This is a genomic window from Allorhodopirellula solitaria (genome assembly GCF_007859855.1).
Taxonomy (GTDB): Bacteria; Planctomycetota; Planctomycetia; order Pirellulales; family Pirellulaceae; genus Rhodopirellula; species Rhodopirellula solitaria.
Genome location: NZ_SJPK01000001.1, coordinates 749,035 through 806,705, shown reverse-complemented (window position 1 = coordinate 806,705; position 57,671 = coordinate 749,035). Strand labels below are relative to the sequence as shown.

Annotated in this window: 48 protein-coding genes (2 of these 48 only partly in view); 27 read left to right on the top strand and 21 right to left on the bottom strand. The window is 58.6% G+C overall.

Translation table 11 applies throughout. The features are described from left to right. Positions 1-200, bottom strand: the start of a protein-coding gene (locus CA85_RS03110) for a histidine kinase (RefSeq protein ID WP_146389790.1). The gene continues 223 nt to the left of window position 1, outside the view; only the first 200 of its 423 coding nucleotides appear in the window; the start codon lies at positions 198-200; its stop codon lies beyond the left edge, outside the window. 149 nt (positions 201-349) lie between these two features. Between CA85_RS03110 and CA85_RS03105 the strand changes: the two genes are divergently transcribed. Next, a complete protein-coding gene (locus tag CA85_RS03105) occupies positions 350-1,606 on the top strand; it encodes a S26 family signal peptidase (protein WP_146389789.1) in 1,257 nt (418 codons plus the stop codon). Positions 1,607-1,645: 39 nt separating this feature from the next. On the opposite strand, the gene CA85_RS03100 is transcribed toward CA85_RS03105, so the two are convergent. The 4 genes from CA85_RS03100 to CA85_RS03085 form a co-directional block, all read right to left on the bottom strand. After that, positions 1,646-3,067 (bottom strand): ATP-binding protein, encoded by a 1,422-nt coding sequence (locus CA85_RS03100; protein WP_146389788.1) that lies wholly within the window; start codon positions 3,065-3,067, stop codon positions 1,646-1,648. 2 nt (positions 3,068-3,069) lie between these two features. Next, on the bottom strand, positions 3,070-3,804 hold the full coding sequence (locus CA85_RS03095) for a UvrB/UvrC motif-containing protein (RefSeq protein ID WP_146389787.1): 735 nt from the start codon (positions 3,802-3,804) through the stop codon (positions 3,070-3,072). 76 nt (positions 3,805-3,880) lie between these two features. Then, on the bottom strand, positions 3,881-4,309 hold the full coding sequence (arfB, locus tag CA85_RS03090) for an alternative ribosome rescue aminoacyl-tRNA hydrolase ArfB (RefSeq protein WP_146389786.1): 429 nt from the start codon (positions 4,307-4,309) through the stop codon (positions 3,881-3,883). Between the two features lie 85 nt (positions 4,310-4,394). Next, positions 4,395-5,375 (bottom strand): esterase/lipase family protein, encoded by a 981-nt coding sequence (locus CA85_RS03085; protein WP_186774708.1) that lies wholly within the window; start codon positions 5,373-5,375, stop codon positions 4,395-4,397. Positions 5,376-5,480: 105 nt separating this feature from the next. Here CA85_RS03085 and CA85_RS03080 point away from each other — a divergent pair, with 105 nt between their 5' ends. Further along, complete coding sequence (locus CA85_RS03080; RefSeq protein WP_186774707.1) at positions 5,481-5,831, top strand: hypothetical protein; 351 nt, start codon at positions 5,481-5,483, stop codon at positions 5,829-5,831. A 289-nt stretch (positions 5,832-6,120) separates the two neighbouring features. Here the strand turns inward: CA85_RS03080 and CA85_RS03075 are convergent, their stop codons facing one another. After that, positions 6,121-7,128, bottom strand: a complete 1,008-nt coding sequence (locus tag CA85_RS03075) for a hypothetical protein (RefSeq protein WP_146389785.1) — start codon at positions 7,126-7,128, stop codon at positions 6,121-6,123. A 443-nt stretch (positions 7,129-7,571) separates the two neighbouring features. After that, positions 7,572-8,912, bottom strand: coding sequence for an adenosylhomocysteinase (gene ahcY, locus CA85_RS03070; protein ID WP_146389784.1), 1,341 nt, complete (start codon positions 8,910-8,912; stop codon positions 7,572-7,574). Positions 8,913-9,274: 362 nt separating this feature from the next. Here ahcY and CA85_RS03065 point away from each other — a divergent pair, with 362 nt between their 5' ends. Both CA85_RS03065 and CA85_RS03060 read left to right on the top strand, forming a co-directional pair. Next, on the top strand, positions 9,275-11,779 hold the full coding sequence (locus CA85_RS03065) for a PSD1 and planctomycete cytochrome C domain-containing protein (protein WP_146389783.1): 2,505 nt from the start codon (positions 9,275-9,277) through the stop codon (positions 11,777-11,779). 105 nt (positions 11,780-11,884) lie between these two features. Further along, positions 11,885-13,309 (top strand): sulfatase family protein, encoded by a 1,425-nt coding sequence (locus CA85_RS03060; protein ID WP_246112442.1) that lies wholly within the window; start codon positions 11,885-11,887, stop codon positions 13,307-13,309. A 167-nt stretch (positions 13,310-13,476) separates the two neighbouring features. On the opposite strand, the gene CA85_RS03055 is transcribed toward CA85_RS03060, so the two are convergent. Beyond that, positions 13,477-14,997: a sulfatase family protein gene (locus CA85_RS03055; RefSeq protein WP_146389781.1), complete on the bottom strand. Its 1,521-nt coding sequence runs from the start codon at positions 14,995-14,997 to the stop codon at positions 13,477-13,479. A 465-nt stretch (positions 14,998-15,462) separates the two neighbouring features. Beyond that, the gene (locus CA85_RS03050) at positions 15,463-15,756 is read right to left on the bottom strand and encodes a hypothetical protein (RefSeq protein WP_146389780.1); all 294 of its coding nucleotides are present in this window, start codon (positions 15,754-15,756) and stop codon (positions 15,463-15,465) included. A 144-nt stretch (positions 15,757-15,900) separates the two neighbouring features. On the opposite strand from CA85_RS03050, the gene CA85_RS03045 reads away from it, so the two are divergent. Next, a complete protein-coding gene (locus tag CA85_RS03045) occupies positions 15,901-16,260 on the top strand; it encodes a hypothetical protein (protein ID WP_146389779.1) in 360 nt (119 codons plus the stop codon). 36 nt (positions 16,261-16,296) lie between these two features. Here CA85_RS03045 and yidD read toward each other — a convergent pair whose 3' ends face one another. Continuing rightward, positions 16,297-16,587, bottom strand: a complete 291-nt coding sequence (yidD, locus tag CA85_RS26075; protein ID WP_146389778.1) for a membrane protein insertion efficiency factor YidD — start codon at positions 16,585-16,587, stop codon at positions 16,297-16,299. A 14-nt stretch (positions 16,588-16,601) separates the two neighbouring features. On the opposite strand from yidD, the gene CA85_RS03035 reads away from it, so the two are divergent. From CA85_RS03035 to CA85_RS03015, 5 genes are all read left to right on the top strand, one after another. Beyond that, positions 16,602-17,219, top strand: a complete 618-nt coding sequence (locus CA85_RS03035) for a gamma carbonic anhydrase family protein (RefSeq protein ID WP_146389777.1) — start codon at positions 16,602-16,604, stop codon at positions 17,217-17,219. Positions 17,220-17,254: 35 nt separating this feature from the next. Then, on the top strand, positions 17,255-19,333 hold the full coding sequence (locus CA85_RS03030; protein ID WP_146389776.1) for a sulfatase-like hydrolase/transferase: 2,079 nt from the start codon (positions 17,255-17,257) through the stop codon (positions 19,331-19,333). Positions 19,334-19,429: 96 nt separating this feature from the next. Then, positions 19,430-20,353 (top strand): dihydrodipicolinate synthase family protein, encoded by a 924-nt coding sequence (locus tag CA85_RS03025; RefSeq protein WP_146389775.1) that lies wholly within the window; start codon positions 19,430-19,432, stop codon positions 20,351-20,353. After that, the gene (locus tag CA85_RS03020; RefSeq protein ID WP_146389774.1) at positions 20,350-21,984 is read left to right on the top strand and encodes a sodium:solute symporter; all 1,635 of its coding nucleotides are present in this window, start codon (positions 20,350-20,352) and stop codon (positions 21,982-21,984) included. The genes CA85_RS03025 and CA85_RS03020 overlap by 4 nt, the downstream gene beginning before the upstream one ends. Before the next feature lie 41 nt (positions 21,985-22,025). After that, on the top strand, positions 22,026-22,634 hold the full coding sequence (locus CA85_RS03015) for a DNA-3-methyladenine glycosylase I (protein WP_146389773.1): 609 nt from the start codon (positions 22,026-22,028) through the stop codon (positions 22,632-22,634). A 143-nt stretch (positions 22,635-22,777) separates the two neighbouring features. Here CA85_RS03015 and CA85_RS03010 read toward each other — a convergent pair whose 3' ends face one another. Next, positions 22,778-23,593, bottom strand: a complete 816-nt coding sequence (locus tag CA85_RS03010) for an EcsC family protein (protein ID WP_146389772.1) — start codon at positions 23,591-23,593, stop codon at positions 22,778-22,780. A gap of 382 nt (positions 23,594-23,975) precedes the next feature. Between CA85_RS03010 and CA85_RS03005 the strand changes: the two genes are divergently transcribed. Beyond that, positions 23,976-24,461: a response regulator gene (locus tag CA85_RS03005; RefSeq protein WP_146389771.1), complete on the top strand. Its 486-nt coding sequence runs from the start codon at positions 23,976-23,978 to the stop codon at positions 24,459-24,461. 437 nt (positions 24,462-24,898) lie between these two features. On the opposite strand, the gene CA85_RS03000 is transcribed toward CA85_RS03005, so the two are convergent. After that, positions 24,899-26,482, bottom strand: coding sequence for a sulfatase family protein (locus tag CA85_RS03000; protein ID WP_146389770.1), 1,584 nt, complete (start codon positions 26,480-26,482; stop codon positions 24,899-24,901). Positions 26,483-26,558: 76 nt separating this feature from the next. Here CA85_RS03000 and CA85_RS02995 point away from each other — a divergent pair, with 76 nt between their 5' ends. The 3 genes from CA85_RS02995 to mqnB all read left to right on the top strand — a co-directional run bounded on the left by CA85_RS02995 (position 26,559) and on the right by mqnB (position 30,719). Continuing rightward, entirely contained in the window at positions 26,559-28,307 is a 1,749-nt protein-coding gene (locus CA85_RS02995; RefSeq protein WP_186774706.1) for a leucine-rich repeat domain-containing protein, read from the top strand. Positions 28,308-28,683: 376 nt separating this feature from the next. Beyond that, a complete protein-coding gene (locus CA85_RS02990) occupies positions 28,684-29,937 on the top strand; it encodes a nucleoside monophosphate kinase (protein ID WP_146389935.1) in 1,254 nt (417 codons plus the stop codon). Positions 29,938-29,942: 5 nt separating this feature from the next. Continuing rightward, positions 29,943-30,719 carry a futalosine hydrolase gene (gene mqnB, locus CA85_RS02985; protein ID WP_146389768.1) on the top strand — a complete coding sequence of 259 codons (777 nt, stop codon included), beginning with the start codon at positions 29,943-29,945 and terminating at the stop codon, positions 30,717-30,719. A 413-nt stretch (positions 30,720-31,132) separates the two neighbouring features. Here mqnB and CA85_RS02980 read toward each other — a convergent pair whose 3' ends face one another. After that, on the bottom strand, positions 31,133-32,038 hold the full coding sequence (locus CA85_RS02980; protein WP_146389767.1) for a sigma-70 family RNA polymerase sigma factor: 906 nt from the start codon (positions 32,036-32,038) through the stop codon (positions 31,133-31,135). 282 nt (positions 32,039-32,320) lie between these two features. Here CA85_RS02980 and CA85_RS02975 point away from each other — a divergent pair, with 282 nt between their 5' ends. The 4 genes from CA85_RS02975 (at position 32,321) to CA85_RS02960 (ending at position 35,784) form a co-directional block, all read left to right on the top strand. Beyond that, entirely contained in the window at positions 32,321-33,478 is a 1,158-nt protein-coding gene (locus CA85_RS02975; RefSeq protein WP_186774704.1) for a peptidylprolyl isomerase, read from the top strand. Further along, complete coding sequence (locus CA85_RS02970; RefSeq protein WP_246112441.1) at positions 33,475-34,140, top strand: hypothetical protein; 666 nt, start codon at positions 33,475-33,477, stop codon at positions 34,138-34,140. Before CA85_RS02975 ends, CA85_RS02970 begins: the two co-directional genes overlap by 4 nt. Before the next feature lie 236 nt (positions 34,141-34,376). Then, entirely contained in the window at positions 34,377-34,574 is a 198-nt protein-coding gene (locus CA85_RS02965; protein WP_146389766.1) for a hypothetical protein, read from the top strand. 130 nt (positions 34,575-34,704) lie between these two features. Then, the gene (locus tag CA85_RS02960) at positions 34,705-35,784 is read left to right on the top strand and encodes a Gfo/Idh/MocA family protein (protein ID WP_146389765.1); all 1,080 of its coding nucleotides are present in this window, start codon (positions 34,705-34,707) and stop codon (positions 35,782-35,784) included. 245 nt (positions 35,785-36,029) lie between these two features. Here CA85_RS02960 and CA85_RS02955 read toward each other — a convergent pair whose 3' ends face one another. Next, complete coding sequence (locus tag CA85_RS02955; RefSeq protein ID WP_146389764.1) at positions 36,030-37,184, bottom strand: LptF/LptG family permease; 1,155 nt, start codon at positions 37,182-37,184, stop codon at positions 36,030-36,032. Between the two features lie 159 nt (positions 37,185-37,343). Then, complete coding sequence (locus CA85_RS02950; protein ID WP_146389763.1) at positions 37,344-37,853, bottom strand: hemerythrin domain-containing protein; 510 nt, start codon at positions 37,851-37,853, stop codon at positions 37,344-37,346. A 410-nt stretch (positions 37,854-38,263) separates the two neighbouring features. Between CA85_RS02950 and CA85_RS02945 the strand changes: the two genes are divergently transcribed. Further along, entirely contained in the window at positions 38,264-39,451 is a 1,188-nt protein-coding gene (locus tag CA85_RS02945) for a hypothetical protein (RefSeq protein WP_246112440.1), read from the top strand. 153 nt (positions 39,452-39,604) lie between these two features. On the opposite strand, the gene CA85_RS02940 is transcribed toward CA85_RS02945, so the two are convergent. Both CA85_RS02940 and CA85_RS02935 read right to left on the bottom strand, forming a co-directional pair. Next, the gene (locus CA85_RS02940) at positions 39,605-41,035 is read right to left on the bottom strand and encodes a DUF58 domain-containing protein (protein WP_246112439.1); all 1,431 of its coding nucleotides are present in this window, start codon (positions 41,033-41,035) and stop codon (positions 39,605-39,607) included. Between the two features lie 10 nt (positions 41,036-41,045). Beyond that, complete coding sequence (locus CA85_RS02935; protein WP_315852695.1) at positions 41,046-42,065, bottom strand: AAA family ATPase; 1,020 nt, start codon at positions 42,063-42,065, stop codon at positions 41,046-41,048. A 165-nt stretch (positions 42,066-42,230) separates the two neighbouring features. On the opposite strand from CA85_RS02935, the gene rpmI reads away from it, so the two are divergent. The 8 genes from rpmI (at position 42,231) to CA85_RS02895 (ending at position 53,213) form a co-directional block, all read left to right on the top strand. After that, the gene (gene rpmI / locus CA85_RS02930) at positions 42,231-42,437 is read left to right on the top strand and encodes a 50S ribosomal protein L35 (RefSeq protein WP_146389762.1); all 207 of its coding nucleotides are present in this window, start codon (positions 42,231-42,233) and stop codon (positions 42,435-42,437) included. Between the two features lie 140 nt (positions 42,438-42,577). Continuing rightward, a complete protein-coding gene (rplT, locus tag CA85_RS02925; RefSeq protein WP_146389761.1) occupies positions 42,578-42,949 on the top strand; it encodes a 50S ribosomal protein L20 in 372 nt (123 codons plus the stop codon). Positions 42,950-42,963: 14 nt separating this feature from the next. Next, entirely contained in the window at positions 42,964-44,004 is a 1,041-nt protein-coding gene (gene pheS / locus CA85_RS02920; RefSeq protein WP_146389760.1) for a phenylalanine--tRNA ligase subunit alpha, read from the top strand. A gap of 58 nt (positions 44,005-44,062) precedes the next feature. Beyond that, positions 44,063-46,123, top strand: coding sequence for a phenylalanine--tRNA ligase subunit beta (gene pheT, locus CA85_RS02915; RefSeq protein WP_146389759.1), 2,061 nt, complete (start codon positions 44,063-44,065; stop codon positions 46,121-46,123). Between the two features lie 172 nt (positions 46,124-46,295). After that, entirely contained in the window at positions 46,296-47,609 is a 1,314-nt protein-coding gene (locus CA85_RS02910) for a hypothetical protein (RefSeq protein ID WP_146389758.1), read from the top strand. Between the two features lie 126 nt (positions 47,610-47,735). Beyond that, entirely contained in the window at positions 47,736-49,010 is a 1,275-nt protein-coding gene (locus CA85_RS02905) for a tyrosine-protein kinase family protein (RefSeq protein ID WP_246112437.1), read from the top strand. Between the two features lie 503 nt (positions 49,011-49,513). Continuing rightward, complete coding sequence (locus CA85_RS02900) at positions 49,514-51,823, top strand: ribonuclease R family protein (protein WP_146389757.1); 2,310 nt, start codon at positions 49,514-49,516, stop codon at positions 51,821-51,823. 229 nt (positions 51,824-52,052) lie between these two features. After that, positions 52,053-53,213: a PP2C family protein-serine/threonine phosphatase gene (locus tag CA85_RS02895; RefSeq protein WP_246112436.1), complete on the top strand. Its 1,161-nt coding sequence runs from the start codon at positions 52,053-52,055 to the stop codon at positions 53,211-53,213. 221 nt (positions 53,214-53,434) lie between these two features. Here the strand turns inward: CA85_RS02895 and rpoN are convergent, their stop codons facing one another. The 4 genes from rpoN to dnaX form a co-directional block, all read right to left on the bottom strand. Next, complete coding sequence (gene rpoN / locus CA85_RS02890) at positions 53,435-54,928, bottom strand: RNA polymerase factor sigma-54 (RefSeq protein WP_146389755.1); 1,494 nt, start codon at positions 54,926-54,928, stop codon at positions 53,435-53,437. 129 nt (positions 54,929-55,057) lie between these two features. After that, a complete protein-coding gene (gene recR / locus CA85_RS02885) occupies positions 55,058-55,657 on the bottom strand; it encodes a recombination mediator RecR (protein ID WP_146389754.1) in 600 nt (199 codons plus the stop codon). Beyond that, a complete protein-coding gene (locus tag CA85_RS02880) occupies positions 55,654-56,040 on the bottom strand; it encodes a YbaB/EbfC family nucleoid-associated protein (RefSeq protein ID WP_146389753.1) in 387 nt (128 codons plus the stop codon). Before CA85_RS02880 ends, recR begins: the two co-directional genes overlap by 4 nt. A gap of 132 nt (positions 56,041-56,172) precedes the next feature. Continuing rightward, a protein-coding gene (dnaX, locus tag CA85_RS02875; protein ID WP_146389752.1) for a DNA polymerase III subunit gamma/tau crosses the window boundary here: on the bottom strand, positions 56,173-57,671 show its 3' portion. Its footprint extends 346 nt past the window's final position; the window shows 1,499 of its 1,845 coding nt (coding positions 347-1,845); its start codon lies beyond the right edge, outside the window; it ends in the stop codon at positions 56,173-56,175.

Below are 57,671 nucleotides of genomic sequence, written 5' to 3'. Positions count from 1 at the left end.
ATCTCAACGAGTGCTTGCCGAACCAGGCTATCGATGAGTTGACTCAGTGAGGTCGAATCGACGTTCACACGCAAATCCATGTCCATGTCCACTTCCAAACAGATTGGGGCGGGATGTTTCATCAGGAGATGCGATGCGACCGATTCCACTACAATGGCGAAGGGCTGGTTGGCATCGTTGCCGATTGTGAGATGTGACATGGTAGGATTCCGTTTCCTCCGAGAACGTTCAAGTTCCCAGCTCAATGGGCGAGCTGGCATTTCCACGCGCTCTTACGTGGTGACTTGGCTGTTAGCATTTCTACGGCTTCTGCGGCAACCCTAATTTCCCCCTTTCCCGCTCTGATTCGATGACGCCACTGCCCCCCGGTCGGGTCTCGCGCCGTAACTTTGCGAAGTCGGGGGCTGAGATTTCCTTGGGAACATTGGGGGGGCTGACCATCAGTGGCGGGTGTCGGTACGGGACGCCCAAGCAAACCCCCAAACGCTATCGGATCTCCGGCCCCTCGATGAATCCCACGCTGTGGGGGCCGTCGCGGTCGCTTGCCTGCGAGTCTTGTGGGATCCGGATTCGTGTCGATTCCAGCACACTGCAGCTCGCCATGGAGGGGCTGTCACAAGGCGTCCTGCCTGCCTCGGCATTGGCCTGCTGGCACTGTGGTCATGTGATCACCAAGACGCAAGTCCGGCATGGGTTGGCGACAGACGAATTGCCGCCCGACGTGGTGGAGATCACCGCGCGCGCGAGACGCGACTTTCAGCCAGGCGCCATGGTCCTGATTGAACGGCAGGGAACGCATGCTAAGCGGCTCCTCGGAGTTCCCGGCCAAACCATCTCCCGCGATCGCTTGGGACGCTTGCAGATCGACGGCCAACTTCCTGGGTTTTCATCGTTGCCGCAAATTACCGTCGATGCCGATCGTTGCCGAGAGCGGTCGCGTTGGCTCAATGAAGCGGCCTCCACTGGTTGGCAGCGTCAAACGGATCGGAGCTGGACGACTCACTCAGACTCCTCGTGGCTCGTCTATCATCATCAGAACGTTTACCGCGGAAAGCATTCAGGGCGTGTGCTCGATGACTATCCCGGTAACCTGGGCGTACAGCGGTCCCTGTTTCCCGCTGCGGGACTCTCGATCCAGTTCAGCCTCGCCGCGCCGGTAGGCGGGGAGCAAGCAGCCGAGGTCTGGACAGCGATCTGGACCGAGAGTGGCGTGGTGCTGCAGCAACAGCGAGTACGACTCCGAGCCAACATCGCGATCCCGGTCCAAACGAAAAACCCAGCGGTCGCAGGGTCGTCATCACGGCTCCACCTACCAACCGACCTGGTGACTCCCCAAACGCCCGTCGCCCTCCGCATCGCGGCGGGCCCGCGGAGTCGTATCGATCTCTCCGACTTGAGCGTGAACCGAACGGTCGTGTACCGAGATACTGCCGTAGTACCTCGTGCAAAGTCGGCGAACCCCGCCCGTCCACTGCAGTATCCGCAGCGACTAGGTGACGACGAATGGTTCGTCGTCGGAGACAACGTACCTTTGTCCATCGACAGCCGGCACTGGGGGGTGGTCACGACCGCCGAGATCCTCGGGTGCATTGAGTTGTCAACCTAGCGATGCTCTCAACCGGGCCGGAGCAGTTGGCCCTGGGCTTCAGTCCAAGGAACGATCTGGGAGCCTCGGCACGAGAGGCAGGAACACGGTCGCGGTGGTGCCTTTGTCCGGAACACTTTCGAAATGTAACCGGCCGCCCAACCGGGTGATGACGTTGCGTGTGAGAAACAACCCCAAACCGATTCCTCGCCCCGGATCCTTGGTCGTGAAAAATGGATCTCCAGCGCGGTCGAGCACTTCGGCAGACATGCCATCGCCCCGGTCGACGACCGTCAGCGCGAGTTCATCATCGGTCCGCGCCGCTTGCATGGTCACCATGCGATCGTCCTCGCTCGCGTCGAGAGCATTGTGCAGAAGATTCCGGATCGCTTGAGCGACCGCCTCTTCAGGTAACCAGAGCGGTTGACGCTCCCAAGCCGGGGTGCTGGCGTGTGGCTTCGGATCACCACCGAGTGGTTCGGCCGGTTCGGGCTCCGAGGTTTCCGGTTCTGGGGTCCATGGATTCAGTGGCTCAAGAATCTCGACGCGATGGGGATCGCGAATCCCTTCAAGCGTGGTGTCGATCAAATCGCCGAGCGTCGTGCGATTCCATTGGTCAGCGACTGCGTCACCGGCGGCAGCACGCATCCGAGAGAGAATCTGCCGACAGCGGTAGAGTTGACCATCGATGAGTCGCAGATCGTCGTCGATCGAAGATGGTTTTTCGATGGAGTCGAGATGTCGAGTCAGTTCTCGACAAGCTACATCGATCGCTGATAAAGGGGTGGCGAGTTCGTGAGCAGCCCCCGCGGCGAGCGTGGTCAGTCCCTCCAAACGCATCGCGTCAGCGCGAGCGGATTGGCTCCGCCGCAAATCCTCATCGCGGCTGCGAAGTTGCCTCGACGTCCGTGTGACAAAGAACGTAATCACCGTGCCACAGGCGACGAAGGCAATCAGCGACGCCAGCCCACGGAGGTGCAGATCGCCAAGCAGTATCAACGGCGGGTCGATCGTCTGCACACTCAGTCCCATCACGGGGCGCGATTGGAACTGCAACAGCACGTATCCCAGCACGGCGAGTCCGGTTAGCTTCCAGGCAGCCGAAGGCTGCAGCATGACCCCACCCACGGCGAGATTGACAAAGTAGAAAAAGCAAAAAGGATTGTCCGCTCCACCGCTCAAATACAGCATCGCGGTCAACGTCATGAGGTCGAGAGCCATCAACGCAAAGGCGACGCGGAGCGGCACTAGATTGGGCGCATCGGCCCGTGACCGCCGTTCGAAACGCCACAACCACCATCCATATCCGACATTGGTAATCGCGGTCAAGGCAACGAACAGCAGCAGCGGCGCGATCGGCAGCGGCGTCGACGTCAGCGTACCGGCCAAGAGAATCGTTACGAATTGCCCGATGCACGCGAAGGAGCGGAGACGGAGCAACCACGCGGCCGACCCCAACGGTGCCGACGAGATCAATTTCATGATCAGTGTGCTTCTCGTCGTGTCAACTCATCACGGAGTTTGGCTGCCAACTCGTAGTGCTCTTGCTCGACGGCATGTTCGAGTCGCTCACGCAGAGTTTGACCGACGGAATACTCCGTCCGCATAGACTCGCGGAGCTCGATCAAGCGGACGATCAACTCGTCCTCGTCGAAATGCTCTTCTGCCTCGTGTTTGACAAAAAACTCACGCAGTGTGTCCAGCCCCCGATTGATCGCTTGGATGGCTTCCTCGGGAGTATTCTCTTCGAGTTCGCCGAGCGCCTCAGCTTGCGTCCGATGAAACAGCACAAAGGGGCGATACTGTTCATGCGCGGCCGACCATTCTGGGTCGTCCGATAAATCTTCGCAGACATCCATCAGCCGCAGCGTGTGGTCGGCATCCATGACCGCTCGGTGATAGAACTGCATCCGCAGCCAGCAAATACGGCGATGGTAAAACTGCATGAACTCGCGGTCGATCTCACTGCAATCATGCTCGGTCAAGTCGTAATTCGGCTCTTCAAGACGGCACAGGTTCAGGTGTTCGAGATAGCTGTCCGAACCGCTGATCGACTCACCGTCGGGCCGGCCGGTCGTTTCGAGCTGCAGCACGCCCAACTCCACACGCATTTGCAGCACGTCTCGTTCGTCCTTGCCTTTGACCATGCGGACGTTCAGTGTCGCCGGGTCGAATGCCCATTGTTTGAGCAGGTCGTCCAAGTTCCGCGGGCGTTTCATGTAGTTCAAAAGGGTCAGAGCGAAAGAATGCGTCAGTTTGACCTCAGTATATCAATCAATCGCCACAAGTGAACCTTCAATCATCCCGTTGGGGGCGGCCCCGCAGTCGTTTCTTCTCTGAAAGCCGGCGTTTTCCCTCGATCCGACGCTTTTTGCTGCCCAAGGTGGGGCGGGTGGCCCGGCGGGTTTTTGGCGCTACGCGACACTCCAACAGCATCGATACGAGACGGGCACGCACATCCGCCAAATTGCGAAACTGATCCCGTGTCCGGTCGCTGTGGAGCACCAATTCTCCTTCCCGATTGATCCGTGTGGAAAATCTCGCCTCGAATCGGTGCCGCCACCCATCGTCGAATCCCGGCCGCGTAGCCGGTTTCCAACGCAGCGTGACTTTCGAATTCACCTTGTTCACGTTCTGGCCGCCCGGCCCACTGCTCCGGCTCGCTGACCAATCCAGTTCGCTCTCAGCAATCCGGAAACGTTTCGTGACACTTAAATCAGACATGAACTCTCAGCATTCGACGGCATCGTGGTGCGGTGGTTGTGAATCGTTTCGGCTCCGCGACTGCATCGCCGAGCCACCGACGCGGTCACTCCAGGTGAGCATCTAGAAACTCAATTGTCCACTCCTGCACAGCCGGGTCGTTCATCAGAAAGGAATGCAACACGGCGACTTCGTGCACCGTTTCGGCGCCGTCGAGCTGTGCCTCCTCCCAACTGACAACGAAATCACTCTCGCCGTCGACGAGCGGATTGCGGACCGCGCCCACCGCGATCTTGCCGGCCACGATCGCAAAAGGGAACGGCGGCGTGGCCAGATTCGCTTCCACCTCAGTCCAATTCGTTCCCAGCTCCATGGCCCCAGGCCCAGCGACCCATTCAAAGACGCCCGTTGCCCCCAAGCGGCGAGCGATGGCGGCGCCCTGGTTGGGCGGCCCGAGCATCACCATCGAACGGCAACGCGAGACAATCCGTTCGGGATCACCATTCCGCTGGAGATCGCCGATCAAGTGACGTGTGACAATGTTCCCCATGCTATGACCAACAAAACAGAACTCCGCGTCCGGGTGCTGGCCCGCGAGCACCCGGTGCAGCGCCTTTGAGGACTCGCCCAAACTCGACCGAGTGCTGGCGTAACCAAACCGAATGATTTGGTCGTACCCGTCCGCCCGCAACGCCGACTCCATCGACTTCATCGAACCGTCGGTGCGCATTAGCCCATGCAGCAACACCACGACCGGTTTGCTGGCCGGCGCAGTTTTGTTCGGGCAGAGCTCGTCGAGCAACTCGCACGCATCCTCTTCACTGCCCCAACCCCTGCGGATGTTTTGGGAATCGAGAATGCGACAATGCCCAGTCAACGCGTTGCGTTGCACGCGATATCCACCGCGAGCCTCGAGATCTGTCCAAAACTGAGCGCCACCGGCAGTCGGTAGAGCAACATTGAAATTTTTCGCCACTGTTTCACTCTCTGTGTGCCCGACCGCATAACACGACGCAAAGACACAGCATGCCATGGCCATCGCGATCAGGCTCGATTTCAGGAAGGGACGGGAAATGGTTCGTAGCATGATTGAAGTAGTGGTGGTCGAATTTGAAAAACGGTCAGTCTACCTCCACCCAGAGCCCGGGGCGAAGCGAACGCAGCGCGGCATTGGACGCCAATCGGAATTTTCTTGAGATCTTCCCGGCGCCAGCTACGAACAAGCCATCATATCAGGGCACATCATCCAATTGACCAGCAAAGAGGGACCAGCAAAGAGGGACAGGCTCAGTATCTGGAACTGCTTGAATGGACGGGGCGTCAAATTCGCAGTGACAAGGTTGGGGCGATCCCCGAGCATCTGCGGCCGATCCTAACTCGAATCGGTTTGGACACCCATGGTTGGTGCGATATTGTGCTTAAGTTCGGACGTGTGTTCCGCCGCGCCGCTGGCAGCCCAGAACATCTGGCGGAGGAGGCGTCCCGGCGCGGCCAGAACTGGCTATGCGCTCCCGGTAACCCACTGGGCTTGTCGGCGGTCTAACCGAGCCATCAGCTCGTCCAATTTCGATGCCTCCGAGATCGCTGCTGCGCGGTCGCCACGCAATCGCCTGGAAAAAGTTCAGTTGCCAGTGGCTTCATACCGAAGACGGTTGAGTCGGGCGGGTTAGCGTGAAAAGAAGGCACCCCGACGGCGATCAAACGCCCTAGCGAAAGTGGGTGGCCCCATCTCCTGACAAAGTGGGTGGCCCTATTCTCGGGGGGAAAAGAGTGGGTGGCCCTGTCTTCGGGTGGCCCTGTCTTCGGCTAGCTTCGGTACTGTTTTGAGAATCTCAGTCGACTTTGCGTGGTGTCTCCGACGCTGCTGTCTCAGCGATTGCTTGGTAACCGATCGGGTTGAGGTGTCCGTTTCCGAGCAAGCCGTTTTGAAACCCGTGGGGGAAATCACCGCTTTCAGCGGAGATTCGCAACGCCCCCCGGCAATTGATCACGCGTACTCCATTTCGACGCAGCTCGCTCGCGAGCGAGCGAAAGTCGCTGTCCTGCGGGTCCTCCCATCGAACTTGACCGCCCATGATGGCCGGCACTCGGGGGGCGTAGACAACCGTCACCGGTTTGGACGTCGATTGCGCTAGAGTGGTGGCGATGTCGGCTGCAGAAAAAGTGGCTGGTTGCGGAGGACTGCCCGCTGGCGATTTGTCGTGAGAGGGTGCCGGCCCAATTCCGAACCGCAGTTGCCTCAGCTCGGTCGATTCTCCAGCAAACAATAAACCACGTGCCGCGTCGAGAACGAAATCGGGGACCATATCGAGCATTTTGTCACCTCTCGCCGTTTGCGTTGCCGGCATCGAATCGAGGATGGGGCCTGTAATCGATAGGAGGTCTTCGAGCTCGCACAGCAGCAAAAAATGTTCGGTGACACCCATCTGCGTCTCTGCTGCCTCGAAACTCCGCATCCAATCAGCCGCGTCGGCACCACTGCGGGCGAGTGGCAGCACGTCAACGGGTTCTCGATCGGTTGAGAGTTGTTCTTGTAGCACGCGCCACAACTTGTCTTCATCGGCGACGCAGACACCTTCGGCCTGCGAATCGCCCCATAATGCGATCACACGCGAGGCCTTCGTAGTGGGCAATGTTTGTCGCCCCGGCATGCCATGCTGCCCAAACACTGTCGTCGCGTAGCCTTCGCTCCGCCATCGGTACTCCGTCCCGGCCGGGTAAACCCATTGACGGGTGGCTGGGTCGACAACTCTCGAGTGATAGCTGCGTACAAACAATGGTGACGTCAACCAGACGATCAACGTTCCTGAAATCGATCCCAGAACCCAGCGTCGGATCATGGCTCGACTGTGGTTTCGTTGGCGACTCGAGTTCGGTGATTGATAGCACCGACGCCCTGATAGCCGGAATCTACCGCGAGCGAGTATAGCCTGATCGCGGCTGGCTCCAGACATCGCTGCCCCGCGGTGCACCAAGCAATCCAATTGAGCTTTGACCACGTTGCTTCGGCGAGGGACACCGCCTCGAATCCATGGCTGACAACGTTCACAGACAATGGCAATTTCACGGCGCTGTCCATGTTTTTAGCGGCCGGTACATTGCTTTCACTCGTTATGAAGAACTGGTTTGCGAGACAGGACAACAGGGGGACGCGGCGTCAACACTCGTCCAGCATAATATAGTCTGCCATTGGACGCTGTCATTCCGCTGCTCGGAGAAGGCATGAAAAAACCGGAGTCAATTGACTCCGGTTTACACGATGGACTGAGATCGCTGGCAAGACCTAGTAGCGGTAATGCTCTGGTTTGTAAGGGCCTTCGACGGGCACGCCGATATAGTCCGCTTGGTCTTGGGTGAGGGTCGTTAGCTTGACATTGAGTTTTCCGAGGTGCAGACGGGCAACCTCTTCATCGAGTCGCTTGGGCAGCATGTAGACCTTGTTCTCATACTTTTCTTCTTGTTTCCAAAGTTCGAGCTGAGCGAGGACTTGGTTGGTGAACGAGGTGCTCATCACGAAACTTGGGTGGCCCGTTGCACAGCCCAGATTCACCAAGCGTCCCTTCGCCAGCACGATGATGCTGCGCCCGCTATCGTTGAATGTGTAGCGGTCGACGGCACCGATTTCCGATGGTTTGATCTCGCTCTTCGTGGCTTTGCCCTCCGCGACTTGCCCTTCCAGCCAAGCGATGTCGATCTCGGTATCGAAGTGACCGATGTTACAGAGGATCGCGTCGTCGGCCATCTCGGACATGTGTTGGCCTAAGATGATGTCCTTGTTGCCGGTTGTGGTGACGAACAGTCGGCCTTCTTTGCAGGCTTCTTCCATCGTGGTGACTTCGAAACCTTCCATCGCGGCTTGCAGAGCGTTGATGGGGTCGATTTCAGTCACGAGGACGCGGCAACCGTAACGCTGCAGGCTCTGGGCACACCCCTTGCCCACATCGCCGTAGCCACAGACGACAGCAACCTTACCTGCGAGCATGACGTCGGTGGCACGTTTGACACCATCGGCGAGCGATTCGCGGCACCCATACAGGTTATCAAACTTGCTCTTGGTTGCCGAATCGTTGACATTGATGGCGGGGACGCGAAGTTTTCCGCTGCGATTGAGTACCTCGAGGCGGTGAATTCCTGCGGTGGTTTCTTCGCTGATACCGCGGACGTCACCGAGCAGTTCAGGGAATTTGTCGTGGACCATGGCAGTCAAATCGCCGCCATCATCGAGGATCATGTTGAGCGGTTCGCCCGAGGGGAATTGCAGGGTTTGTTCGATGCACCAATCAAACTCAGCGTCGCTCATGCCTTTCCAGGCGTAGACTGGGATACCGGCTTTGGCGATCGCCGCAGCAGCATGGTCTTGCGTGCTGAAAATATTGCAGCTACTCCAGGTGACTTCCGCGCCGAGCTCGATCAGGGTCTCGATCAGAACTGCGGTCTGGATCGTCATGTGCAGGCAACCGGCAATGCGGGCTCCCGCGAGCGGTTTGGAGGCACCGTACTTCTCACGAAGGGCCATCAGGCCAGGCATTTCGTTCTGGGCCAGCTCGATTTCTTTGCGACCGTAATCGGCCAGCGAAATGTCTCGAACCTTGTAGGGCAGTCGATCCGTAGCGACTTGCGACATTCTGTTCTTCTCTCGTTTCAGGGTCTCGAAAAAAAGGAAACGCGACCGGTTCGCAAAACCCGAGCGGGCATGCGAAACGCTCGCCAGACCGATCACAGGGACTCCCGCTGGCCCGATTGACAAGCCGAGCATTGTAGCGAAAACAGAAAAAATACCAGCCCCAAATGAGCCTACTTGCGCTTTCTTCGTGCGCCTGCGAATCACGCAACCTTCCGCCATTTTGGAACCTGGCTCGCCGCGAGCACCCAGGCCGATATTTCAAATTTCACTGGTTAACAAATCGTCAGCTATCGATCAAACTGGCCAGTCCTTCCTGAGTCCGCGATTGCGCGCTCCCTTCCTCCCTCCCCACAATCTGTGCGATGCCAGCTTATTTACTTCGAGCCGTTCTCGCTTGCGCCGCGATCCAACTGATCACCGCCAGCGTGATGACACCCGCATCCGCTGATCAATCGAGGCCCGAACTGGACTATGCCCAGGACGTCCAGCCGCTGCTCGCCCGCCGCTGTTTTTCCTGTCACGGTCCCGATCAAGCCGAGGGCGGTTTGGCCTTTCACTCGGCGGAGTTGGCGCTCGTTGAGTCCGAGTCGGGTGAGTACGCGATCGTGCCCGGTGATCCCGAATTCAGTGCGATGTTGACTCGCGTCTCGAGCGATGACGAATACGAGCGGATGCCACCCGAAGGCGACCCGCTGACGCAGAGCGAAATCGCCCTGTTGCGGCAGTGGATTGAGGAGGGGGCTACGTTCACCAAGCACTGGGCATTCGAGCCGCTCTCCGATCCCGCTGTTCCTAGCCTTGTGGCCGAAGGCGATGCAGGGGCCGATGACGATGAAGTCCACCCGATCGACGCCTTCGTCTTGCGGCGGCTCGCAGACGCCGGGCTGCAGCAAGCCCCGCCTGCGGATAAACGCACGCTGATTCGCCGCGCTACCTACGACTTGACCGGTCTGCCACCGACTCCCGATGAAGTCGAAGCGTTTGCGAGCGATAACGATCCGCAAGCCTACGAGAAGCTGATCGATCGGTTGCTCGCATCAAAACAGTACGGTGAAAAATGGGGCCGGCACTGGCTCGACCTCGTCCGTTATGCCGAGACGAATTCCTTCGAACGGGACGCTGCAAAACCTAATGTCTGGAAGTATCGCGACTACGTGATCCGCTCATTCAATGAGGACAAACCTTACGACCAATTTGTCCAGGAGCAACTCGCGGGCGATCTTTTCGAAAACCCCACCACCGAATCTCTCACCGCGACCGGCTACTACCGGCTGGGGATTTGGGACGATGAGCCAGCCGATCCGCTGCAGGCTCGCTACGACGAACTCGATGATCTCGTCACCACGACCGGGCAAGCTTTCTTGGGGCTGACGATTAACTGCGCCCGCTGTCACGACCACAAGATTGACCCGATCCCCACGACGGACTACTACGGCATGTTGGCAATTTTTGCTGACGTTGCCCCTTACGCCTCGCGCGCCGATCACGTCACCAACAACCAGATTGACATCACATCGCCGGAGCTTCTCGTCCAATACGAGCAATGCGACGAGGATTTTGCGAGGATTCAAAAGGAACGCACTGAAATCGAACAAGCCGGTATTGTGAAGATGTCGGCCCCCGACCAGCGTGCCACCGAGGGGGACCGCAAGGCACGTAACGCGGTCCTACGTGAGAAGCTCGACCAACACCTCACTGCGAAGCAACGCCGCCGCTACGCGAAACTGGGCAAAGAACTCGCCCAGGTCAAAAAACGCCGACGCCAGCTGCCGCCTCGCGAACAGGTCCTCGGCCTAGCTCGAAAACAAGAATTGGCCGAAACGTTTGTCATGTTCCGCGGCAATCCGCACTCACCGACTGACGCAGTCACCCCACGTGTGCCGGAAATTTTTGAAAATCAAGTTTTTGAAGACTCTGAATCTGCAGCGGAAGCGGCCAACCGCCGTCTCGAATTTGCCAATTGGGTTACGACACCAGACAATCGCCTGACCACGCGCGTCGTTGCCAACCGGATCTGGCAGCACCATTTCGGTCGCGGGATCGTACGATCGACGAATAATTTTGGCCAGCTTGGCACACCGCCCACTCACCCAGAACTCTTGGACTATCTCGCCCACGTGTTCATGGACCAGGGTTGGAAGTTCAAAGACATGCATCGGTTCATGATGACCAGCCAAACCTACCAGGCGGCCGCCACGCTGACACCGGAGCAAGCCGAAGCGGTCGGCAATACGTCGGTCATCGACCCGAATAATGATTTGTTCTGGCGGTTTGACCCCCGGCGTTTGACGGCCGAAGAAGTCCGTGACACCATCCTTACCGTCGCCGGAACGATCAACCTCGAAAGCTACGGACCTAGCTTCTACGAGGAACTCTCGCCCGAGGTCCTCGCTGGCCAATCGGTGCCCGGAAAAGGCTGGGGAGATTCCGATCAGTCGGAACGGAACCGCCGCAGCGTATACATTCACGTCAAACGTTCGCTGCTAACCCCATTGCTCGCCGCGTTTGATTTCCCCGAACCCGATACCACCTGCGAAGCCCGCTTTGTCACCTTGCAACCGGGGCAAGCGATGTCACTGCTCAACAGTGATTTCATTCACGAGAAAGCTCATCAGTTGCTCGCGTCGGTGCGAGAGGAACTTCATGAAAGTGGCGTAACTGACGAAGCCATCGCCGACGATCGCGGTAATCTCGTCCGCGCTATCATCCAACGTGTCCTCGGTCGCGACGCCACCGACCAAGAAATCGCCGAAGGCAAGCAGCTGATGAATTCGTTCATCAACGACAGTAATCTTCCTCCCGAGCGAGCCGAAGCGCTCTACGCCCTCAGCGTCCTGAACTGGAACGAGTTCGTCTTCGTCTTCTAGAACCTATCGGCGCACTCCGCTGGGTTTTCGGATCGATTCGTGAACAGAAATGCTGGTCGACAACCGGCCAGCTCCACGGGGTGTGCTGCGACGATGATTACAAGCATGTATCACGAAAAGGTTAACAGAATGGGCAATGCAGTGAAGCTTCTCGTCATGCTATTGGTGCTCAACGGCATCACAGGACTTGCCCGTGCCGCTGAAAAGCCCAACATCATCCTGCTGCTGGCAGATGACTTGGGATACAGAGACCTTTCTTGTTTTGGAAGTCCCGCGGTCGCGACGCCGAACCTCGATCGCCTCGCCACTGAGGGCACGAAGTTTACCCGCTTTTACGCCGGTTCGGCTGTCTGTTCCCCCACCCGGGCTTCCGTACTGACCGGTCGATATCCCTTGCGATTTGGTATCACGCGGCATTTTAACGACGTCAATCGATGGCTCCCGGAATCGGCAACGACCATCGCCGAACTGCTCAAGGGGGCTGGCTACAGCACCGCACATGTGGGTAAGTGGCACCTCGGCGGACTGCATGTCAACGCTCAGGGCGAGCGACTGGACAATCAACCGGGACCGCGTCAACACGGGTTTGACTTCTATCAAACTCAGATCGAACAGCAGCCTCTTCGCGGTCGGATGGGGCGAGAGCAAACGCTTTTTCGTCGCGGCGGAACCGTGCTGCTCCGCAATGACCAGCGTATTGAAAACGATGATTTGTATTACCCCAAGCACTTTACCGATGCTAACGGTGACTATGCGATCGAGTTGATCGAGAAAATGTCTGGCCAGTCAACGCCTTTCTTTCTCAATCTTTGGTGGCTCGTTCCCCATAAACCCTATGAACCCGCCCCCGAACCACATTGGTCGAACACCGCAGCAGAAGGCATTTCCGAGGATCAGCATCGATTCCGGTCTATGGTGCAGCATATGGATGCCAAGGTCGGAGGAATCCTCGATCGACTCGATGAGCTTGGGATCGCTGAGAACACTCTTGTTCTATTCACGAGCGACAACGGAGCAGCTTTCGAAGGCTTCATCGGCGATCTCAAAGGGGACAAGACAGACTTGCACGATGGAGGGCTCCGTGTCCCCATGATCGTTCGCTGGCCTGATGCGATTCCAGCAGGCCGAACATCAGACGCGTTTGGTCATACCAATGATCTGCTGCCGACGTTCTGTGAAGCGGCGCAAGTTGAGTTGCCGACGGACCTACCCGTTGATGGGAAAAGCATCCTGTCTCATCTGAAGGGCGGCCAGTCGCCGAGCGTTGACGAACGAGGAACCGTGTTTTGGCAATTGAATCTTTACAAGAGTATCCAGCGTCATTATCCCAAACCCAAACCCTATGCAACCGAGGTCGCAATGCGAGGCAAATGGAAAATGCTCGCTCTTAAGGGGACCCCAGTTGAGCTGTTCGATCTCCAAGCTGACCCTAACGAACGACACAATGTGATCGAGGATCACCCGGATCGAGTTGCTTCATTGGCCTTGGAACTCAATGATTGGCTGAACGCCCCACGCGTAACCGATTAGTTTGCTCGTATCAGGACCGTCCACCGGATCGACGGGCCGCATGGGTTAGCGGCGGCAAGTCGTGAAAATGCCACCGGGGAAGTTTGGTGGCATTGCCGCGTCTCGAGATCGAATTCTTCTGCAGATTGATCTCGATTCTTGAACGTTTACGCATGAGATGAAACTGCTTACCGGCGTATGTCCTCGAGCAATGATCGCATGGATTCCACTCGATCGGGATGCTTCGAAGCAACATTCTTTCTCTGGCCGATGTCCTGACGGAGGTTGTAGAGTTCTGCCGGAGAATCGTTGTCGGCTGAATAGCCATGTTTTTCTTCCCACGGACGCGAGCGACCACTGACGTACCCGTTCTCCGCATCGATCAAAACCCAGTCGCCTTGTCGTACCGCGTACTGGCCGACCTTTGTGTTGTGCACATGAGCGTCACGCACCCGATCGGACTCACCTCGCAGCAAGGGCAGCATGCTGTGTGAGTCCTCCGCTCCCTCGGGGACCTCCGTTTCAAGCAATTCGGCAAAGGTCGCTAGCAGGTCGATCTGCGATACCAGGGCATCGGAAGAGGTTCCAGGCTGGGTAGTGCTGGGCCACCGCAAGAGAAAGGGGACGTGGTGGCCACCTTCATAAATATCACGTTTGAGCCCACGAAAAGGGCGAGATGACCAATGCTCAAACTTCTCATCGCGAGCGTACGCATACTTCTCGGGCCCGTTGTCTGCTGAAAAGACAACAATTGTGTTTTCATCGAGACCCGCGTCGTGTACCGCCTGCAGCAACTGCCCCACAGCGTCGTCGGTTTCGTAGACAAAATCGCCGTACGGTCCAGCCTCCGATTTACCATCGAATCGGTCGTTGGGAATAATGGGGGCGTGCGGCGAGGGAAACGCAAAGTAGAGAAAGAACGGTGCATTTTCGCCAGATCTCGAACGGATGTACTCCACGCCTTTGCGGGTGAGCGTCGGGATCACTTCGTACGGATCCCAGTCCGAGCACATCGGTCCCGGGCGGCACTCCCAATTCCCTTCTTTAATGGGCTTCCATTTGCTGGTGTCCAGAACGGTATCTGGGGCTTTGACGACTTTGTCATTTTCAATCCAAGCGTAGGGAGGAAAATTGATGACGGTGTCACCGAAGTAGTAATCAAATCCATGCGCCAACGGGCCGTCGGGAATCGACTTTTCCCATTGGTAGGCTTCCGGTCCGTAGAACCGCCTTCTGCCCGTCGCTCGTTTCTTAGCATCGGGCTTGCGAATCGCTTCCCAGTTCCATCCTAAATGCCACTTACCGATGCAGGCCGTGCGATAACCGTGCTCTTGAAACATCTCGGGCATCGTCAACCGTTCAGCCTGGAAGACAGAACCGCCCATCGGACCTACGATGCCGTGAAAGTCTCGCCAGTGATATCGGCCGGACAACATGGCGTATCGACTCGGTGTGCAAATTCCCGATGAGGAATGACCGTTGGTGAACCGCATCGCCGAGCGAGCCAAACGATCGAGATTCGGGGTCGGAATCTTCGAATCAGGGTTCTGGATCGAGAGATCTCCGAAGCCAAGATCATCCGCGTAAAGAATCAGGACGTTGGGACGGGACATCTCTTCGGCAGCAACGTTGGCAGCCGGGTGCGTCAGCAATCCCGCTGCAAAGCCTGCGATCAGGAGGCGAAACGGAATGGAAACCGATGCGTTCATGAGACTTTCTAGAAGTGAGGGATACGGGGCGTGGAGTGCCGAGCGATCGACGGCCGACCCCCAGCTACCTTAGCGAACCCATCATCCTATCACGTGGGGCTGGTTCCCACCGGCGACACCCCAACTCGCGGTATCGTCCTCGATCATCCCTTGCGGGATACTTGTGGCAAGTCAACAGGAGGAAGGCCCTCGGCAAACTCCACCGAACAAGCAACGGGGGAGGAATAAGTGTCGTGTTGGACGAACCAACGACCTGCTCAATATCTAGAAGTATCCCGTCAGGGATGACGGAAAATAGCCGGTGGATTGAGCGTAAGCGAACACCACCGGATAAGACGCGAGCATCACAGGCCAACCCCGAATCGGGTTGAAGATCATTCATGCCGGGATCTGCGACCCACTTCGGGGTCGACGTTCCACGACCAACGAGACACCGTAGGTGGCGCTGCGCTGACCTCATAGGCATCAAGTTAAGCAGTACTCGAGGAGGTCTGGGTTGGCGAGCAACTCAATTGTTCCTGGTTTTGCCTTGCGTTTGGTTCTTTGGCAACGACGTCGGACGCGGGAGATGAGCCGATTGAAAAAATCCACCAGTTGAGCACTCGATGTGTTGAGGTGACTGGCGATTTCCGCCGCCATCTTCGTAATCAGTGATGCCAGCTTGGCGAAACTAATCGCTGTCGCTTCAGTCCATCCGATGATAACGATCAACCAATGCTGCAAGATCGCAGCGCAAAGGCGGATCCACAATCTTGTCATTTTGATCTCGTCGGCGGAGTCCGTCGAGGAAAGGGACCTCACTGAAGGGAAGTATTGCCGAATTGGCGTCGATGCTCCGGACTCTGTGCCGGATCAAGTATCAATTAGAGCGTCACGGGAAATCACGACAGGTAGCGACACGATGTGTCGCGATCGTTTGACCCGACGGAGGAGCCGTATGAGTCAAGGCTCACGTACGGATCTGTGCGGGGGGCGGCTGGCAACAGCCGTCCCTACCGCGATCTCCAAAACCTCCAGCGCACGCTTCCGTCGGATGAGCCTTTTTTTCTGTATCTGGCGCTGCCGCTGGTGATTGGTGTAGCGGCGATTCTGTTTGTTTTTGCAGTCGTGACAACATTGATTTCGTTGTTTGTCGCCCTGACGCGAAGACTTCCTCCGCGCCGCGCCAGACCGGTTGGGGCGCGTATCGATGTCGGCGGGGTACCGTTTTTCTGGTTTCTTCTACCCGTTTTGGTAATTATTGCGAAGTCGATTTCTCGCTGAGCTACCGGATTCGCACAGGTGTACCGAGATGTGGGTTTAGGGCGGATCGTAGCCGCCGGGGTTCCAGGGGTGGCAGCGGCAGATTCGTTTGACGGCTGCCCAGCTGCCTCGAATGGGACCGTGTTTGCGAATCGCTCCGATCGCGTAGGAGCTGCACGTCGGCGTGAACCGACAACTCGGCCCCAGCAGCGGGCTGATGCAGGTTTGGTAGACTCGGATCATCAGAATCAGACATTGTGCCAAGACGCGGCGAAGGCCCCGACGCAGCCACCTCGGCAGCCACGATCGCGTCGGTTTGCTATGCTCTTGGTTTTCATCACCATCCATCCTCATAGCCTCCCATGAAACCGACCCCAAGTGAAGCCAGTGAAGTCGAAGCCAGTAAAGTCGAGATCAACGGCGACCGGCCAACCGACGCGAATCGTGAGCTCGTCGTCGGGACCGAGCCCGATCGTCGTTTGATCGATCCGTCCGCCTTCCTCGCGCCTGGCGCCGTTGTGCTCGGCGAGGTCCATATCGGCGCCGAAGCGAGCGTATGGTTTGGAGCGGTGATGCGTGGCGATGCCGAGCGGATTGAGATCGGACCCCGCACGAACGTCCAGGATCAATGCGTGTTGCATGGCGACCCGGGCGTCCCCTGTCTGCTTGGCGCCGATGTGACCGTCGGGCACTCGGCGGTGGTGCATGGAGCAACGGTGGAGGACGAGGCTCTGATTGGGATCGGCGCGATCGTGCTCAATGGGGCCCGCGTGGGCAAAGGGGCGATCGTGGCCGCAGGTGCCTTGGTCACCGAAGGCACCGAGATCCCGGCGGGGATGCTCGCGATGGGCAGTCCGGCCAAGGTGATCAAGCCTGTTGGCGAATCGCTCGCCACCCGTTGCCGTGAGAACACTCAGCACTATGTGCGATTGGCGGCGCGGTATCGTGCTCAATTCGCCGCCCGCGAATCGGGGAAATAGACCGACCCTGCCCATACTCAAGCGAAGAGTCCAGCATGTTCCACCACTCGGCCGTTTTTCTGCTCACGCTGGCGTTTCTGCCAGCGGCTCTCTCACTGGCGGTGAATCAGGTCGCGAGTCAGGCCGCCGAGAAAGAGGCAGTGGTGGACCCGGCTAAGCAACGCACGATCAATTTCTGTCGTAGTGGCCGAGGCGACGAGTCCAAAGCCGCAGGACTCGTCGCCTCGTCCACTACTAAAACCGACACTTGTTCATCGTGTGCTGCTAAGGATGGGCGACCGAATATCCTGCTGATTGTCGCCGACGACCTCGGCTATTCGGATTTGGGTTGCTACGGCGGCGAGATCGATACTCCGCGGCTCGATGCTCTGGCTGCCGATGGCATTCGTTTTACGAATTTTCACGTCAATCCCATGTGCGCGTTCACACGAACCAGCCTGATGACGGGGCACACGCACTACGAGTCCGATAACTATCTCCGCTCGCTGCCAATTGCCAAGATCATGGCGGACGCAGGATACCGAACTCTGATGTCGGGGAAATGGCATCAGCCCCGTCATCCGATGGACGCGGGCTTTGAGGAATTTTATGGTTTCCTCGAAGGCCAAATTGATTCATGGACCGGCATTGGCTACGGCCACGTGTGTATCCGAAGCGGTCGCGGCGATGCCAAGCCCGTTCCCGATGGGTGGTACAGCACCGATGCTTTCACCGACACCGCGATGGCCCAGATCGATGGTGCACTCGAGGCGGGCGAGCCATTTTTCAGCTACCTCGCCTACAACGCACCGCACACACCCCTGCACGCGCCACGTGAGAATGTCGAAAAATATCCGCCGCGATATCGCGATGGCTGGAGCAAACTTCGCCAACAGCGTTTCCAGCGGATGCAGGAGATGGGGCTGATCGATCAACGGTATCGTTTGAGCGAACCGCATGCCGAGGTGCGGCGATGGGACGAGATTCGCGACGAGGATCGGCAGATCGAAGCCAATCGGATGGCGGCGTATGCGGGGATGGTCGACCGACTCGATCAGAACATCGGGCGGTTGATCGCACACTTGCGTCAAAAGACTGCTCTCGAGAACACGCTTGTCGTGTTCCTGTCCGATAACGGGGGCGATTACGGCAACGGTGCGCCAGCGACCTACGCGAGCGAACTGGCCTGGAAACCAGGGTCGCATCCCATGGTCAGTAACGGTTGGGGCATGCTCAAAAACACACCGTGGAATTGGTACAAACATTCGATGGCTGGTGGTGTTCGGGTGCCGATGATCGTGCATTATCCAGTTGGAGTGACGCACCCGGGCGGCACGATTTTGAAACAACGACTGCACGCCACGGATCTGTATCCGACGTTCTTGGAACTCGCTGGGGTGGCCTATCCCAATGACGATGAGGGACGCCCGATCAAGCCGCTCTACGGTCACTCGATGAGCAGGCTGTTCCGCGACGCCACGCTGCCCGAAACCGCCATCCATGATGAAATCTTTTGGTTTTTCGATACGCTGACCAATCAGCGCGGGTTGCTCCGGGGCCAGTGGAAAGTTATCAGCGTCAACGATAGCCCCTGGCTGCTCTATGACGTTAAAAAGGATCCCGCCGAAGCGGTCGGCCTCGCCGCGGAGCAGCCCGGTCGATTGGCGGAGCTGGTCGATCACTGGCATGATTTTGCCCGAAATGAAATCGTTGCTCCGCCCGGCGCACGCGAACCTGTTTCGACGCAGCATCAAGGCTGGGGACTGCATCGCTGCCGGATGGTGTTTCCCAGACTGCGATCGACGTTACCCGCCAACGCTGCCACCACGGTGGATCCGAACACGAATCTGGTACTGGATTTCGCGGGCGTCGCCGATTTCGCCGACACGCCGCAGAAACATTTATCGCTCTACCGCGTCTCTGATCCGACCAGCCCGGTGTGGCAATCCGACCCGGACGAGAACTCGCGTTGGCAGGGCAAACGGCGGCTCGTCTTTGACGAACTCCCGCAGCTGCAGGGCGACACCGCGTACTTCCTCACCTGCGACCGCGGCTGGGTGCGTATTGACGGTACGCCGAGCGGCCCGCTCAACGACGGTGCCTACTGGTGGCGGTTTCGCACGCGGGGTGAATAGACGCGATCCAGATCGCCAGTCTACTTTTCACTCGCATCCCCATCCGCTATGGTCTATAGACTGTTGTTCCCGTCGAATTTTTCGTGAAAAGCTGCTATGTCCGACCCCTCGACTTCTACTGCGTTCTCGCTCGGCGGGATTGTGCCGCCGTTGATCACTCCGCTGAGTGCTCGCGACGTCCTCGACCGCGAGGGGCTGGCGCGGCTGCTCGACCATGTGATCGATGGCGGGGTGACGGGGGTGTTTATTCTTGGCACGACCGGCGAAGCCCCCAGTCTCAGTTATCGGTTACGGCGCGAGTTGATTGCCGAGACCATGCAGCTCGTCGACGGCCGGGTTCGCGTGTTGGTGGGGGTGACCGATACGGCCTTCGTCGAGACGGTAAATTTGGCTCAATATGCTGCCGATTGTGGTGCCGACGCGGCGGTGTTGACGACGCCGTACTACTTTCCCGCAGGGCAAACCGAGCTAACGTCTTACGTCGAGGCGATCCAGCCGCTGATCCCGCTACCGTTGATGCTCTACAACATGCCCCAACTCACCAAGGTGTGGTTTGAGATCGACACCCTGCGTCGGCTCTCGGCGATCGATGGGATCGTGGGCGTCAAAGACAGCAGCGGCGATATGGACTATTTCGCTCAGCTCTGTCAGCTCAAGCAGGACCGTCCCGATTGGTCGATCCTTCTCGGCCCGGAAGCGAAGCTGGCCGAAGCCCATGCTCTCGGTGGTGATGGTGGGGTTTGCGGTGGCGCCAATGTCGCCCCGCGGTTGTTCACGAGTTGTTTCGAGTCATTGCAGGAGCGTGACGCGTCTGCGGTGGATTCCATCCAGCAGAAGATTGATCGTTTTCAAGACATCTACGATATCGGCAAATACGCTTCGCGGCACATCAAAGCGACCAAGGCGGCCGCATCGCTGATCGGGATCTGCAATGACCTGCCGGCCGATCCGTTTCATGCCTTTGCTCAACCCGAGCGAGAGCGTGTCGCCGAGATCCTTCGCAGCATCGATATCCTATGATCGGCGCGACCTTCTTCACCACTATCGACTGGGCCGTTCTGGTCGGCTACTTCATTGGCATCATGTCATTGGGGCTGTATTTTTGGAGACGCAATCACTCAGCGGACCAGTTCACCGCAGGGGGCCGGACGCTCTCGGGGTGGCTGTGCGGTCTCTCCATTTTCGCCACCTATCTCAGTAGTATCAGTTACTTAGCGTTGCCGGGCAAAGCGTTCGTCGATAATTGGAACGCATTCGTGTACTCCTTGGCGTTGCCCTTCGCGGCTGCGATCGCGGTTCGTTTTTTCGTGCCGTTGTATCGCCATTCCGGAGAGGTCTCTGCCTACTCGCTGCTGGAGCGTCGTTTCGGATTGTGGGCGCGAATCTATGCGAGTTGCTTTTATCTGCTTTTCCAGATTGCGCGGATCGGTGTCGTCATGTATTTGATGGCGCTGCCGATGGCGGTGTTGTTCGGTTGGGACATTCGTACGGTGATTCTATGCACGGGCGTCGCGGTCACGCTGTACGCCTTTGTTGGAGGCTTGGTCGCAGTGATCTGGGCCGATGCGATCCAAGCGGTCGTGTTGATGGCCGGTGCTCTGGTGGCTCTGGGGATCCTCTTGTGGAACATGCCCGGTGGACCTTCTGAAGTGATCGAGGTCGCCGGTGCGGCCAGCAAGTTTTCCCTGACGCCGGAGGATGCCTCGTTTTGGGATATCTCGGAGAAAACGATTTGGGTCGTCTTCGCCTATGGCATCTTCGACAACCTCCGCAACTTTGGCATCGATCAAAGCTACATCCAGCGTTACATCGCGTCGCGAAGCGACCGAGAGGCGGCCAAGAGCGTGTGGTTCGGCGCCATGCTCTACGTGCCCGTCAGCGCCCTGTTTTTCTTCATCGGATCCGCCCTGTACGCCTTCTACGAGAGCCATCCGGCTGACTTGCAAGAAGTGCGAGTGATTGTGGCCGAGCAAAAACTCATGCAGGCTGGAGTCGCCGAGGATGCACCGGAGTACGATTCGCAGCTCGCCAGTACCGCGGCGGCCCTGACGCCCAAAGATCTGGGCGATCGCGTGTTCCCTCACTTTATCGCTGCTCACCTTCCGCAAGGAATTCGAGGGCTCTTGATTGCCGCGATTTTTGCCGCAGCGATGAGTACCGTTTCGACGTCACTGAATTCATCGGCGACGCTCGTCATGAGTGATTTCTATCAGCGTTTGATCCGGCCCACTTCGAGCGATGCGGAGAACGTCGGCGTGTTGCGCTTGTCCACAATCGCGTGGGGGTTGATGGGCACGCTGATGGCGTTAGCGCTGATCCGATTGACCGAAAGCGCATTGGACATTTGGTGGTTGCTCTCGGGAGTGTTGGGGGCGGCGATTGTCGGACTGTTTTTGCTCGGGCTCGTCGTGCCTGCGATCCGCAGTCCTGGAGCGATCACGGCATCGGCTGTCGGCATGATCTTGGTCGCCTGGATGGCGGCGTCCCGCACAACCTATTGGCCAGACTCACTCTCGGAATGGGCCAGCCCCTTTGAACCGTTGCTGGCGATTGTCTTTGGGCCGATCGTGATGATTGCCGTCGGTTGCCTCGTCTCGCTGAGTGTGCCAAAGTCTCCCAGTAGCCCGGACGTGCACTCGAAGCCTTCCTAGTGCGTCGTTTCGAGCAGAGGCAACTTCCGAGATGAGGCGTGATGGATATTCAAACCGACGACAACGGCCGCAGTCGCTGCGGATGGTGCGGAACCGATGCGAGCTATCGGGACTATCATGACGAGGAGTGGGGGCGGCCTACGGCCGACGATCAGCGTCTTTTCGAAAAGGTTTGCTTGGAAGGATTCCAGTGTGGTCTCTCTTGGCTCACCATCCTGCGTCGCCGGGAAGGATTTCGAAAAGCCTTTCATGACTTCGACATCGACGCCGTCGCTGCGATGACGGCCGACGATGTGAAGCGATTAGTGCTCGACAAAAGCATCATCCGGCACCGCGGCAAAATTGAAGCGACTATCCACAACGCTGGTCGGGCGGCCGAGATGCGGCAAAGCGAGGGTTCGCTGGCTGCATTTTTTTGGAGCTATGAACCCGCAGGTAGTCAACCGATACACTCACACGCCGACGTTCCTGCGATCACGGATCAATCGCAGGCAATGAGCGGGGAACTCAAACGCCGTGGCTGGAAGTTTGTCGGGCCGACGACGTGTTACGCCTTCATGCAGTCGATCGGGATCGTCAACGATCATTTGACCGGGTGTGATGACCACGGCCGTGTCGAACAGTTACGTGAAAACTTCGTGCGGCCATGATCGGCTGGGTGCGGGCTCGACGTTGGCTGACGCCAAGGGCAGGTGCGTGTGTGGGTCTCCGGTCTGATGACGCGGAACAGTACCGACGGCCACTAAATTGGAGTCGACACCGATACTTGAGCAGCCCCTCCTTTTGAGAAGCTCTAAATCTCGATCCCGTTATAGGCTTCCTCGACCAGACTTTTGCCGTATTCACGCTCCAACCGGCGGATGGTGAAGTGGGCGCGGGCCAGATCTTGGTAGTGGTCGATGAAATAGCTGTTGATCAACGCACCGCCCACTGCCCCGATCACCGGGATCGCTTGGGCAGCCAACTTCTCACTGACCACGACGCCAAATCGCTGGCTGATCATTTGGAGGAGTTTCACCAGCGGCGGAGCGGCTGTCTCACCGATACCATGCTTGAGAACATATTTGGATGCATCGGCGACTTGTTTACTCATCGCAGCGCGGACGGCGAAGTAGCCGATTTCACTATTCTCATCGCCGTCGCCGGGGTTGCCTCCGTCGATCGCGAACACCTCTAAGCAGGCGAGTTGGGTTTTCACATCGGTCAAGTCTTCGCCTTGTGAACGGGCGATGTCGGCTACGCTGCGAAGAATCAGCACCGTTGATACGGGCAGTTCGAGGGCAACCGTCGAGAGCCCGAAGGCTCCACCGGCGGCCCCCGACATTCCTGCCAACCATTTATGACTGAGCAGTTTCGGCTTGCCGCTGGAGGTCTCCTCCCCGAGTGTGCTCAGGGCCACTCGCAGGGCAGCTTGGAGCGACTTATCGACCGCCGTATGCAGCGCGTCCTCAGCGATCGATGGCAACAGCTTGATCGAGGCCGTGATTGGGGCTCCCATCAGCTCGGTCAAACGCTCGGCCAAGCCGTGATACTCGAGCGTTTCCTTTGCCTCCTGCAGTTCGACGAGGACGTCTTCGGTCAACTCACCCTGAATCCACTGGTCTGTCATCGAACAATCATCTCTTTGGTGTAAACATTGCCGTCACGCATTAGCGCACCCAACCTATTGCACTCCTGCGGGGCCATAGACGTAGTAGCATAACGTGTGCCGTTGATTGCCGCTGCGTCTGATCTGCGCCGGCAGCCGCTCATCGCTGACGCGAGGCGCGAGGTGCGGGAGAACTTGATCATTTGGTCGATGCCACGGCATTCCGGCCGCGTCGCCGGTGGGGGGACGGCAGCGAGCGGAAATAGAATCGAGGCGATCTCGGCCGGGATGTTTCAGATGAAGCGGCCCTCGAGGTGTCCAGCGACTGGCACGCAAGTTGCGTGGCCTTTTCGAGTTGAAGTTCACTCTATGCCGCTTGCTCGCCCCCCTTGAGGGAGGAAAGATGGAAAAGAAGACAGCCGCACGGCGATGTGTCATCGCCGATGATATCCGCAGCTCGCGTGAGATGCTCAGCCGATGGATGAAGGAAATTGGCTTTGAGGTGCTCACCGGGGCGGATGGAGGCGAAGCCTGGGAGCACCTCCAGCGAACGACGAGTGACCTGCTGATCACGGATTTGGAGATGCCTGATATGAGCGGATTGGAGTTAATCCGTCGGCTGCGCCGTGAGGGCGACGCGGGACAGCGGCAGCTGCCTGTCATGATTATCACGAGCCTATCCGACCAGAAAATGAGCAGCATCGCGCGTGACTTCGCGGCGGCGACGGTGGTTTTCAAACCAATCGCCAAAGCCACCTTCTTGGACATCGCTCAGAAGTTGGTGCGACATGAAAAAGTAAAGGATGTCTATGAATCGAACCGAATTGGCGGAGGGGGTGTCGCTGGTATTTCTCCCTCTCTTCGCGCCCTCATCGACCAAAATCGATAAGTTGGGCAGCCGATATTTCAACGAGCCCTGCGTCCCAAGGACTCGTCGCCTCTCCACTACCAATTCGCCGCTCATGGATCACGCGACACGACGGGACGCCTAGCAGAAATGCTTCACTGCGTTGGCGAGCGGGTACAAAGTAAGTGCAACTGGGCGCTAGCCGCGGGTTCCCGCTGTTACCCGCGGCTAGCGCCGAATGGCACTTACTTTGGCCCCTGGAGAGGACATAACGAGGTAGGTAACCCGATGCGTTAGCGAGGAAAATGCCGTTCTTTGCGTGGTCAGTAGATCATCCTCGCTCACGCGTCGGGTTACCAAGACCGCTTCGCAAACTAAAGTAAGCGGTATTCGGCTAGCGCCGTCGGCTCACAGAAGTTGTGCGGAATCATTTCTTCCGCTGTGCTTAGCAGCCCGGGCTAGCGGTGCGTGTTGGCGGCTTACTCATAATCCCATTTCATCACCCAGGGATCATCAAATTTCTTTTGCGCCGCTTTGAGTTTGGCTTGGTAGTCTTTGAGCAGTTCCTGGTGTCCGGAACTCTCGGCGAGGTTGTTCGTCTCGTGGGGGTCGGCAACGATGTCAAACAGTTCGAACTCGGGACGCTGGACATAGCGACCGACTGTCATGTTTCCGTAGGGAGCATCGAGCCCCTTGGCGAGTTGGGCTTGCCAGCTACTGGCCGCCCACAGGTCGCTGGCGAATGGATAGGGCAGCGGGTGGGCGATGTTCCAGATCAATTTGTACTTGCCGTCGCGAAGTACGCGCATGGGGTAGTACATCTGGATTTCATGGAACGTATGCGAAGCGAAGATTTCTTCGTGGTGTGTTTTTTCGGGGTGGGCCAAGACATCGAGCCAAGATTTGCCGTGGTAGTGGTCGAACGGTTTTCCACCATCGCGATTATCGATGGTAGATTTCCCTTGTTGTTTCCAGTACTGGCGAGCATTGAGCAGATTTTTCGGCGCGTTTTTCTCTGTATCGAGGCCGCCGGCGAAATCCAAGAGAGTCGGCGTGATATCGATGTGGCTGATCAGGGCGTCGCTTTCCACTCCCCGTGGTTCTTGATAGGGATCGCGCACGACCATGGGGACTCGCAGGCCACCTTCGTAGACGGTCGTCTTGCCTCCGGCGAACGCCATGCCGTGATCAGCCGTGAAGACGATGAGGGTTTTGTCGTACAGGTCGGCGTCTTTGAGGATCTTCACCAATCGTGCAACGCCCTGGTCGATCCGGCTGCAGGATTGGTAGTACTGGGCCAGTTCGCTGCGTGTTTCGGGTGTATCGGGAAGAAATGCGGGCACGACGACATCTTCGGGATCAAAGAAGACTTCCTCCACTCCGGGGTAGGATCCGTGGTCGCGACGATTGCCGAATAGGTTGGGTTTGAGGTCCAGCGAGGATGATTGGTCGACACCGCCGCCCCGGTGCGGGTCCGAGGTTGCGAAGTAGAGAAAGAACGGTCGATCGTCGTCTGTGTCGGTGAGAAACTCTTTCGATGCGTCAGCCATGGCGACTGCATTGCGACTGTTTCCCTTGAGATAGGTTTCGTAATGGTAGACCTCTTCGGGAGCCACGTGATATTTTCCGATCTGGCCGGTGCGGTACCCTGCTCGCTGCATGACGCGCGGCAATGCCAGTCCAATCACATCTTCAAACGATGAGAACTTATGATAATGGTGTTGATGGCCAAATTGTCCATTGCGATGGTTGTGCAATCCACTCATGATGACACTGCGACTGGCGCTGCACGAAGCGGTGGTGGCATAGGCATTGCGAAATAGCATGCCATCGGCCGCGACGGCATCGATTGCGGGAGTGACGGCACATGGGTCGCCGTAGCAACCAAGCGTTGGACTCTCATCATCGGTAATGATGAACAGCACATTTCGTTCGGCGGCTTCCACCGAGCTTGGCCATGAGAGGGTGGATGCAAGGCAAGCGAACACCGCCACGGTCAGGGTTGCTAGGCAAGTTTGCCCAGCGCGGAGGAGATGCAGATACGCAGTTTTTGAGATGATCATGAATTTCGGTTACTTAAGCCAACGTAAAGTGAATCGACGAACGAAGCTGACTATCTTAACCCATCGAGCCTGTGCGATGGCATGTGGTCTCGTTCTGTTCTGGATGGCCGCGGGATCGGCAGCGGACCGGACTCGATGTTACCTGCCCGCTCCAACTGGGGCGGCTGATACCGACAGGGATACATTCGCCGACGCGGCGATTCGTCAGGCGGGCGCGCTGCCGACCGAATCGCTTGGCATCGACGCATCCTCGATGGGTGGCGACGCCGATTGGGCGCGTTACATGGCTCTATGGAAGGCCCATTCCAGCGAGCCCGGATCGGTTGCCGTCCGCCGCTGGCTCGGGCTGCCGCTCGAGGAAGAGGTCCAGGTGAGTGCGAGGAAAGGTCGCACGTCACCTCGCTTTTTGCGGTGGAGGGCCGCAAGTTTCGCGGTGGTGCAGACACCTCACTTCGAGATTCTCACCCGCGCCAGCGAAGTGGACTCAAGACAGATCGCCCGCGATCTCGAGCGGATTTATTGGGTCTGGACCCAGCTCTACTTCCCGCTCTGGGTCGGCCGTGACGCGGCCGCAGTTAGCTTGTCGGATTGGAGCCCGGAGGCTACCACTGCCGATGAGTTCCTCTCTCAACGGGCCCGGTCGAGATTGTCCCTCCGCCAGCGACACCGGGTCGTCCTGCTCCCCGATGAACGCGCCTACCAGCAGACTGTTTCGCAGCGGCAAATTTCAGCAGCGAGTTCTTCCACGATCGCGGCCTCGACCGGATTCTACAGCGACTCGTTAGCCACTTCCTTTTTCTATCCGCAAGCCGATCAGTCATCGATCGCCCATGAGGTCTGCCATCAACTGTTCGAAGAGGCCACTGATCGGACGCGTGCGGGCGCGACGACAGCGACCACGGACGCGTTTTGGTTAGTCGAAGGGATCGCTGGGCATTTTGAATCGCTGCGGTACGGCCAACACCTGGCGAGCATCGGGGGCTGGGATAGCAAGCGGTTGCAGTACGCTCGCTATCAATCTTTGATCGCCCGCCAACCGACTGCGCCAATCGCCGAGCTGCAAGGAGATCGCACTGAGATCCAACAACGCGCCGATTTGTCGCTCTGGTACTCGCAGGCGATCCTGCGAACACATTATGCGCTCGACAGCGATCCCGGATCGGCTCAGCGAGCGATGATCATCGATCAGCTCGCCGAGATTTACGGAGTCGACGTCGCCGACTTCGCCAGTCTCAATCATCCGCACTCCGAGAAAGACGATCGTGTTGATCGGTTTCTATTGGTCCGAGACGATGATCTGGTCGCCGCCCCGATCACCGGCAGCGCAACGGCGATCTGTTTGGCGGCGTGTGAGATCACCGAGCGCGGGTGGGATGCATTGCCACCGCTGCCGCAGGTGCGGTGGTTCGACGCGTCGCGGACGAAGATTGCCGGACCGTCGGTAGAACGATTGATCAGCGACGCCGCCCAGCTGGATCAATTGAGCTTGGAGGCGACGCAGATCACGCCAGCCATCGGCAGCCTGATCGCGGGGGCGACGGAGCTCCGCGAGTTGGACCTGAGCTGGACCGCGATTGATGATTCGGTAGTGGCATCGCTGCAGCACTGCCCCCGGTTGGAAACGGTCTGGTTGACGGGCACTCCGATCTCAGATGAAGCGCTCGAGACACTCGCAGCGTTGCCGAATCTGAAAATCCTCGACGTGCAGCGCACCCAGATCAGCGACGCAGGGATTCGGCGGCTCGAAGATTCACGTCCTCAGGTTCGGATTAACCCGCTCAATCTCCCTGATTCATCCGAATCCTCCGGGGCGGGGGAGCAATAAGGCGTTTCGGGTGGTGTTCGCGGCCCTCAAACCGCTGGCTAGTTTCTAGAATGCCTGTGGCGTAGGAATGTCTGTCGCGTACTGAGCAGAGGCATCGCCAGCCTCTCACCGTGAGGCGGCGTTGCTTTGGACAGTATCCCCTACCGTGGGGAAGGTTTTACGGGCAAACGCACTTGCCGGCGACGTCACCTTTGTCAGTTTCCACGCCAGTGGTTAGGATGCTCCTTTCCGCTCGCCAATCCCGAATCATGGTCGTCCGCTAATGTCATCCGATCTCGATCCGAATTCTGAACTGCCGACTCCCGCGACCGACTCGGGCGAGCCCCCTGCATCGGACGCGGAGACCTCTCTCTCGACAGTCGAAAATGGTGGTGCGATGAGTGATCCCTTTTCTTTCGAGTTGCAGGCATCTCAAGTTGTCACCGATCAGGCTGTGGCCGCAGCGAGTGAGAATGCCGTCGAAGATTTGGAAGTCAAAGACGCGCAGATTATTTTCAACACCGTCTGGGAAGATCTCGAAAACGAGATCGGGCACGAGAACTTGCGGTTTTCCAAAGAGCTGATCCTCTTGGGAGGTGCTCCCGGCAGTGGGAAAGGAACCAACAGCGAGTTCATCTCCAAGGTGCGTGGACTGACCTGCCCCCCGATCATCGTCAGCGATTTGCTGAATACTCCTGAAGCCCAACGGATCAAAGAGGCCGGTGGGATGGTGGGCGACACGGAGGTGGTAGGTATCCTGTTTCGCAAATTATTGCAGCCGGCCTATCGCGATGGATGCATCCTCGACGGCTTCCCACGGACGCGGGTCCAGGTCGAGTGTTTGCACTTGCTCATTCAGAAGATGAACCAGCTCTATCGCGAGTACCACACCACACCGCTGGCGATCAATTTCCGCAAACCGACCGTGCACGCGGTCGTCTTGTTTATTGATGAAAGGACGAGCATCGAGAGGCAGTTGCTGCGTGGACGCAAGATCGCCGCCCACAATGAACGTGTCGTTCTCGAGGGGGCCGGGCAAGAAATTGAACTTCGCCCTACGGACTTGGATCCGATCGCCGCCAAACGCCGGTATCGTGTTTTCAAAGAGAAAACGTGGGATGCGCTGCAGTCGCTCAAACAGATCTACCACTACCACTTCATTGACGCGGACGGCTCGATCGAGGAAGTCGAGCAGAAGATCCGCGTGGAGTTGGATTATCAATCGTCGCTCGAACTCGATCCAGAAACCTATGATGCCGTCCGCGGTTTGCCGCTGGCAACGGAGCTGGGAGTGCATGCCCGGCAAGAACTCGTTCGTCGTTTGGATAGCTATCAACTCGAACACGGAGAACTTTTCCACGCGGTCATCGACATTATTGAAGAACGGTTCATGCCGATCATCCAACGTCACGCGATCGCGGGTTTAGCGGTGATCAATAGTGAGGACACGATCTTCGAAGATCCCTTGACCCTCGCGATGGTCATCGATGTGTTCGCCGAACGCGGATTTCGGGGAGTGGCAAACATCAATTTTGCGGAAACCCCTGATCACTTTGATTTGAAAACCGGCAAGATCACCTGTCGGACCAAGAAGATCTTTCGTTTTCAAGTTCGCTTTGAAGGCAGTGAGATCCGCCGTGGTGGTCGGTAGCGGCGATGACAGGGTCTCGACCTCTGCTGCTGATCCCTACCGCCATGGAACGCGAACAATTGCATGCGGCGCTGCGGCAGCAGAAGGCTCGCGGATTGTCTGTATGGGATCGGTTTCAGGTCGAAACGTGCGGCTTTGGATTGGTGGCGGCTGCCGCGATGACGATGCGGCATCTCAGTCTGCACCGCCCTTCGCGCGTCGTTCTGGCAGGCATCGCTGGCTCACTCGGCCCTGAATGCAAGGTGGGCTCGGCCTACTGGTTTGGCAGCGTTGTTTGCGACGGGATCGGTGTCGGCGAAGCAGACTCATTTCAATCTGCCGCGACACTGGGTTGGAACCAGCTCGACGGCGGGACATGCGGCGCGCCGATCGCCGATCGTCTGGACCTCGTTCTCCCGGTCCGCGCCCGTCCGGTCCACGCCCGCGCTGGGCGAGCGGAGCTGGGCTTGGTTTCGCGGTGTGCCGCCTCAGCAAATCGACCTGCGGCCATGACGGTTCGCCGCCGCGTGACACCCACGCACGCATCCGGGGGCACGGACCCGGTGGCCGCCTTCAGCTATGCGGCGGAGGATATGGAGGGATTCGCGGTGGCGCTGGCGTGCCAGATCGCTGGCGTGCCGGTCTCGATCGTGCGTGGCATTTCGAACGAAGCGGGTGATCGAAATCACGCTGGATGGCAAATCGACTCGGCCATCGCTGGAATCGCCGAGAGCCTCATCGAATACGCCCACTTAGCTCCGCTGGTCCGCGGCGAGCCCCGGGGCAATACCGGGCCGGGATGATGCTAGCTGCTTAGCGGGCTTTCGATTGAATGAGCCGAGACGCGTAAGCGGCTGGGTGGGCGGCGTCACCCGGGGCCTTACGGCCAATGCCATCTACTTTCGACCGCGAAGCGGTCTTGGTAATCCGACGCGTCAGCGAGGATCACTTGTTCGCCACGCAAAACACTGCATCTTCCTCGCTGACGCGTCGGATTACCATCGTGATGAGGCCCCGAATGGGGGCAAAATAGATGGCATTGGCCTTACGGCTCTCGGCTCATTATTGCGGAGTCATCATCGAATAAAACGACAGTCCGTTCGCAGGTTGGTATGGAGAACATCAGCCTCCCTGAGGAAGGGTGAACGAATGCGTCACCCATTGTTCTCGCCTTCCTTCGAGCCGAAAGCTTCGATGAGATTCGGCCGCTCCTTTCTCAGAAGCCCAAGTCGCGGGGGTCGGTCAATCCGTCCGCGAGCCGCCGCAGCGCCTCGGTTTCAATCTGTCGCACCCGTTCGCGTGTCAAACCGAGTTCGGCACCAATTTCCTTGAGTGTCATGGGATCGGCACCACCCAGCCCGAAGCGAAGTTTGAGCACAGTCGCGTCTCGCTCGTCCAGGCCATCGAGTAGGCTCATCGCATGCTTGAGAATGTCGTGATCGAGCATCTCCTCATCGGGCGCCTTCAATCGCTCATCCATCACCATATCGCCGAGCGACCATCCCGAATCCGTTTGATCGCTTTGCGGGGTGGCGTTGTTGATCTTGATGGCCTTGCGGATGATCGGCAGCTTTTTCTTGGGCAGGCCGAGCATCCGGGCGACTTCCTCATTCGTCGGTGTGCGACGAAGTTCTTCGTCCAAACGAGTTGTCGCACGTCGCCACTTGCTGAGCAGTTCGACCATGTAGGCGGGGATGCGAATCGTTTTGGCGCTGTTGATCAACGCCCGTTTGATCGCCTGTTTGATCCAGTAGCTGGCGTAGGTACTGAACCTCGTCCCGTGGACGGGGTCGAAGCCCTCGACAGCACGTAACAAGCCGAGGTTGCCCTCTTCGATCAGATCCTGCAGCCCTAATCCTTTGCCGGTGTAGCCGCGTGAGATGTTGACGACGAGCCGCAGATTGGCCCGCACCATTTGGTCGCGAGCCATCACGTCACCGCCGGCAATCCGTGTCGCCAGCTCGGTTTCTTCCAGAGCCGACAGGAGGGGGGTCTCGTTGATCTCGCGAAGGTAGATCTCCAGCGGTGACTGAGCCGCCTGGCCATGGTCCACTCTGGGCTTTCGACTTCGTGATTTCAACAAGGCGACTTCGCCTTGCTCCAGCTGCTCTGTATAGCTCATCTCGTACGGTCCGATCGATCAATTAGGAGGTGCTCGGGCGGGCAGGGGAGACGCTGCCGGAGCAATGAGGGAGGGTCACACTAGGAATGTCGTCCATTGCGAGGGCAAATATCGAACGAATGAGAATTTGTTCGGTTCGTACCGGTTTTTCCGTTTCTGCGCGGGCGTCAATCTGGGCAACCTGGATGCCCGCGATTCTCTGTTGCAATTCTGTGATTGATTCCTCTACAAGCGATTGACGATTCGCTATTATTCGCCTCCTTCCCTGCCATTGGGCCCGCCATGCCCCTGCCACTCCAATTGCCGCTTGCACGCCTGATGGTTGCTGTGATCGTCGTGATGGTTGCTGCGCCCCCAGTATCCGGCCAAGCACTCACTCAGGCTCAGATAGACGAGGCGATGCACGCCAGCCTGCCGACGGATCCGTCCGCGGTCGTGGCGATCGTTGGGCAAAGTTCCATTTTGCTTGGCGAAATCAACCCCCGCATCGAAGCGAGGATCCAGGAGGTCGTTTCCAAAGCCGGTCAAGAGATCCCCGAAGAGCAGATTCAGTTCGCCCGTGTCCGCATGCTCCGCGGGCTCCTCGCTCAAACGATCCAGAGCCGGATGATGCGCGAATCTTTCCTGCTCGACCAAGTCGCAACCCAGACGGCGGAGAAACGCCGTGAAGCCGACAAGAAAATGCAGGCTCAGGCTCGGCAAATGTTCTTCGAATCCGAAGTCCCGGATCTGCGTGAAGAGTATCAAGCGGACTCACTCGCCGATCTCGACGAGAAGCTCCATGCCGAAGCGACGTCGTTGGCTGCCCGCGAGCGGGAGTTCATCGACGCCATGCTCGGGCACGTCTACCTCCAGGGAAAAGTCAATCGCGATCCCCCCATCGCGCTGTCGGAAATCCACGAATACTACGTCACCCACCAGGATGACTTTTACAACGAGTCGCGGGCGAAATGGGAACAGATTACTGTCAAGTTCGCAAATTTTGAAAATCAAAAAGCCGCTTACGATGCGATTTGGGGGATGGGCCGGGAAGCGTTCTTTGGTGGCAACCTGCAAGCGATCGCCCGCGAAAAGAGTCAGGAGCCCTTCGCTAGCGATGGAGGACTCCACGACTGGACCAACCAAGGCGCGCTGGCCTCGCGAGTACTTGACGAACAGATATTCTCCATCCCGACCGGTGAAATGAGTCAGATCATCGAAGACGTGGATGCTTACCACATTATCCGGGTGATCGACCGAGAGCCTGCGGGCGTCACGCCGCTGGCAAAAGTCCAGGAGGATATCCGTAAAATTCTGCAGAAGGAGAAGATCGCCAAGTCTCAGGTCGAAGCGATGGATGAGGTCCGCCGCCGCGTGCCGGTTTGGTCGCTCTTTCCCGAAGACATTCCCGGCGCCAGGCCGCTGCCACAAATCGCCGCCCGACCAACCCAACGCCGATGAAATTGCTTTCCTCGATGCGCGACCGCGAGGCTTCCAGGCTGCCTCTTGGGGGCCTCCACGGCACCACGCTGCTGCTCGCACTCGTAGCGATCCTGCTGCCCGCGGGATGTGGGACGCTGGCCTATCGTTTGACCAGCGACGTGCCGCAGCAATACGTTCCCAACCCGCTTGAACTGCCCGCGGTCGCCGACGATTTTCTGTGGCTGCAAGTTGTCGACACTCTCGATGACTACTTTCGAATCGCGCGGCAGCAACCGGTCGTCAACAGCCAAGGGATCGTGCTCGAAGGAAAAATCGAAACGAGTTACAAAGTCGCTGGCTCGATCTTCCAGCCGTGGCAGAAGGACAACACGACCGGATTCGAACGGCTGCAAAGCACCCTGCAGACGATCCGCCGCCGGGCGATCGTCACCGTCCGCCCCGACGCCGCTGGCTACAGCGTTGAAGTGATCGTGCAGAAGGATCTCGAGGACACCGACCGCACGCAGAATGCGACGGAATCGATCATCGGCACACGCCACGATGGAACGCGAATCAGTCGCGCTGATACGTTCGGCGAAAGCCCCCAAACGCTCGGCTGGATCCCCCTGGGACGCGACACCTCGCTCGAGCAAGCCATCCTGAAGGATATCTTCGGACGCGTGACCCAGCCTGACGGCTAGCGAAACCTGCGCGATCTTCCTGGGGGGCAGCTGCAGTCTCGTGCATGCAATCTGCTGAGCATTGCATGGACCCCAAATGGGGAGGTCGCGGCGTAAACGCTTGCCGTGTCATGGCTTCCGGACAATGGCGAGTGGCCTGCGACAAACTGGCACACCGCGTGCATTCTCATCATCGCCGTCAGGGCATCAGGGATGGTGTCCCTCGCCACCCATTTCACTCGATGAGGATAACGACCATGACACGGATAACTCAAACGCTCTCGCTGATCACCGCGTTGCTCTCGGGCAGTATCTACGACACCGCCGAAGCGAGGCCGCAGAACTCGATCGAAACCAGTTCGCAGATGGTCCGCGGGATCGATTCGAGTGAGGAGGACCTTCGTATCATGGCGGAAGCTCGCATCGCCTTGGGCACGGAACTGAGCAAGCGCTGAACCCCGGCAGGGTGCGCCGCCGAACTGCAAAATCCCTGCCGCTCGCCGACGGGTGTGGTAAACTGATTCGTGATACTCTCCATCACCGACCATGGACACGATCAGGAGCGGCGCATTGCCGGGAACTATCATGAACGAGCGATTGAAAGTCGCGGGCATCAATTTCGATCATTTCCATATGGGCGATCTACTGCGGATGGCTTTTGAGCACCGCGATGTGGACCTGGTGGGAATTTGTGATGAGGACCCTGGGCGCATGCGGGAGGCCCGTCAGGCATTCGAGATTCCTGAGGAGAATGTCTTCACCGATCACGCGCAGTTGCTTGAAACTGCCCAGCCCGATTTGGTGATCCTTTGCCCGGCGGCCTCGACGCATGGTGAGTGGGTCGAGCGCGTGGCGCCCTATGGTTGTCACATCCTTGTCGAAAAACCGTTCGCGGCCTCCCTCGCCGAAGCGGATCGAATGATCGCTGCCTGCGAGGCGTCGGGCAGCCGGCTAGCGATTAACTGGCCATTGGCCTGGATGCCCTGTCATCGGACCGCGAAGCGATACGTTGATGAAGGGCATATTGGGGATCTTCTCGAGGTCCACTACCACGGCGGCAACCGCGGTCCTTTGTTCCACGGGGCGGATAAGGTGGAGCGCACGCCAGAGGAGATTGCTCAAGAGAAATCCGAGAGCTGGTTCTACAAAAAGAGCCAAGGTGGAGGTTCGCTATTGGACTACCTGGGCTACGGGACGACCCTGGGCACCTGGTTCATGAACGGACGGCGTCCGCTTGAGGTTACGACCATGGTCGATGCCTCCGTGGGGCTCGAGGTGGACGAACACAGCATTACGATTGCCAAGTACGCCAGTGGGTTGTCAAAATTCGAAACTCGCTGGGGGTTGTATACCGATCCTTGGACCCACCAGCCGCACCCCAAAACCGGATTCGTTCTCGTTGGTACCCGCGGCACGATCGCCAGTCGCGATTATAGCACCCGCATTCACTGGCAGAATGAATGGTGTCCCGCTGGCGAATGGGAAGACACCGATACGCTGGCGCCTCCCTACCAAAATCCGGTGCAGTACATGGTGCACGCGATCTGCAACGATGAGCCGATCGAAGGTCCTCTGTCGGTAGAGATCAGTCGCATCGGCCAACAGATCGTCGACTCCGCAGTACTCAGTGCGAACGAAGGCAAGACTGTGGCTCTGGTGGAGTAAGGTTCGGTTGGGGCTCCCATGATCCTTAGCTCAGACGGGCGGAGCCGTCTGGCTACATTGCGGAGGGATTCACGGTATTTGAGACTGGTGGTGACAGCGGATCGGGTGCTGGCGAGCCGAGCCGCTCGGTTGATCACCCGCAAAGACCAGATCCCCTGTCAGCTTGTCTGACAGGAATCCCGGTTTTGAGATTAGAAAACAGGAGCGTTCACCCTGCCCCCATGAGAGCAATCATCCGCCACCCGCTAAACCCGCTGGACGGCTCGGAACCGCACGTAGGCCAGTGGTGCGACCACCAGCAGCGGAACCCAGGCGGCGATGCCGGGTGTGAATAGCGTGCCGCTGCCGCCGAGAGCCCCGGCCAACGTTTTCAAAGCGAAGAACGCCAGGACCATGCCCACGGCGGATCCGATCAATACAAAAATCTTGCGACCACGGGCGTTAACGACCAGCGGTAAAACCAACATCACGAGAGCAAAATCGAGAGGAGCGCGCACGATCCGCTCGTGAACCTGGGTCTGCAGCGTCAAGCTGCTGTGGACCGCTGAGTTGCGGACTCGTCCGCTGAGTTCCCACACCGAGGCGAGGCGCGTTGCGGTGTCCTGGGTTTGAAGCATATTGGGGTGAACCGTCGTCGCGACAAAGCATTCGTCCGCGTTCAGCCAGTCCTGGTCGGCCGACGTCAGCAATACCGGTTGATCACCTCGGCGTGCCGACGCGATCGTACCGATCGACTCGGGGCGTTTCACTTCTCGCAGTAAATATCCGGACACCGGTGGCGCCGCGGCAGCGTCTTCGCTGGCGTCCATCCATACCGCTTCTCGGGCGATTAGGATGTCGCCAAACCCCGCGTATTCGCTGTCGATTCGAAAGTTGGGTTTTTCGATGATGCGAGCCTTCGTTTCCAGTTGAGCTCCTTCGATCAGGATGCCAGCGAATCGATCGAATGTCGGGCGGACGGCTTGCTCAATCTCGCCATTGAGGTCTTCCGCTTCCATCGTCAGTGAGCTGCGAAATTGGGGGATCACACATTCGCGGCAGGCCAATTGTGCCGAAATGATCACCAGCGACGCGACGATCATCGGTCGAAAAATGCGCCCGTGAGAGATGCCAGCCGAAAGTGTAGCGGTGAGTTCACCTGTCCGTCGCAGCCAGCCCACGGTGAACAGGAACGACATGAGCGTGATAATTGTGCCGGTCATATCGAACAGCAGAATCAGATAGGGCCCGTAGAACCGCACCAGCACCGAGGGCAGGCTCTCGCCGGTGTCCGTCAGCGCCACCAGATCATCGATCGCGGTGAACGCGTGAAAGACAATAAAGATCCCAGCAAGAGAGAGAAAGCACACCAGCACCGTGCGAAGGAACAGAATCAGGATATAGCGGTCGATCTTCGTCACAGCGTGAAAGCTCGAAAGCGTGGAGTCGCAGGGGGCGTGTCGGCTCAGGCGGCGCGTTGGCTCACGCGGCGCATCGGCAACCCTTCGTAGCCCGCCGAGCCTGTCCACCGCAAGTCGACTTGCGTGCTTTTACTCGTCCGCTGATGCCAAAGACGGCGCTCAGTCGCCGACCCCGATGTCCTCTTCGAGCGCATCGAGGATCAATTTTAACTCTGCTTCCTCATGCTCGTGAAACTGCACGAGAAACGTTTCGAGTCGATTCAGGATTTTCTCCTGTGCCGTGGTGACTTCCGGCGTCGTGCCCTCGATCGGGGCGTCGCCGGTGTGGGCGTCGGCTGCCGCCTCGGCCAGGTGCCGAGCTTCCTCGAACAGGACCGGGTGTTGAGACCGCAACCGATCCGCCGTGAGCGACAATTCGGCCTCGGTGCCGAGAGCTTCGTCGAAGTACCCGTAGGCTTCCTCCAGCCCGAAGTGAAGGGCCAGCTGGTCACGCAGGTCGGCCAGCAAGGTTAGCAATTCGGACCAATGATTGGCGGCTGCCTCGCGGGGTTGCGTGATCACCCGTACGCGATCGATCAATATCTTCAAATCACGATTGTCGTCCTTGATGTCTTTCAGAAAAGCGGCATTGACCGTTAAACGACGAGAGGGATCAGCGGAGCGAGACATCGAATTTTCCTGCCTTGGATGAAGTAAGAACTTGCCAGCCCTTTTCTATGACAGAATCAGCCGTTTGGGCAAGAGTGCCACGGGTGCCGAAAAAATCAAAACCTACCGACAAGTACTTCGAAACATATGCTCGAGTATACCTGATTTTTAGAGCGAAAGTCAGGTGATGCTGTGGCTCTCGCCAAGCCCTTTCGCCATTCCTCGAGCGACGCGGTCCCACCCGCACGAGTAACCAATCGGTCCGCAGTTGACGCCGCCGCGCCGTTCGGACGGCGGCCAAAACTCGGTCTTCGGCTGCACTTGATTCGGCCGCTCTGATTTTGGTAGCTCACGACTAGATGTCCGAATCTCTCTGCACCGTCTCGGGTTCTCCTGGGGCCGTGACAACCGACCGCAGGAAAGCCGTTTCCATGATCAAGACGCCAATGTGCCGAATGCTTTTTAACCGATCGATCGCATTGCTTGCTCTGCTCGCTACGACGAGCGTGATGCCCGCGGCGCGGGGTGATGGACCGTCGCTGTTGCGAATGTTCCAGCGGGGCAACCATACCGTGGAGGCCGATGGATCAAAATCCTATCAGCTTACGACCGAAGATGGCCCGTGGATGATTTTGGCTCATACGTTCGTGGGAGCAGGATCGGGCGAACGTGCCGAGCGGCTGGCACTCGAGATCCGCCGTGAATTGAACCTGCCGGCATTCGTGTTTGAAGAGGACTTCGATTTTTCGGGCGAGGTCAATCCAGGCTCGGCGGTCCAGCGTGCAGGAGGGGCTCGCAATAGTCGCCGAATGCGTTATCAAAACCAGATCCGGTACAAGGCCCACGCTGTTTTAGTGGGTGAATACGACAGCTCCGAGCACCCACGCATCGATTCCGACCTCGAGCGGGTCAAAACCGCCTCCTGTGCGGTCTTTCAAGACAAGAAGGAGATGGCTGCTGAAACCGATTTCCGCAACCCCGTTACCGCTGTTAAAGCGCTCCACCATCGCTTGGCCGAGAAGTTTGCCGACAAGGAACGTGGCCCTATGGGCAACGCGTTCTTGACCCGCAACCCGATGCTGCCCGAGGACTTCTTTCAATCGCCTGAGGTCGACTCTTTCGTACGCAGTCTCAACGACGATAAACCCAATAGCCTGCTTAACTGCGAAGGCAAGTACACAGTCGTGGTCCGTACCTTCACCGGATTCAATACGATTGTCGATGGCAAGAAGGAGAAGGGGTTTCAACCCAGCGGGAAACGGATGCTCCAGTGCGGTGTCGACGCTCACAAGATGGTCGCTCTCCTGCGAGCTGAGGGCGTCGAGGCCTATGAGTTCCACGATCGAGCACAATCTCTCGTCACCATCGGCAGCTTCGATTCACTTGGACGTGAACTGCCCGGAGGTGGATTCGAGTATGCACCCGAGATTCAGCGTGTGATGAATGAGTACCGCGCTTTCAATATCGACCCCAGCCTTGCTGATCATGTCAAACACCAGACGACGCAGGGCATCCCCGTGAAGTGTGTCGCGGAGAAGTTCCCCTTCGACGTCGAGCCGTTGCCCATTGCGGTTCCCAAGGCCAGCAAGCGAAGCCTGTACGGCGCCATGAGCCGCTGATTGGTAGCCGAGGAGATCGGGCCGCGTTTTAAGTTGCGTTTTTGCCAGCGTTTGCAATGCCATCACCCTCCTCAAACGAAGTTTGGGGAGCTGCGCCGAGCATGAACGGGATTCGCTGCGGATCGATTACGGCATTCCGTTGCCAAAGGCTCGCTAGCGCACCACCTGTTCACGACAGACATCTCGGACGCTGTCTCGATCGAGCAGGTGGGATACGTGAATTTTTTCCGCCAAGAGCGGCGCGGCCAGGCGGGTGTACTCATCGATGCTGTCGGCGTTGAGCACGACGGCAACGGCCCACCCGCGACGGGACAAGCCCACCAGCGAGGCGACGGTCTCGGGCGGCGCCTCTTGCATGATCACTAGCAAGGTCGTTTCGCTGGAGAGCCTCGGTTCGGTATCGATCAGGAACTCCGATAGCGTCAGCCCATCGGTTCGCTCGATCCTCGCCAACGTGCGGGTGATCTCCTTGAGGTGCTGTGGGCCGCGGTCGACGTCGATCAGCACCGGCCGCAGCCGATCGCTTTTGCGCCGCATCGCCGTAGCGCTGCCCACGGAATTTCGCATGGGGAAAAAGTCACCGATGCGATGGTCTCCGCGAAACCCTTCGCTGCGCACGCGGTCGGCCGCGTCGCGGCCGTTGGTCGCCAGGCCAAACGGTTCGCCAGCTTCGAGGAGGGCTGCAGCAATCGACACCGCCGCAGTCACGCTCAGGTCGGTACGTAGGGGCTCGTGGCGGTCCGGGTTGGTCGCAACGTGCAGGTCGATCACGATGGTGGCACCGATGACGGACGACGGCTCGTAGATCTTGGTGTGCAGGGTGCCCGTTCGCGCGGTGGCGGCCCAGTGGACGCTTCGCATCGGGTCGCCGATCTGCCACTGGCGGATGCCCCGAATGCGGGTTGGGTCAGGCATGACATTGGCGCGGATGCGTATCTCTCCCATCGGACGGCGTGATCCAATGTCGTAATTGGATATCAGCTCGATACGCGGTAACACCGTGATGAACAGGGGAGGTGTCCCCAACCGGTAGCGGCGAAACATGCCTGCTGGATCACCGGTCTCGAGCACGGTAGGGCCGATTTGATAGTAGCCTCGGCGACGACAATGGACGCTGTAGCGAAGGTGTTTCGTCTGCCCCGGCAGCAGCGCCAGTACTGCCAATCGCGGCCCCTCGACGGTTAGCGGCATCACGCGGGTTCGCGATACCAAGTCTTCGTGCTCCTTGACTTCCACGGTAGCGGCACGCGGCAACAGATCTTCGGCGAGCACCCATGCGACAGGCAATCGCCCGGTGTTGGTCACCGCGACACAAATCGGCACGCGCGAGCCGACTAGTACCTCAATGTCACGGCCGCTCTCGGGAAGCTCCTCGCGGTGAGCAGTCACGGTGAGCGACCACTGCGAGGAAACGTACGCCCCCAAGGCAACGACCATCGCGACCGCCATCGCTGCAATCATCCACAACCCAGCACCCGCGATCATGCCGAGCACCAGTAGCACGGCAGCACAAGCGATGGCGGTGAACCAAGGCGAACCTTGCGGTGGGGGGCTGGCCGCGGCTGAGCGAGGGGGAGCGTTCACGGGGACAATATCACGCCTGGATCGTCGGCACGGCGATGTCGCCGAGCACCTGCTCGAGCACCTTCTCCGTTGTCAGCTTTCGCAGCCTGCTTTCGGGTCGCAGGATCAGCCGGTGGTTCATGACCGGGGCGAGAATCTTTTTGACATCATCGGGCAGCACGAAGTTTCGCCCGCGGATAGCCGCCATCGCCTGCGAACAGCGAAACAGGGCAATCGTCGCACGCGGGCTGCCGCCGAGGGCGAGATGCTCGTTGTCGCGAGTTTGGTGGACGACCTGCAGCAAATACTGCTGCACGCGTGGATCGACATGGACCTCGCGGATGGCGGCTTGAGCGGCGACCAATTGCTCCGCCGTCGCCACCGCTTCGAGTGAATCGACGGGGTGGCTGCGCTGCAACATCGAGAGCATCCGCAGTTCTTCATCGAGCGTGGGGTAGCCGAGCGAGAACCGCATCAAGAAACGATCGAGCTGCGCCTCGGGCAGTGGAAACGTGCCCTCGTGATCCACTGGGTTCTGGGTCGCGATGACCAGGAACGGTGGTTTCAAGGTGTAGGTCTTTCCATCGACCGTCACGCGGCCCTCGGCCATCGCTTCGAGCAGGGACGCCTGGGTTCGTGGTGTCGCCCGGTTGATCTCGTCGGCAAGCAGGATCTGCGTAAAGACCGGGCCAGGACGGAATTCGAATTCAGACGTCTTCTGGTTGAAGATCGACGTGCCGGTGACATCCGAAGGCAAGAGGTCGGGGGTGCACTGCACCCGTTTGAATTGGCAGCCGAGACTTTTTGCCAAAGCCCGGGCCAACATCGTCTTGGCGACCCCGGGGACATCTTCGAGCAAAATGTGTCCGCCGCTGAGCCAGGCGACGAGGGACAGGATCAATTGTTTGCGTTTTCCCACGATCGCGTGCTCGACATTGCCGATAACCCGTTTGGCGATCTCAGCGACTTGAGCCACGTCGGCTTCCACGGGCGGGGGCGATGCCTGAGCGGCGGGGGGGGACGAGGGGTTCAACGAGTTCACTCTCACCATATGAGGGATTGGCAACCGACCGTGCTATCATAACTCAACCCAGTTCCCGCTGCTGCATTGCAACACTGCGACAACCCCCTGGTGAATGCGGCCCGACTTCGCTATCATCCGCCCGAAATCACGCGTTTTGCGAATTGAACACACCCCACCATTGATGGATTTAAAATGGGCAACAAAGTCAAGACCCACAAGGGCACCAAAAAACGATTTCGCCTCAGTGCGAACGGCAAAGCCATGCACCGGCAAAGTGGTACGAGCCACTTGGCCAAAGGCTTGAGCAAGAAACGACGCCGCAATCTGCGCGGCACCACGTCCTTGGACACATGCATGGAACCCACCATTCATGCGGCCCTGAACGGCTACAGCAACTAAACACTCGTCACTCACTGAAACCATCCCCCGCTTAGGAAATCGCCCGGCAACTCGATTGGGCAAAACTTCGGCATCTGCTTGCCGGGGCCTGAATCGAGACTCGGCAATGACTGAATCTCTTCCACAAGGAATTTCGAAAGATGCGTACACGTAAAGGTGCCGCCCGGACACAAGCTAAAAAACGTCTGTTCAAACGTGCAAAAGGCTATGTCGGCGGTCGTGGGTCACTGACCCGATCGGTCAAAGAGACCCTGCTCCGCAGCGGAGCGTATGCGTTCCGCGATCGCCGGGTGCGAAAACGCGAATTCCGCAAATTGTGGATTATCCGAATCAATGCCGCCGTGAAGATGCACGACTTGCGATACAGCGAGTTCATCTTCGGCCTGAAGAAAGCCAATATCGGGTTGGATCGGAAATCGCTCTCGGAAATGGCGATCCACGATCCCGCTGGATTCAAGGATGTCTGCGATGCGGTGAAGTCCGCATTGGCTGCCGAAACGCAAACCGCGTAAGGCCCGCTCTCGCCATGTCGCTGCAGAATTTCCTCCGTCGCTTGGATGAACTCCAGAGCGACGCTGAATCCGCATTCACAGGTGCATCGGACTCCGATGCGCTCGAGCAGGCACGCGTCGCGTTCTTGGGTGCCAAGAACGGTCAGTTCAAAGACGTGCAGAAAATGCTCGGCGGCATTGAGTCGAGCGACAAGCGGGCCGCTGGCATGCGGCTCAATGAAGTCAAGAATGCAATCAATAAGGCCTTTGAGCAAGCTCAAGGGTCTGTCGGTGGTGGCGGCGACGCTCAGATCGATGCGACATTCGACCCCTCCCTACCAGGCACACGCCCCACTCTCGGGCACGTCCATCCGATCACCCAAACGATCGACCATCTCACCGAGATCATGGGACGGATGGGCTTCGAAGTCGCCGAAGGGCCGGAGGTCGAGGACCCGTGGCATAATTTTGTCTCACTGAATATCCCCGAAGACCACCCCGCTCGCGATCCGCTGGATAACTTTTACTTGGCCACGGCCAGCGTCAATGACTCCGATCGTTCCAGCGAAACCGGCGAAGGTCAACGGTTGCTCCGCAGCCAAACGAGCACGGTGCAGATTCGTGTGATGAAATCGGACGAACCGCCGATTCGAATCATTTCGCTGGGCCGCGTCTATCGTCCCGATGCGCCCGACGCGACCCACTTCCCGATGTTCCATCAAATGGAAGGTTTGCTGGTCGATCGCAACGTCACGATGGCAAACCTAAAGACTGTGCTCCGCGTCTTCGCCAACAACTACCTCGGCGATGACGTCGAAATCCGCTTCCGCCCCTCGTTCTTCCCGTTCACCGAACCCAGCGTTGAAGTTGACTTTTTGTGGAACGGTACCTGGATCGAATTCGGGGGCGCTGGCATGGTCGACCCGAACGTTTTTAAAGCGGTGGGCTATGACCCGGAAAAAATCAGCGGTTTTGCTTTCGGTTTGGGAGTCGAACGTCTCTGCATGAGACGCCATGGCATTACCGATATTCGGGATTTCTATAGCGGCGACCTGCGGTTCCTCCAGCAGTTCTAAAGCGAGCGGCAGGTGAACTCCCACTCTCTTTCTTCCTTTCCTCTCCAGCACGCTCCCCATGCTCGTCACGCTATCTTGGTTGTCGCAGTACGTTGACCTCACGCTCTCGCACGATGAGTTGGTGGATCGATTGAGCCTCTCGGGACTCAACCACGAAGGCAGCGAAACGGTTGATGGGGAAACAGTCATCGACTTGGAAGTGACCAGCAATCGCGGTGACTGCCTCGGTCACATCGGCGTCGCTCGCGAGATCGCCGTCCTGACCGAGCAAAAGCTCAAGCTGCCCAAGGTTCACTTTGACGAGTCGAGCGTGAAGGTGCAGGATCTGCTCGAGGTCGTCAATGAATTCCCTACCGCCTGCACTCGCTACACGGCCCGTGTGATTCAGGGTGTGACAGTAGGTGAGAGCCCCGAATGGATGCAGCAGGCACTGCGGTCCGTTGGCATCGGAGTGGTCAACAATGTCGTCGACGCGACGAACTACGTGATGCTCGAGTGCGGCCAACCGCTACACGCCTTCGATGCGTCCGCCGTCAGCGGGAACAAGATCGTGGTGCGGCCCGGTCGACAAAAGGAAATGCTACAGGCGATCGATCACCGCGACTATGAATTGACACCACAGACCTGCGTGATTGCCGACGCCGACGCGCCTCTGGCGGTTGCCGGCGTGATGGGCGGCGCGAGCAGCGAGGTGTCCGATCGTACCAGCGATGTGATCATTGAAGCCGCTGATTTCACTCCGTTGGCCGTGCGGCGGACGGCGCGCCGATTGAAACTGCATAGCCCCTCGTCGTTCCGCTTCGAGCGACGCGTCGACCCGCGAGGGATCGATTGGGCGAGCCGCCGCGTCTGTCAACTGATCACTGAGATCGCCGGCGGATCGGTCGCTTCCGGAGTCATCGATACAGCGGAGGGGATTGCCGATCGCGATCCGATCATCCTGCGGCTTTCGCAGTTGTCCCGGGTGCTGGGGATTGAGATCGAATCAGAAACGGTTCAACGAATCCTCTCAGGTTTGGGCTGCCGAGTGGACGGCTCGCACGGCGACGGCGGTGCGGAGTCGAACAGCCTGCAGTGCGTGCCGCCGACGTGGAGGCATGACCTGACTCGTGAAGTGGACCTGATCGAGGAAGTCGCACGGATCCATGGCTACGACCAGATCCCCGAGGATGCCCCGATCCCGGTCGCACCGAGCAGCAAGCGTCCCTTCGATGCGGCGATGTCGCGACTCCGCGGCGTGCTGACCTCGGCCGGGCTGAGCGAGGCGATGACGCCGAGCGTGGTGACCAAGAAGCTCGATGTTTCGCTGTCACCGTGGACCGATCGACCCGCGATGCAGACGCGCACGGCAATGCTTGAAGGCTCCCGGCGACTGCGGCGATCGTTGATCCCAAGCCTGCTGCAGAGCCGCGCCGCGAACTGGGCCTCGGCTTCCCTGCATGCGGATCTGTTCGAGATCGCCCACGTGTACTTGCCCCCAGAAAACAGCGACGACGCCGAGGCCTTGCCCGCGGAAAATTATCACGTCGGCATGGTCATGGGCGAGGATTTCTTTGCCGCCAAAGGGACCATCGAAACCGTCCTCGGGCGCCTCGGCATCCGCGGGAAACTCCGCGTCGAGACGGTCGAGCGGGATGGATTCGCAGCGGGCGGTTGCGTTGCGATGACGCTCGATGGTGGCCAGAGCAACGAGGTGATCGGATACCTTGGTATCCTCGATGAGTCGCTCGTGCGGTCTTGGAAGCTGCCTGGCACCGTCGTGGCTGCGGAACTCTCTGCAGATCGCTTGGTAGAACTGTCGCACCTCGTCCCGCAGCAGCAAGCCGTCAGCGCGTTCCCTTCGGTTCTGCGGGATTTGAACTTGGTCCTGCCTGAAGCGGTTCGCTGGGACGCACTCGCGGGAGTCATCCGGTCTGCTGCTGATGAGAGATTGACCGACCTGGCGTATCAGGAAACCTATCGCAATGAAAAGCAAGACGGTCCTGAGCGAAAACGCGTGCTCTTTTCGATGGAGCTGCAGAGCTTGACCGGGACGCTCAGTGGCACCGATGCCGACGGTATTGTCGAGAATATCGTTACCGCGTGCGAGAAACAGCTCAGCGCCGTCTTGATGCGTTGAGTTCTCGTTTGCACCCTGCACTGGAAATTTTGCTCGGTTTCATCTTGTCGCGGGTGCTCTGGATTGGCTATCCCGGAAAATCCTCGACTTCCACGCGCTAGCGATCAAGTTGGCCGCGCTGCGAAGGAGGAGATCGTCAACTCGATCCGATTCAACATGCAGGGATGCCAAGATGACGCTCGCGTCTGATACCAGAAAGACTTCTCCCGACAATTCCGGAGCACCGTCCTCACACCGAGAGAAAAACTCTCGGCCCGAATTGTCGCCGCCCACGCTGCTGCGTTTGCCCCATCTGAATCCGGAGGTGGCTCCAGCGAAGGTGTCCGAACCGTCTGCGGTCGAGCCCTCTCGGCGAGAGGCGTCCCCACAAGAAGCGCAGCCACCAGGGACGCAGGCGACGAGGATTCATGCTGCTCACGATTCAAAACCCGCCCGGCCCCACCTCCGCGAGGCGACCCCCGCGGACAAGCAAGCCAGCCCCGGCAACCAAGCCACAATCGGCAAGCAAGCCACAGGCGGCAAGCAAGCCACAGGCGGCAAGCAAGCCACAGTCGAGCGATCTGCCGAGTCATCAGCTGGGCCTCGCCAGAGCATGGTCGAGCTAGCACGCAAGTCGGGAGTTCAAGCCTCGGCATTGGTCGATCGATTCGCGACCCGCAAAACGCTCTCAGCCGCCCTCATCTTGGTCGCAGCCGCTGCGATCTGGATGCCCCGTCCGGGTGGTGCGAAAAACGAGCAGTTCGACGCGGAGCTGGCCGAACTCGAGTCACTCGGAAGCTTGGACTCTTTCGCGATCTCCGATGGTCACAAGCAAGAATCCATCACTCCGCCTGCACCTTCGCACCAGCAGCCGCCAGAACAGCTCGCGACCGTCGGGACTCCCATTGCCCAACCGAGCGACCAGAACATTGCCGCAGAGGTCCCGGAAGCTCGCGGTGAGATGGCCTCGATGAAGACGTCCATTGAGTCGGTTTCCCACAAGACAGTCAGCCACCCGAAAGCAGCGAGCGATCACCCGCTCGATCCGCTGGCCTCGGCTGCCAACGATGAAATTCGCCGCATGGACGCGTCCTACGCCGATCTGCCATCGGTCGCGGCCATGGACACTGCCGCCATGGACACTGCAGCGAAGGCCGACGGTACGCCCGTGTCCCCAGGTTCTGCCGCGGAATCCTCCGAGAACAGCATCCCTGTCCTCGTTGAAAGCCGCACCCCCAATCCAATTCGCAACTGGGCAGACTACCTGCCATCGGTCGATGCCGAGCCGGGAGGACAGAGCCTCGCGGCCGCCAATGGAACAGCCGCGGGGAACACTCCGTCGGCTGCGACCGCCAGTGAACCGGACGCCGTCATGACAACTGGATCGCCGGTTGCTCCTGATTTCGGGTTCGCCTTACCCAGCGACGAACAGCTGCAGGCAGCGGACACCCGGCTGGCCATGCCCGCCGGCGAGGCGACAGCTCAGGAATCGATGGGAATCCACTAGAGACTGTTGATTGAGTAACCCGACGCGAAGCGAGACGCAACGTTCGGATACCCGCCGATGCGTCGGGTTATGACTTGCCCTTCATTTTCTCAAAATCTATCCGACGCTAACCTACCGAGACCGCTCATGTCATCCTCCCACAACGCGCCGCAAACAGTGGAACAAGGCACTCCCGCTGAGAGGGCGGCTCAATCGCTTCGCGAACGGATTGGACAGGAGAACGTGTCGCAGTCCAGCGTGTTGGCGTCTCGGCGATTGGACGAAGCTCTGCAGCGACTCGAGCGCGCCCGGGCGCCGCGGCGAAAGACGCAGCCGCCCGTCGAGCCAGCGGCAGGTGTGCCCGAGCCGGCGGCACGAATGCCCGAGCCAGCGGCGCATATGCCCGAGCCGGTGAGTCACACGCCATGCGAGACGCCTGCACCGGAGAAACCGGAAGCTTCGCGTCGTCCGCCTGAAGAGACGCCGGATCGAGCCGCTACTGCAGCGCACTGTGGTGAGATGTCTGACGATGCGATCGAAGCGATGTTTGCACAGCCGATCGACGTGATGATCCTGTCGACGACCGCCAAGATTCCAGACTCCTCCGATCGAAAACCAGAACCCAATGCGGTCCCCGAACCGGAGCCGATGCTCATTCAGGACCAACCGGAGCCCGTCGGCGAGCCCCCGGTGGAGATAAAGGCCGAGACGAAAGAGAACCCCACGCCGGACATGAAGGCATCGGTGCCGCCCAACGCGGCCACCCAAGCACCGACTGGCGTCTCGCTGCGAGAATTCGCTGCTGCGTGGCAGGTCGACGAATTCATCGTCCCCAGCACGATTGAGAAACTTTTCCTGACCGACTCGGTCGCCGAACAGCTGGCGCGGCAGTTAGCCGAGGCCCGGACTGACGGCTTGCGTACGATCGCGATCACCAGTGCCACAGAACGCGAGGGCCGGTCGACGGTCGCGCTGGGCTTGGCCCTCAGTATCGCCTTCTCCGGGATTCGGGTCGCACTTGTCGATGCCGACCCCGCAGGGGTCAAAATCGCATCGGAACTGCAGCTCGACCTCGATCATAGCTGGCCCGAAGCGATCCGTTCACAAACCGCGATCGAGGAAGTCGCCGTCGCCTCACAAGCCGACTCATTGACACTGCTGCCACTCCTTGATCGGGATGCCGAGACAGGGTTCGCAGACGCTGAACTCGAAAAGGCATTGTTACGGCTCCGCCAATCCTTCGACATGATCGTCGTCGATTGTGGGGCGTCAGCGGTCAGCCGAAGCGCACTATGCGGTACGGCATTGATCGTCCGCGACACCCAGCGCGCCTCGGGATCCGATGAAGTCGCCGCGCTCACCCAAGCCCTCCACGATCAGGGTGTACGCGGGGTGGGCGTGATCGAGAATTTTTGTCGCTAAAAGTCGTGGCGGTTCTCGAGCGACTATGTGGCTCGCTATTTAGCAAGATCACAATCGCTCAGCGATCGCCATCCTTCTCATGTGCGACCAATGGCTCAGTGCAGCTTAGCAACACACGATGAGTAAGTGTCGGTTTTAGTAGTGGACGAGTCGACGAGTCCTGCGGCTTTGGACTCGTCGACTCGTCCACTACGACAGAAATTGATCGTGCGTTGCTTAATCTATGTCCGCTGAACATTGCCCGGTATCCCGGCCGATTACACGGCGCCTGAACTGCCGGCGGCTTCACGGGCGTTCAAATTATTCTTTGTTGTCGCGGCAATGGGGAGCCGAGTGCCGTGACGCGCTGGGTATCGCTAAGTTTCGACGACGCCCCGACGGAGCAGTCCTTTGATAGCCCCAGGCAACGCCTGGGTTTTCTCGGTACACCGACGGAGGCGGTTTGGGCCGCGTCGGGACGTGGCCGGTTTGTGGGAACAACACCAGGCAGCTAGAATGGTGCTATGGAAGTATCTCAACATTTGACCGATCGCTTGCTGCGGTTGGTCCACGCGGCGGAATACCGCCCCAGCAAACCGAAACAGATCGCGACCCAGTTAAAACTTGACGGGGACGAGTATCGTGAGTTGCGTCGGGTTATCAAGCAGCTCGCCAAAGAAGGCCGATTGGTCTATGGCGGGAATCATTTAGTTGTTGCTGCTGCAGCAGCGGGCGGGCCGAGCGACAGCGTCCGTGGCAAGTTCCGCCGCGCCATGGGAGGCGGGTTCGGTTTCGTCCGGCCCTCCAGTGGCGGCAGCGGTGCCGACGACGATTTGCCCGAAGACATCTTTGTTCCCCCCGGCGCAACCGGTGGCGCGATGCAGGGTGACTTGGTCGAAGTCGAACTCAGCCCGAGCCGCCGAGGTGGTGTCGAAGGTGTCGTGATCGAAGTCGTCCAGCGTGAGCGGCGGCAATTCACAGGCACGTTTCGCACCGAGGCGTTGCCGCCCGAACCGGATGAACGGAGCCCTCACGCTCATCAGATCGATGGGCCTGTTGTGTATCTCGATGGTGTTCATTTCACGGCCCCGGTCAGTGTCGGAGACGTCCGCGGACTGCCGCTCGTCGACGATGACAAGGTGTTTGTGGAGATCGTCGATTTCCCGGACGATGATGGTGGTGGCGGGGAAGCTGTTATTTTGGAGCGGCTGGGAAGCAATAAGAATCCCGCTATCGACACGCTGACTGTGATGCGGCAGTACGCCTTGCCCGATGAATTTCCGCAGCGTGTGCTCGATGAAGCTCGCCAGCGAGCCGATGAGTTTGACGATGAAACGCTGCCGGAAGATCGCACCGACCTCACGCATTTGTTGACGATCACGATCGATCCGTTCGACGCCCGTGACTTCGACGATGCCATCTCACTGCAACGAGAGAAAGGCCGTTGGCGATTGTGGGTGCATATCGCCGACGTCAGCCACTTCGTCCCCGTCGGCGGCGCGATCGATGAGGAGGCGCGCGCCCGCGCGACGAGTGTTTATTTGCCCGATCGTGTTATCCCCATGATCCCGGAGATCATCAGCAACCATCTCGCCTCGCTGCAGCCCGAAAGGCATCGGCTCGTCAAAACCGTCGAGATCGAGATTCTCGATGACCTAACGATCACCCATAGCGAAGTCCACAACGCCGTCATCCGAAGTGACAAGCGTTTTAACTACGAGCAAATTGATCAGTTCCTCGCCGTGCCCGCCGAATTTCGCGAGCCCTGGGGTGACGAGATCTGTGACCTGCTCGACGAAATGCATACGCTCGCGATGAAGATGCGGAAAAAGCGATTTCGCGAGGGTGCTCTGTCCATGGACCTGCCCGACATCAAACTCGATCTCGATCGCAGTGGCAAAGTCAAAGGAGCGTTCTTGGTCGAGAATACCGAGAGCCATCAAATCATCGAAGAGTTCATGCTGGCCGGTAACCAAGCCGTCGCCACCTGGCTCGATGATCTCGAGCTGAATTTTCTGCACCGAATCCATGAGCCTCCCGAGCGACGCAAGCTCCGCAGTCTATCGGCATTCGTTGGCGATCTTGGGCTGGGCATCGATCACGTGGAAAGCCGGTTCGAGATTCAATCGGTACTCGACAAGGTCGTTGGCACTCCGTTGGAGAACGCCGTGAACTTTGCCGTGCTCAAGAGCATGAACAAGGCCGTCTATGGGCCGCATCGGGAAGGCCATTATGCACTCGACATGGAGCACTATTGCCACTTCACCAGTCCGATTCGGCGGTACCCTGACCTGACGGTCCATCGCTTGGTGCAGAAACTGCTCGAGAAGAAGTCGACGCCGGATGAATCCTTCTCGGAACTCGTTAAGCTCGGCCATGAATGCAGTGACGCCGAACGCAACGCCGCTGCTGCAGAACGAGAGTTGATCCAACTCAAACTGTTGCACTTTCTCAAGAAACGGATTGGTGAAACGCTCGAGGCCGTCGTCAGCCGAGTGTTCGCCGATGGACTGCACGCCCGCTGCATCAAACTGCCTGTCGACGGGTTCATCCCCGTCACGACACTCCCCAGTGATCAATATCGATTTGAGCGACGGGGGCAAATGCTGATCGGGTTCAAAGGTGGTAACCGTTTTCGCTTGGGGGATCTTTTGACCGTGCGGATCGACAAGGTCGACCTGCAGGATCGCCAGTTGTACCTGACCGTGGTCAAGAACCACGCCGCGAAAGACAGCGAACGATCGGGGCCCAAAGGGGGCGGCAAGGCGAAATCAAAGTATAAGTCGAAACGTCAATCCGATCGGCGTGGGAATAAGAAAAGGAAGCGACGCTAGCGGTTTGTCAGTGGTGAACTGGCGACCAGTGGCCTGCGCGAAAAACTGTCAGTCACCCTGCGAGATATGAACCCTTGTGCTGTCAGAGGGTCGGACTTAAAATAGGGGGCTCAGTGGATCTGGGTTGCGGCACGTCTAGCGTGCTTCCAAGCATCCCACCCTGCCTTCGTCCATTTGATCAAAATAGGGAGATTTGATCGACGCGATCAACTTGCGCCGAGCCTGGCTTTTGAACAACTCCCCGCCCATGGTCATCCTGCTGGTTGAAGACAGCCCGACGGCTCGATTCCACGTGCAAGTGTGCTTGAAAAAAGGGTTGCAGGCGGACTATTCGCTGCTGGTGGCGGAGAATCTCGCGACGGCGATCGAGACTCTGCGGACCACGCCTGTCGACCTGGTCCTGTTGGATTTGAATCTTCCTGACAGTCACGGTTTGGACACCTTTCGCCGACTTTCGCATCTCGGTGGCGGGGCGGCGATCGTGATTATCAGTGGTGACACCGATGAGCGGACTGCGGTTAGTGCCGTTCGGCTAGGTGCTCAAGACTACATCGTGAAGGGAGCCGGATTCACCGCTGAGGTCTTGGCGCGCACGGTTCACTTTGCGGTCGAGCGGAATGCGAGACACCTGCTTCAGAAGGAGTTGGCGAGCGCCCGATTGGACCTCGAGATCGCCGACACGATCCAACAGCGACTCTATCCCCACAGCGAATCGCGGTTTCCCAATGTGAGTCTGGCGGGCCGGTGTTTATCGGCGACTCAGAATTGCGGCGATTACTACGATTACATCACCCGTCCCGACGGGTCGCTCTTAGTCGTGATTGGCGACGTCAGTGGGCACGGGATCGGCCCGGCCATGATGATGATCGAGACGCGTGCCTTTCTACGCGCTTTGGCAACTTCGACGATGCACCTCGGTGAGATCGTGACGCACGTCAATCGGTTGATCGCCGACGATATGCAGCAACAGTTATTCGTGACCTTGTTTGTGGCTAGTTTCGACGCTAGTGGCGATCAACTCAGCTACAGCAGTGCTGGGCACCCCGGGTACCTGGTTAAACCGGACGGTCGAGTGATCACGCTGCAGACAGATAATACTCCGTTAGGGATTACTCCCAATGAGACGTTCCCGACCGCTTCAGTATCTGACTATGAACCCGGCGATCTACTCGCCCTGTTCACCGACGGAATTTCGGAAGCGACGAGTGATCACCAAGACTTTCTCGGTGACCAACGGGTGATCGAAGAGGTAGTGCGGGGCCGCGAACTGGCGGCGCCGGTGATCTTGGATTCGCTTTTCACTCTCGCTGAACGTTTCGAGGGGACCGCGACGCAGCAGCAGGACGACAGGACTGCGGTGATCGTGAAGACGGCGGCTCAGCAAGCCTGAAGCTGGTAATGATTCACGGGCAATCGAGCAATGTCTGTCAGTTGCCCGCAAGTATTCCAAAAGTGATTCTAGAAAATAGCCGTAGCCCGACGCAGCCTAGCAACACACGATGAATAAGTGTCGGTTTTAGTAGTGGACGAGGCGACGAGTCCTGCGGCTTTGGACTCGTCGCCTCGTCCACTACGACAGAAATGGATCGTGCGTTGCTTAGGATGATTCTGCTACGAGCTGAGCGTCCAATCGCGACGCTGCCGACTGCTGGGGATCCCCATTTTTTTGCGATACTTCGTTACTGTCCGCCGGGCCACGGTCATGCCGGCCTGCTGCAGTTCTTCGACCAGGGCCTCGTCGCTGAACGGCTTGCTCTTGTCTTCCTTGTCGATTAGCTCTTGCAGTTTCAAGCGGATCGTATCCCACGCGACGTCATCTCCGTCTTCGGTCTGGGTGCCACCGACAAAGAATCGTCGCAGGGGCAGAATGCCGCGTGGCGTTTGAATCCACTTGTCGTCGACGGCGCGGCTCACGGTGGTCACGTGGACACCGACCTTGTCCGCGATCTGTTGCATTTTCAGCGGTTCAATCGCTTCGGGACCCTCGTCGAGGAACCTCTTTTGGTGTTCCACGATCGCTTCGGCGACCTTGGTCAGAGTGCTGCGACGCTGTTCGATCGAGTCGATCAGCCACTGGGCACCGTTAATCTTCTGTTTGATGAACTCACGTTCTTCCGTCGTGCAGTCTGATGCTTGCAATCGCTTCCGGTAGTACTTGCTGATGAACAGGTTGGGCACTCGGTCGTCATCGAGGCGAACGCGGTACTCGCCCGATTCGTCTTGCTCGAGAATAATGTCTGGGGTGACGTTGGGAACGTAGGTCTCTAGGAAAGCGGCACCTGGTTTTGGATTGAGCAGGTGCAGGTCCATCCGCAGTTCTTGAATGTCTTCGATCGATAAGCCTGTCTTCTTAGCAATCTGCGGCAGGCGATTCTCCGCCAAATCGTTGAGGTGTAGACGAATCAGTTTCTGCAGTTCATCGAAGTGCGGATTCTTCGGATCGAGCTGCAAGATCAAGCATTCGGCGAGATCTCGGGCGGCGATTCCGGTCGGCTCGAGAGACTGCACGACCGCGAGGGCTTCTTCCGCCTTGGCGAGATCCTCTTTGGTATGGCCTGGCGGCAGCATGTCGGCGAGCGGCGTGCGCAGGTAACCGCCGTCGGACGCATTGAGCGTGCTGACGATCCGCTCGGCAATCTGCTCGACTTCGTCGTCGATGTCCAGTTCGGCGAGTTGGTGCAACAGGAAATCGTTGAGGGATTCTGGACGAGATTGGGCGTTGGCCATCATATCGTGACGGCGATCGGCTTCCTCCGACATGCGATTGGCGCTGCGCCGGAACGAGTCGTCAAAGTTGCTCGAGGAGTCGGCGTCCATGTTGAGCAGGCGTTCGAAATCGTCTTTGTTGTTGTGATCGTTGTCGACCACCAACTCTTTCTCGTCTTCGCTCCGTGTGTCCTTGCTCGGCGCTTCGTCGTCCCCATCGTCCGGCGACAATGGATCGCCCGCGACCTGTTCGAGCAACGGGTTCTCGTTCATCTCCTGCTCGATACGCTCCTGCAACGCGAGCGTCGGCATTTGTAGGATTTCCATCGACTGGATCATCCGCGGCGCAAGCTTCTGCACCTGGCTCTGTCGGGCGTGCAGCCCCACTGACATCCGCATGGGAAATCCATTCTTTCTAAGAAGTGTTACTTGAAAACAGGTCCAACCCGTATTCTAGTGCGAATACGGTGCCAAATGAAAGAACGATTTTCTTTTTTTCATACCGACGAGTGCTAGCCGAGGTGCTGCCTAGAGTTTTTGGCGACCGGTGAGAGCGTCGGCAATGATTTCTCGGTTGGCGTACTCAAGCACGCTACCGGCCGTAATTCCACGGGCTAAACGGGTGATTTCTACGGGGAATTCGCTCAATTGGTTCGACAAATAGAGGGAGGTTCCATCGCCCTCAACGGTCGGATTGGTAGCCATGATGATCTCAGAAAATTTTCCGGTACGGACCCGCTCGACCAGCGCATCAATCGTCAATTGGTCGGGGGTCACCCCATCGAGCGGCGCGATCCGGCCGAGCAGAACGTGGTACAAACCCTTGTACGCGCCCGACGCCTCGAGGCTGAGTAGATCACGTGGCTGTTCAACCACGCACAGCCGCGCGGCATCCCGATTGGGATCCGCACAGATCTGGCACAATTCCTTTTCGGACAAATTGAAGCAGGCGGCGCAGTACCGCACATCCGTCCGCACACGGCGGATCGCGTCGGACAGCGCGAGCGCCTCGTCTTCGCGGACTCGCAGCAAATGAAACGCCAATCTCTCAGCGCTCTTGCGGCCAATCCCAGGCAGCTGGCTGAGCCGATCGACGAGCTGAGAGACCGCCCCGGCATGACTGCTCATCCATTGCCGCCTGTGATGCTGGCGAGAATTCCATCCATTCCGGGGATGTTCACGTCAAGGTCGCTGGCGAGTTGACTGACCGAGTCCGCATAGAGCTGTTTGGCATCGGCGCCCGCTGCATTGGTGGCTTCCTGGATCGCTTGGCAGAGCCTTTCCGGTGGCAGTGCATCGCTGGCGGCCTCGCCAAAGACCTCGGGGCTGACGTCGACGGCTTGTACTTCCCCGATTCCGTTCATCGTCACCGTCACGTGGCCACAGGACGAGCTTGCCGTCACCCGCTCGGACTTCATGCGCTCATTGAGCTGTCGCATGTGATCGGGCAAGTCTTGCAATTTGCCGATCATCGAGGCGATGTTGCCGAGGTTTCCGAGGCCTTTGAACATGAACGTCGTCCTTTATGGAATGGTGTTTGGAGCCTGTCCGAAAAGGGGTTGGACCCCTTTGGGAGGCGAACTAACTGACATGGTTTTGCACGGCTTACCTGAGCAGGAGCAGGGCCCTGTTCGGGTAGGCGTTTAAGATCGTGGGGTATCGATACGAACGATTTCGGCACCGAGCAAATCGATACAGGCGCGGACCATCGGGTTGGATTCGATTTCTCGCATTCGCTGCATTCGGTTTTGCGTTTTTGGTTTTGCAACCGCCTGGGGAATCGGTGGTGCTTTGGTGCCCGTTGCGATGTTCAGGTTAATCTGTCGGCCGGTAACGCGGGCGATCGTACGAACAATCTCGTCTCTATTTTGCGGTGAGCCGCATCGGCTCATCGCCAGCCCGGCTGCTTCGGGAAACGTCAGCTCGACGGTTCCTTCTTGGGCAACGGCAACTTTCTCGGTGGCTTTGACCAGGGTTGCGGTCATCGGATCCATCTCGTCGAGAATCTGTTGCCAGGCCGATTGCAGGTCTGCTTCGGAAATCGGTGCTGCCGAGCCGTTCGCTGCCGGCGATGGGCTCTCCGTCGCCTGGGCCGAGCTAGGCGGAGCAGTCGAGGGTGAGACTGCCGTCGCTGTCGCCTGAGTCGACTCCGCAGACGCGCTTATTGGCGGCGCTGTCGTTGTTGGCGGCGTCGCTGGAGCCGCAGAAGCTGTGGGCGGCGCTGCCGTCGGTGTGGCCGGCTCGACGGCTGTCGCTGCGGGACGTGTCGCTGGGGGACGGGCTTTAACTACCGCGTTTTTTTTTTCGCCTCGGTCCGATGCCAGCCCTTGGGCTGCGGCGGTCAAGTCGACGATCGCTTGCAGATCCGGCAGATGGCAGATCTGAATCAGGGTCGACTCCAACAGCACGCGAGCATGCACGCTGTGACGGATCCGAACCAGCGTTTCGTCGACGAGGCCGACGATCGCGAGCACAGTTTGCAACCCCCACTGCTGGCCCAATTCGACGAGTGAATCGTGCATCGATCCCGCTGCATATCGCATCATGGAGGCATCGCAGCCCACACTCGCGGTCATCAGATCGCGAAAGTAGCCGAGCATCTGTTCGGTTAACCGTCCCGCGTCGACTCCCGCCGCGATGGCTTCGTCGACTTGTGCGAGCGCCGCAGCGGCGTCGCGAGCTTGCATCGACTGGGCGAGTCGGTGCAAGCGTTGGTCATCGGCGGTGCCCAACATCGCGTGCACTTGATCGGCCGTCAGATGCCCATCACTGAAACTCAGCACCTGTTCGAGCAGCGATTGGCTGTCCCGCATCGAGCCAGCCGCCCGGCGGGCGATCAGTTCCAGGGCCTCGTCCTCCGCGGTGCTGTTCTCAGCCTCCACGATCTCACGCAGGCGGCCGACAATCTTGCTGGATTCCACTGGTGCGAAATCGAACCGCTGGCAGCGGCTGAGCACGGTGATCGGAATTTTTTCTGGATCGGTGGTGCAGAAAATAAACTTCACGTGCTCGGGGGGCTCTTCGAGCGTTTTGAGCAAGGCGTTGAATGCCGCCCCGGTCAACATATGAACTTCGTCGATGATGTAGATTTTGTAGCGTGATCGACTTGGCCGCACGCCGACATTGGCCCGCAGCGAGCGGA

Excerpts from the sequence above, each read along its gene's own strand:
- CA85_RS03050 (WP_146389780.1), bottom strand. The coding sequence starts at position 15,756 with ATGACAAGATTGTGGATCCGCCTTTGCGCTGCGATCTTGCAGCATTGG.
- CA85_RS02950 (WP_146389763.1), bottom strand. The coding sequence starts at position 37,853 with ATGTCTCGCTCCGCTGATCCCTCTCGTCGTTTAACGGTCAATGCCGCT.
- CA85_RS02980 (WP_146389767.1), bottom strand. The coding sequence starts at position 32,038 with ATGAGCTATACAGAGCAGCTGGAGCAAGGCGAAGTCGCCTTGTTGAAA.
- CA85_RS03000 (WP_146389770.1), bottom strand. The coding sequence starts at position 26,482 with ATGATCATCTCAAAAACTGCGTATCTGCATCTCCTCCGCGCTGGGCAA.
- CA85_RS02880 (WP_146389753.1), bottom strand. The coding sequence starts at position 56,040 with ATGTTCAAAGGCCTCGGAAACCTCGGCAACATCGCCTCGATGATCGGC.
- CA85_RS02975 (WP_186774704.1), top strand. The coding sequence starts at position 32,321 with ATGCCCCTGCCACTCCAATTGCCGCTTGCACGCCTGATGGTTGCTGTG.
- CA85_RS03065 (WP_146389783.1), top strand. The coding sequence starts at position 9,275 with ATGCCAGCTTATTTACTTCGAGCCGTTCTCGCTTGCGCCGCGATCCAA.
- CA85_RS03010 (WP_146389772.1), bottom strand. The coding sequence starts at position 23,593 with ATGACAGACCAGTGGATTCAGGGTGAGTTGACCGAAGACGTCCTCGTC.
- yidD (WP_146389778.1), bottom strand. The coding sequence starts at position 16,587 with ATGGATGGTGATGAAAACCAAGAGCATAGCAAACCGACGCGATCGTGG.
- CA85_RS02965 (WP_146389766.1), top strand. The coding sequence starts at position 34,377 with ATGACACGGATAACTCAAACGCTCTCGCTGATCACCGCGTTGCTCTCG.
- arfB (WP_146389786.1), bottom strand. The coding sequence starts at position 4,309 with ATGTCTGATTTAAGTGTCACGAAACGTTTCCGGATTGCTGAGAGCGAA.
- CA85_RS02945 (WP_246112440.1), top strand. The coding sequence starts at position 38,264 with ATGATCAAGACGCCAATGTGCCGAATGCTTTTTAACCGATCGATCGCA.
- CA85_RS03020 (WP_146389774.1), top strand. The coding sequence starts at position 20,350 with ATGATCGGCGCGACCTTCTTCACCACTATCGACTGGGCCGTTCTGGTC.
- CA85_RS03005 (WP_146389771.1), top strand. The coding sequence starts at position 23,976 with ATGGAAAAGAAGACAGCCGCACGGCGATGTGTCATCGCCGATGATATC.
- CA85_RS03100 (WP_146389788.1), bottom strand. The coding sequence starts at position 3,067 with ATGAAATTGATCTCGTCGGCACCGTTGGGGTCGGCCGCGTGGTTGCTC.
- CA85_RS02905 (WP_246112437.1), top strand. The coding sequence starts at position 47,736 with ATGTCATCCTCCCACAACGCGCCGCAAACAGTGGAACAAGGCACTCCC.
- pheT (WP_146389759.1), top strand. The coding sequence starts at position 44,063 with ATGCTCGTCACGCTATCTTGGTTGTCGCAGTACGTTGACCTCACGCTC.
- CA85_RS03035 (WP_146389777.1), top strand. The coding sequence starts at position 16,602 with ATGAAACCGACCCCAAGTGAAGCCAGTGAAGTCGAAGCCAGTAAAGTC.
- rplT (WP_146389761.1), top strand. The coding sequence starts at position 42,578 with ATGCGTACACGTAAAGGTGCCGCCCGGACACAAGCTAAAAAACGTCTG.
- CA85_RS03030 (WP_146389776.1), top strand. The coding sequence starts at position 17,255 with ATGTTCCACCACTCGGCCGTTTTTCTGCTCACGCTGGCGTTTCTGCCA.
- CA85_RS03055 (WP_146389781.1), bottom strand. The coding sequence starts at position 14,997 with ATGAACGCATCGGTTTCCATTCCGTTTCGCCTCCTGATCGCAGGCTTT.
- rpoN (WP_146389755.1), bottom strand. The coding sequence starts at position 54,928 with ATGCGGATGTCAGTGGGGCTGCACGCCCGACAGAGCCAGGTGCAGAAG.
- pheS (WP_146389760.1), top strand. The coding sequence starts at position 42,964 with ATGTCGCTGCAGAATTTCCTCCGTCGCTTGGATGAACTCCAGAGCGAC.
- CA85_RS02935 (WP_315852695.1), bottom strand. The coding sequence starts at position 42,065 with ATGGTGAGAGTGAACTCGTTGAACCCCTCGTCCCCCCCCGCCGCTCAG.
- CA85_RS02970 (WP_246112441.1), top strand. The coding sequence starts at position 33,475 with ATGAAATTGCTTTCCTCGATGCGCGACCGCGAGGCTTCCAGGCTGCCT.
- recR (WP_146389754.1), bottom strand. The coding sequence starts at position 55,657 with ATGAGCAGTCATGCCGGGGCGGTCTCTCAGCTCGTCGATCGGCTCAGC.
- CA85_RS03025 (WP_146389775.1), top strand. The coding sequence starts at position 19,430 with ATGTCCGACCCCTCGACTTCTACTGCGTTCTCGCTCGGCGGGATTGTG.
- CA85_RS02910 (WP_146389758.1), top strand. The coding sequence starts at position 46,296 with ATGACGCTCGCGTCTGATACCAGAAAGACTTCTCCCGACAATTCCGGA.
- CA85_RS03075 (WP_146389785.1), bottom strand. The coding sequence starts at position 7,128 with ATGATCCGACGCTGGGTTCTGGGATCGATTTCAGGAACGTTGATCGTC.
- CA85_RS03095 (WP_146389787.1), bottom strand. The coding sequence starts at position 3,804 with ATGAAACGCCCGCGGAACTTGGACGACCTGCTCAAACAATGGGCATTC.
- CA85_RS02990 (WP_146389935.1), top strand. The coding sequence starts at position 28,684 with ATGAGTGATCCCTTTTCTTTCGAGTTGCAGGCATCTCAAGTTGTCACC.
- rpmI (WP_146389762.1), top strand. The coding sequence starts at position 42,231 with ATGGGCAACAAAGTCAAGACCCACAAGGGCACCAAAAAACGATTTCGC.
- CA85_RS03015 (WP_146389773.1), top strand. The coding sequence starts at position 22,026 with ATGGATATTCAAACCGACGACAACGGCCGCAGTCGCTGCGGATGGTGC.
- CA85_RS02900 (WP_146389757.1), top strand. The coding sequence starts at position 49,514 with ATGGAAGTATCTCAACATTTGACCGATCGCTTGCTGCGGTTGGTCCAC.
- CA85_RS02960 (WP_146389765.1), top strand. The coding sequence starts at position 34,705 with ATGAACGAGCGATTGAAAGTCGCGGGCATCAATTTCGATCATTTCCAT.
- CA85_RS03085 (WP_186774708.1), bottom strand. The coding sequence starts at position 5,375 with ATGCTACGAACCATTTCCCGTCCCTTCCTGAAATCGAGCCTGATCGCG.
- CA85_RS02995 (WP_186774706.1), top strand. The coding sequence starts at position 26,559 with ATGGCATGTGGTCTCGTTCTGTTCTGGATGGCCGCGGGATCGGCAGCG.
- CA85_RS03060 (WP_246112442.1), top strand. The coding sequence starts at position 11,885 with ATGTATCACGAAAAGGTTAACAGAATGGGCAATGCAGTGAAGCTTCTC.
- ahcY (WP_146389784.1), bottom strand. The coding sequence starts at position 8,912 with ATGTCGCAAGTCGCTACGGATCGACTGCCCTACAAGGTTCGAGACATT.
- mqnB (WP_146389768.1), top strand. The coding sequence starts at position 29,943 with ATGACAGGGTCTCGACCTCTGCTGCTGATCCCTACCGCCATGGAACGC.
- CA85_RS03105 (WP_146389789.1), top strand. The coding sequence starts at position 350 with ATGACGCCACTGCCCCCCGGTCGGGTCTCGCGCCGTAACTTTGCGAAG.